The organism is Amycolatopsis sp. NPDC049253 (genome assembly GCF_040678995.1).
Lineage (GTDB): Bacteria > Actinomycetota > Actinomycetes > Mycobacteriales > Pseudonocardiaceae > Amycolatopsis.
In genome coordinates this window covers 57,213-111,799 of sequence record NZ_JBFAQX010000003.1, presented here as the reverse complement: position 1 = coordinate 111,799, position 54,587 = coordinate 57,213, and the positions used below count along the sequence as shown (strand labels likewise).

The window sequence follows — 54,587 nt, the reverse complement described above, 5'->3', positions numbered from 1 at the left end:
TCGTGGGTGATGACCGCCTACAGCCTCGTGTTCGGCGGTCTGCTGCTGCTCGGCGGACGCGCGGGCGACCTGTTCGGCCGCCGCCGGATGTTCGTGCTGGGCACGGCCGTGTTCACGCTCGCTTCGCTGGCCGGCGGGCTGAGCACGTCGGCCGGGTTCCTGATCGCCGCGCGCGTGGCGCAGGGCGTCGGCGCCGCGATGGCGGGGCCGAGCACGATCGCGCTGATCACCACCACGTTCACCGAGGCCAAGGCCCGCGTGCGCGCGCTTTCGCTGTTCTCCGCCGTCGCCAGCGGCGGGTTCGCGATCGGCCTGATCGTGGGCGGCCTGCTGACCGAGTGGATCTCGTGGCGGGCCGCGCTGTTCATCAACGTCCCGTTCGGGCTGGCCATCGCCGTGCTCGCGCCGCGGTTCGTGCCCGCGCCGCCGCGCCGGGCGGCTCACCTAGACGTGCCCGGGGCCGTGCTCGGCACGTTCGGCGTCGCGTCGCTCGTGCTGGCGTTCACCCACGCCGCGTCCGACGGCTGGGGCGCGCCGCTCACTCTCGCCGCACTGTCGGCCGGGGTGGTGCTGCTGATCGCCTTCGTGCTGCTGGAGCGGCGCGTGGCCCATCCGCTGGTGCCGCTGTGGCTGTTCGCCGAACGCAACCGCGCGGCCGCCTACGCCAGCTTCTTCCTCGGGCCGATGGCGATGATGTCGATGTTCTTCTTCCTGACGCAGTTCCTGCAGGACGTGCGCCACTTCGCCGCACTGGCCACCGGGTTCGCGTTCCTGCCGATGGCCGCGGCGATCTTCACGCTCAGCCGGCTCATGCCGCGCCTGCTCGCGCGCTTCGGGCCGAAGCCACTGGCCGTCACGGGCACGGTGCTGATGGTCTCCGGCGTCGCGTGGCTGTCGATGCTGACGCCGGACAGCGGGTACGTCGCTTCACTGCTCGGGCCGCTGCTGCTGATGGGCATCGGCGGCGGGCTGGCGTTCTCGCCGCTCAACGTGATCATCATGTCCACCGTGCCCGCCGAGGACGCGGGGGCCGCGGGTGGCGTGCTGCAGACCATGCAGCAGGTCGGCAGCACGCTCGGCCTCGGGATCCTGGTGACGGTGTTCGGCGCGGCGACGCGTTCGGCCGCGGCCTCGGGAGCCACCGGCACCCCGTTGCTGGTCGACGGGATGACGGCCGCGTTCCTGGCGGCGAGCGGGCTGGCCGCCCTCACCGTCGGGGTCGCGCTGACCTTCCGGCGAGGGAAAGCCGTGCCGGCTTAGAAGATGTCCTTGCCCGCCTGCACCCGGTGCGTCACCCGGCGTTCGACGATGAACGAGACGAACGGGACACAGCCGGCGAGCAGCACGAGGATCGTGCTCTTGATCGACCACCGGGCCTTGATCGCGAGGTCGATGCTGCAGGCCAGGTAGATCATGTAGAGGACACCGTGGATCGGCGAGTACACCGCGGCGGGCGTGGCGTTGCCGAAGCCGTACTCGACCACCATCGTCGCGCAGAGCACGAGCAGGCCGACACCGGTGATCCACGCGGTGGTGCGGAACCGCACCAGGGCCCCGTTCAGTCGCGCCGGGCGGGTCTGGGCGGCACCGTCGGTGCTCGTGGTCATGGGTTCGTCCTCACTTCCGAGGTGATGGTTCAGGCCTGTTGGTCGCGGGCGTTGAGCTCGCGCAGGTAGCGGTTGTACGCGGCGAGCTCGTCGTCCTCTTCGGCCACGGGACGGGGCGCCGGGGGACGCGCGGGCGTCGAGACTCTCGGAGCGGGCACGGTGACCGCGGCCTGCTCGGCCTGGGTCTCGGCGCTCTCGCCCTGGGCCTCTTCCCGTTCGCGCAGCTTCTTGATCCGCCAGAACATGAACGCGGGGAACAGCCCGAACAGCGGCCACTGCAGCACGTAGCCGAGGTTCTGGAACGTGCCGTTGGCGGAGGTGAACCGGTCCCACTGCCACCACGCCAGCCCGCAGCACAGCAGCAGGCTCACCGCGCACGTCGCGGCGATCAGGAGCCTGCGCCCGAGCGGGGACACGGCCGGGCCGGAGTTCACTGCCACGGCCTTGACGCTAGCACTGGGAACCGGGGCCGAAGCTGAGAGGCGGGCCCGCACGTGGTCCGCCTCTCAGCCGGTGACCTCGTGGTTCGCACGGATTTCACACCAGCGGGAATCCGGGCCGGCCCGGATTTCGGACGAACGGGCCTCAGCCGGCCCGCACGGCCTTCGCCGACTGCGCGTACCCGTCGGCGAGGCCGAAGACCTTCTGGGCGTATTCGGTGGAGTTGTTGTACGAGAGGATTCCCGACCACCAGCCCGACGGCGTGGCCATGTCGCGCCCGCCCGCGCACAGGTAACGGCCGGCGGCCAGCGCGGCGTCGTCGATCTGCTGTGGGTCGCCGAGACCGTCGCCGTTGCCGTCGGCCGCCCACTTGCGCCAGGTGCTGGGGATGAACTGCATCGGGCCGACGGCTCGGTCGGCCACGGGGTCGCCGTCGAAGCGGCCGCCGTCGGTGTCGCTGATGGCGCGCACGCCCGATGAACCGTCTAGCGGGACGCCGATGATCGGCTTGGACGGCCGGCCGTCGGCGCCGAGCACCGCGCCGCCGTACTGGCCGTGGTTCGACTCGATGCGGCCGATGCCGGCGAGCGTGGCCCACGAGATGCGGCAGCCCGGCTCGGCCGAGCGCATCGCGAGCTCCGCGTTGCCGTACGCGCGCAGCGCCCGCGCGGGCACCCCGGTGACGGCGGCGACCTTCTTGGCCCAGTCGTCGAGCGGGTCGGCGGTGGAGTGCACCGACTGCGGAGTGGTCTGCTGGTCGGCACCACCCGCGACGACGGCACTGACGGGAGCGATCGACCCCGGCCGCACGTCGGCTGCCTTCACGCTCAACGCGGGGATGTCCGTGGTGGTCGGGCTCGCGACCGGCGCCGACGCCCGGGTGACGAGCCACGTGCCGCCACCCGCCACCGCGAGGACCACCAGAACCACCGCGAGCCGAACCGCCACGGCCGCGCCCCCGCGGGCACGGCGTCGGGCGGGTGCGGCTTCGGCCTGCGTCTCGGCAGCGGTCTCGCCGTCGGCGTTTCCGGTGAGGGGCACGAACTCCGGTCCTCCAGCGTGGCGGTCGGTCGATCACACAACGAGCCCGCGCAGGTTAGCGTTACGGACGAGTTCGGATCGCTGCCGCCACGCCGGTTCACCCGGCCGTGTCGAGAGGGTGGATCAGGCGGACTTCTGCTGCCGCGCGAGACGCGCGACGCACCAGGCCGGGGCGCTGCCGCGGCGCAGGTGCTGGAGCACGGTCATCGGGCCCAGCCGGCGGCTGAGGTCCGAGGGCTGCAGGCCCGCCGCGCGGTAGTCGAGGGCCCGCTGGTCGAGCGGGCTGATGCCGGCGTCCCACCACAGCTCGGCCTCGGCGACGTCGCCGACCATCTGCCACCAGCCGGCGGCGGCCACGAGCAGCTCGTCCGGGACTTCGGGCAGCCGGACCCGCATGGCGTCGAGGTAACCGGGGTCCGCGGCGTCGACCTGCGCCCAGCGCGAGGGACCGGACCTCGCACGCTGACCGGGGATGCCGGGCGGAGCCTGAGGCGCGTCGGCCAGCCAGGCGGACGTGATGCGGTTGACCTCCTGCTCCTCGGCGGTCTGCTCGCGCTCCGCGGCCCACTGCCGGATCAACGCGTCCACTCCGGGATCTCCGGTCATCCCTGCCTCCTCATTGGTCCCCGACGGGCCGGCCCTGACGCCTGCCCCGTTGCGCGTCCACGACTTGCACCCAATGCGCGTGACCGAGCGGAAAAACCCCGCCGTGACCCGGCTCCCGGGGGACCGGAGAACCAGCTGATCACGCAATGTGAGCACCGTAGGGCCGGGCCCGCTTTCCGCGCCATACCCCGGGCCCCACAAATTCCTTGACCAGGCCCTTTTAGGGGGCAATCCACCCGGATGGTCGAGCGATCAGCCCGGATCTCGGGATCGCGTTACTCTGGGTAACTACCGGCGGGTAACGAGGCCCGCGGTGATCACGCGAACAGGGTCTGGAAGAACGTGATGATGGCTTCGGCACCGTCGCGCAGCCAGCCGAGCACCTGGTGCACGAGGTTGGCCGACTGGGTGGGCTGGGTGATCAGGAAGAACAGCACGAGGACGACCACCCCGATGACCACGATCTTCTTCACGCCGCCTGACATGGCACCATCCAATCCGCGCGCCGGCTTCAGGACCGGTCGTGCACGCTCACTCTAGTGACGACAGGCCCGTGTGGCCCGCTCGGCGATCGCTCAGCGGGACGCGTGTCACGACCGGGTGACTCCGGCCCGAACGAGTGAGCCGGCGCGCTGAAGGCGCCCGCTAGGCTGCCGCGATGGACGACGTGGTTCTCCGCCCGATGTGCGAGGCCGACCTCGACTTCCTCGAGGCGCTGATCAACGACCCAGCCACCGCGGGCGAGTTCCAGTGGTTCGGCTGGCACGACGACGGCTACCTCCGCCGCCGCTGGCGCGACAACGCCATCCTCACCACCGAGGGCGGGCTCCTCGTCCCGACGCTCGGCGGTGCCGTGCTCGGGCTCCTGTCGTGGCACCGCTCGCGGTCCGGCCCCAGCTCGTACTGCTGGAACATGGGCCTCGTGCTGCGCCCGGAAGCCCGCGGCCACGGCCACGGCACCGAGGCCCAGCGCCTCCTGGTCCGCTACCTGTTCGCGCACACGCAGTTCAACCGCGTCGAGGCCACCACCGACGTGGACAACCGCGCCGAACAGCGCTCGCTCGAAAAGGCCGGCTTCACCCGCGAAGGCATCCTGCGCGGCTACGGCTTCCGCGACGGCGCTTGGCGTGACAGCGTTGTGTACTCGGTGATCCGGTCGGATCTCGAACCCCGCTGACACCTTTCCGGGCGCGCCACGCGGCTCGCGGCCGGGCGGGCTTTCGACCCGCGCGAGGGCCGCGGCGCGATGGCCGAAGCCGCGGCACCGTGGTGCGTTCGCCCTCAACCGGGCAGCAGCCCCTCGCCGCCCGGGCGCGGGTGAAAGCCAGGCACGCCGCCCCTTTCCCGGCCCTCAGGCGACGGCGCCCGCCGTACGCAACACCGCCGCGGCGCCGGACTCGCGGCACGACCGCCTGTTCAGTCCCGTCAGGCGATGGCGCCCGCCGTGCGCAGGGCGGCGACGTCGGCGGCGGAGAGGCCCAGGTCGGCCAGCACGTCGGCCGTGTCCGTGCCCGCTGGGCGGGGCGCGTGGGGCGTCGACGGCGGGGTGCGATCGAAGCGCGGCGCCGGGGCGGGCTGGACCGTGCCGCCGATGTCGACGAAGGTGCCGCGCGCCGCGTTCTGGGGGTGGGCCGAGGCTTCCCAGGGCGAGAGCACGGGCGTCAGGCAGGCGTCGGTGCCTTCGGCGCGGGCGACAAGGTCGTCGCGCGTGTGCTTGCCGACGGCGTCGGCGATGTGCTCCCGCAGCTTCGGCCACTGGGTCTTGTCCAGGTGCGGCGGCGGGTCCTCCAGGCCGAGCACCTTCACGAGGTCACCCCAGAAGCGCATCTCGATCGCGCCGATGGCGACGTACTTGCCGTCGGCGGTCTCGTAGGTGTCGTAGAACGGGGCGCCGCCATCCAGCAGGTTGTCGCCGCGCTCGCCCGACCACGCGCCGGCCGCGCGCAGGCCGTGGAGGCTCGTGGTGAGCAGGGCCGCGCCCTCGACCATGGACGCGTCGACGACCTGGCCGCGCCCCGAGGACGTCCGCTCGTACAGCGCCGCGAGCACACCCATCGCGAGCATCAAGCCGCCACCGCCGAAGTCGCCGACGAGGTTGAGCGGCGGCACCGGGCGTTCGCCGGCGCGCCCGATCGGATCGAGCGCGCCGGCGATGCCGACGTAGTTGATGTCGTGGCCGGCCGCCTGCGCGAGCGGGCCGTCCTGGCCCCAGCCGGTCATGCGGCCGTAGACGAGCCGCGGGTTGCGCGCGTGGACCACCGAAGGTCCCAGCCCCATGCGTTCCGCGACACCGGGACGGAAACCTTCGATGAGCACGTCGGCCCGGTCGGCCAGCTTGAGCACCACCTCGACCCCCTCGGGTGTCTTGGTGTTGACGCCGATCGAGCGCCGGCCGCGCGCCAGCGGGTCGTCGGGGATGCCGAGCACGTCGGCGCCCGGCGTCGCGCGGTCCACGCGCACGACGTGGGCGCCGAGGTCGGCGAGGATCATGCAGGCGAACGGCGCGGGCGCGAGCCCGGCCAGCTCCACCACCTTCAGCCCGCCCAGGGGTCCGGCTTTCACGGCGGCAAATCCTTTCGTCGGCCGAAAACTCAGAGCGTGCGCGAGATGATCTCCTTCATGATCTCGCTGGTTCCGCCGAAGATCCGGGAAATCCGGACGTCGGCCCACGCGCGCGCGATCGGGTATTCGGTCATGTAGCCGTAGCCGCCGAACAGCTGCACGCAGTCGTCGACGACCTTGTTCACGCGCTCGGTCGTCCACAGCTTCGCCATCGCCGCGCCCTGCACGTCGAGCTCGCCGCGCAGGTGCCGTTCGATGCACTGGTCGAGGAACGCCCGCGACACCGCCGCTTCCGTCGCGGCCTCGGCGAGCTTGAACTTCGTGTTCTGGAAGTTGAAGATCGGCCGGCCGAACGCCGTGCGCTCCTTGGTGTAGCCGATCGTGAGGTTCACGGCCGCCTCGAGCCCGGCCACCGCGGTCACGGCGATGATGAGCCGTTCCTGCGGCAGCTGCAGCATCAGCTGGACGAACCCCTGGCCCTCGGCGTCGCCGAGCAGGTTCGCGGCGGGCACCCGCACGTCGTCGAAGAACAGCTCCGCGGTGTCCTGGCCCTTGAGGCCCACCTTGTCGAGCACACGGCCGCGGCGGAAGCCCGGCGTGTCCGTCTCGACCACGATCAGCGACACACCCTGCGCGCCCGCGTCCGGGTCGGTCTTGCACGCGACCACCACGAGGTCGGCGTGGAAACCGTTGGTGATGAACGTCTTCGCGCCGTTGAGCACGTAGTGGTCGCCGTCGCGCACGGCGCGGGTCTTGATGCTCTGCAGGTCGGAACCCGTGCCCGGCTCGGTCATCGCGATGGCGCCCACGAACTCGCCGCTGGCGAGCTTCGGCAGCCACTCGCGCTTGCGCTCCTCCGACGCGTACGACAGCAGGTAGTGCGCCACGATTCCGTTGTGGACGGTCACACCCCAAGCATTGTCGCCGGAACGGGCCTGCTCCTCGTACAGCACGGCCTCGTGCGCGAACGTGCCGCCGCCACCGCCGTACTCCTCGGGGATCGACAGGCACAGCAGGCCGACCTCGCCGGCCTTGGTCCAGATCTCGCGGTCGAGCTTCTTCTCCGCCGCCCACCGCTCCTGGTGCGGCACGATCTCCTTCTGCAGGAACGACCGGGAAAGTTCCCGGAGGTCCTCGAGTTCGGTGGTGCTCCACGAGCTCTTCTGGATCTGCAACGGCACGGCGACGCCTCCTGCGAAGCTGGAAAACATTACGCGTGGAAGGTAAGTTCTGTTCGGAATGTACATCCGCGCAGTCCGGTACGTAAAGCGGGAGAGGCGAATGACCGAGGCCACGGCCAAGGCGCACCGCACCCAGGCGCAGCGAAGGGAGCAGACGCGCACGGCCCTGCTCGACGCGACCGTCGACTGCCTGGTGGACATCGGGTACGCCCGCGCGTCGATGCAGGAGATCTGCGCCCGGGCGGGCGTGTCGAAAGGCGCGGTGCAGCACCACTTCGCCACGAAGGCCGAGCTGATGGCGGCCGCCGTCGAGCACCTCACCACGAAACTGCGCACCCAGCTGGCGTCGTCGCTGGAAGACCTGCCGGGTGGCGCTTCGGGCGTCGAAGCCGCGATCGACCTGCTGTGGGCGGGTTACTCGGGCACGCTCTCCACGGCCGTCACCGAGCTGTGGGTGGCCGCGCGGACCGACCCGGAGCTGCGGGCGGCGATCCGGCCCGTGGACCGGGCACTGGGCCGCGCCATGCTGGCGCACGTGAGCCACGTGGCGGGTGACCTGCCGAAGGAACGCGCGGAAACGCTGTTCTGGCTGACCGTGAACCTCACCCGCGGCCTGGCGCTCGACGCCGAGCTGGGCGGCGACCCGAACCGGCGGCGCAAGCTGCTGCAGGAGTGGAAGCGCATCGCGGTGCTGATGTACTCGCAGCCCTGAGCGATCCCGCGCCGACCGGTGACAGGATCGCGCCGCCCCTTAGCGCGACGGGGTTCTTCGTGGTGGAATCGCAGATGCCCTGAGCAGGCGAAGGAGCCCCGATGACCAGCGTGCCGCAGTACCCGCCGTCACCCGTCGCCGAGCCGGGCGCGGTCTCGCGGCTGCTCGCCGGGATCCTCGGCGTGTTTTCGGCCGCGCTCGTGGTGGCGGGCACGTTCCTGCCGATCGCGGCGACGCGGGTGACGGTGGCCGGTCAGTTGCAGAGCGCGTTCGCGGTCACCGCGTGGAACCGCCAGGTCGAAGCGGCGCCGCAAGCCGAGCGGGACCTGTTCGCCATCAGCCACGTCGCCCGCTACGGCATCCCGCTCACGGTGACGGCCGTGGCGCTGCTCGTCGGCGCACTGCTCGCGTTCACGCGCTTCCGCGGCGCCGCCCGCACGATGCTGATCGCCGGTGGAGCGGCCGTGGTCGCGGCCGTGTGGACGATGAGCATGGACGTGTCGGCCAGCCTCAGCTTCGAGCAGAATGACGCCACCATCGTCGCCCACTACACGACGGGCACCGGGTTCTGGGTGATGCTCGGCGGTGGCGTGATCGCCGTGCTGGTGCTGGCGCTCGCCGCGTTCGGCGGCGGAAGCTGGACCGCGCCCTGGGTACCGCAGCCGTACTACTACCCGCCGGCGAACGACGAGCCGGTGATCTACTCGCTCGGCGACCCGCCGCCCGCACAGTCGTGGGCCGAGCCGCCCGCGCAGGGCGTGCTTTCGCCGGAGTCCGAGCCCGCCGAGGAGCCGACCTCCCCGCCGTTCCCGCCGCAGGACGTGCAGCCCGCGCCGGGTGTCGAGCCGCCGGGCCGGCACCGCGACGACTCCGATATGTGAATCTGATTCAGATTTCCCGCTCGACCGCCGTACCGTCGGTATGCTGTACTCGTCGGTAACACCGGTCTGAACGGAGACGGCATGACCAGCACGACACCGGCGAACCTCAGCGGCGAGACGGCCCTGCCGGCGACGATCGGGGGTGTCGCGGGAGCGCCCACGGCGGCGCGCGCGGCCCGGCTCGTCGCCCGCGTGACCGGCGGTGCGGACTCCGCGCCGATCCGCATGACGGCGCCGTTCACCGGGCTGCCGATCACGACGATCCCCCAGGCCACCGACGCCGATGTGCGGGCGGCGTTCGCGACCGCGCGCCAGGCCCAGCACGAGTGGGCGGCCCGGCCGGTCGCGCAGCGCCAGCGGTTCCTCGGGCGCCTGCACGACCTCATCCTCGCCCACCAGGCCGAAGCGCTCGACCTCGTGCAGGTGGAGGCAGGCAAGGCGCGGCTCGACGCGTTCGACGAGGTGAGCGCGGCAGCGCTGGTGGCGGCCTACTACGGCAAGCACAGCGCGAAGATCCTGGCGCCGAAGCGCGCGGCCGGGGTGATCCCCGCGCTGACGAAGGCGGGCGAGCTGCGCCACGCCAAGGGTGTCGTCGGCGTCATCTCGCCCTGGAACTACCCGGTGGCGCTCACCGCGATGGACGTGTTCCCGGCACTCGCGGCGGGCAACGCCGTGGTGCAGAAGCCGGACAACCAGACGGCGCTCTCCGCGTTGTGGCTGCAGGAGCTCGCGGCCGAGGCGGGCCTGCCGGACGGGCTGTGGCAGGTGGTGCTCGGCCGCGGCTCGCAGGTCGGCCCGGCGCTGCTCGAAGAGTGCGACTACCTGTGTTTCACCGGCTCCACGCCGACCGGCAAGGACCTGGCGACGCAGATCGCGGCCCGGCTCACCAGCTACTCGCTCGAGCTCGGCGGCAAGAACCCGATGATCGTGCTGCCGGACGCCGACGTCGCCAAGGCCGCGACGGGCGCGGTCACCGCGTGCTTCTCCTCCGCCGGGCAGCTGTGCGTCTCGGTGGAGCGGATCTACGTGCACGAAAGCGTCCGGGACGAGTTCACCCGCGCCTTCGTGGCGCGCACGGCCGCGCTGAAGCTGGGCGGTGAGCTGGGCTTCGGCCCGCAGATGGGTTCGCTGACGTCGCCGAGCCAGCTCGAGACCGTGTCGGCGCACGTCGAGGACGCGCGGGCCAAGGGCGCCCGCGTGCTCACCGGCGGGCGCGCGCGGCCGGACCTCGGCCCACTGTTCTACGAGCCGACCGTGCTCACCGACGTCACGCCGGACATGGTGCCGTTCGCCGAGGAGACGTTCGGGCCCGTGGTGTCGATCTACGGCTACACCGACGTCACCGACGCCATCGAGCGCGCCAACGACACCGCCTTCGGTCTCAACGCCAGCGTCTGGTCGCGCAACGGCCGTGCCGGCTGGGAGGTCGCGGCGCGGCTGAAGGCGGGGACGGTGAACGTGAACGAGGGCTACGCGGCGACGTTCGGCAGCGTCGGCGTGCCGATGGGCGGGATGAAGGACTCCGGCGTCGGCCGCCGCAACGGTGCCGAAGGACTGCTGAAGTACACGGAGGCGCAGTCGATCGCCGTCCAGCGCGGACTGGCGCTGCGGCCGCCGCGCCGGGTGCCGGGCGGGGTGTGGGCGCGGGTGATGACGTCGAGCATGAAGCTGCTGCGGCACCTGCCCTGGCGATGATCAGCCGAGGCCGAGCAGTTCCACGGCCGTGCGGTCGAGGATCGCGGCGATGTCCGCCGCGGGCAGGCCGGAGCGTTCGACGTAGGTCACTGCTTCGGTGAACCCGTCGCCCTTCTGGTACGGGTAGTCGGTGCCGAGCACCAGGCGGTCGGCGCCGAGCGTTTCGGCCGCGACGCGCAGCGCGGGCACGTGGTTGTGCCCGACGGTGTCGTAGAAGATCCGGCGCGCGGCGAGGCTCGGCTTCTCCGGGGTTTCCGGTGCCTCCCAAGGGTTCTGGCGGTCGATGCGGGGCAGCAGCATCGGCAGCGCGCCACCGAGGTGGGGCAGGATGATCTTCATGCGCGGGAACCGGCTCGGGATCCCGGCGACGATCAGGTGCAGCACGGCGACCGTGTCCTCGATCGGCGCGCCGATCTGCCACGTGAGGTTCGGCCCGATCAGCGGCGACTCGGCGCCGACGCCGGCCGGGTGCACGAACAGGACGCTGCCGCGGCGGTCGAGCTCTTCGTAGACGGGCAGGAACGCCGGGTCGCCGAGCGTGCGGCCCAGCACCGACGTGGTCACGGCGGCGCCCAGAAAACCCAGCTCGTCGAGCGCGCGCGTGAGCTCGGCCAGCGCCGCGCCGGTGTGCGGAAGCGGCAGGGACGCGAACGCTTTGAACCGATCGGGGTGCCGCCGGACGAGCTCCGCGTAGTCGTCGTTGACGAACCGCGCGGCCTCCACCGCGGCCCGCTCATCCTCGAAATGCGGCGGCGCCGGCGTGGTCGACAGCACCTGCAGGTCGACGCCCGCCGTCGCCATCTGCTCGAACCGCGAATCCAGCTCCGCCGCGGTCGCCCCCGCACCGAGCCGTCCCTGCGCGGCCGCCTTCTCGTTGCCCGCACGGGACAACAGCTCCAGGTACGCCTCACTCCACAGGTGAGCGTGCACGTCGACGCGCATCCCCTGGCTCCTCCCGACGGGGTTGGCCTGCTATTTGATCACCAGTCAACCACCGCCCGGCGAGTTCGGCACGCGGCGGGCGCAGGGCGCGGAGTCGGTGTCGGACAACGACATCGCAATCCGGCGAAATCGTCCCGAACACAGCCGGCGACCGCCCTTCACTCCCGAACCGGCAACTGCCAGGAGCCGCGGTACGGCGGTTCGCCACGCGAGGGCAACAACCCACCCCTGCTCCCCGCCGCGCGAAGCAGGCAACCGCCAACCACACCGCAAACCGGCACAAGCTGCGGCCCAGCCCTTGACCGCAACAGCCAGCCGTGGCGGCCACGACAACTCGAGCCGGCGGCGCGGCGCACAAACGACACAGTCGACCCGCGCTCCCCCTCCGCAGGGAGCCGCCAAGCACACCGCAAACCGGCACCACCGTCCGGGTACTGCGGTTCAGCCCTCAGCCGCAGGAGCCGACAGCGGCCCAGCAGCCGCGGCGCGGTGGGTCGGCGAGCAGATCGACACAGTCGACCCGCGCTTCTTTCCGCAGGGAGCCACAAGACCGGCACAGCCGTCCGGGCGCCGAGGGCAAGCCCTTCGCCGCGGGAGTCGTTAGCCGCGACAGCGCCGTCGGGGCCGGATCGGCGCGCGAAGGCCACAACCAGCCCCCACCCCTCCGCGCGGAACCGGCGGAACCGCCCCAGGCGGGGCGCGGGTCAGTCCTTCGCGGCGGGAGTCGTCAGGAGGCCGCGGTCGTAGGCGATGGCGACGGCTTCGGCGCGGCGGCTGGCGCCCAGCTTGGCCATGACGCGGGAGAGGTGGACGGAGACCGTCTTCTCGCTGATGTAGAGCTCCTCCCCCACCTGGCGGTTGGTGCGGCCGAGGGCGACGCGCTCGAGGACGTCGCGTTCGCGGTCGGTGAGGGGGTTGGGGGCGGTGGGTGCGGCGGCGGCCGGGGTGACGCCGGGGAGGTCGGTGCGGGCGCGGTGGGCCAGGTCGCGCACGGCGTCGCGCAGGGGCAGGGCGCCGAGGGCGGACGCGACGGTGTGGGCGGCCGTCAGGGCCTTCTCGGCGGGCAGGCCGCGGGCGAGCAGGGCCTGGGCTTCGAAGTACCGGCACATGGCCTGCTCGTAGACCGCGCCGTAGTCGAAGGCCGTGGCGGCGGCGGACCACAGCGTCGGGTCGGCGGGGCCTTCGAGGCCGGAGGCGGCGGCTTCCAGGCGGGCGAGCCAGGCGTGGCCTTCCGGACCGAGAGTGCCGGAGCGCGGGCTGCCCTCGACGGCGGTGCGGCGGCCGTGCTCCAGCAGGCGGCGGCCGACGGACGCGAAATCATCGGCGGCGCGCTGGTCGCCGCGCAGGCGGGCGTCGGCGGCGAGGGCGGCGACCGACGTCATGCCCAGCGCGACGATCCGGATGCCGCCCAGCAGCCAGGGCTCGATCTTCTCCAGCCACGCCACCAGTTCCTCGGTGACGCGCACGGCTTCGGCGTGCTCGCCGCGCCAGGTCGCGAGCTCGATGGCCGCGTCGCCGGCCGAGAGGGCGATCTGGATGTCGGCCGACCACTGCTGCCGCAGCCCGGGCAGGAGCCGCGCGGCGTCGTCGAACCGGCCGCGCGCCACGAGGAACAGCACCCAGTTCGCGAGGATCCGCGCGGCCACCGCGCTCGACACCCCACGCGCCGCGCGCCCGGCCGCGTCCTCCGCGGGCCAATCGCCACTGAGGTAACGCAGGTAGAGCTGCCGCGCGCGCAGCTCGAGGCCGAACGAGCTCCACGTGAGCCCCGATTCCTCCGCGCGCGCCACCCCGTTGGCCACGTGGGTGAGGGCTTCGGCCATCTCGGCCTGGTCGTCGTAGCTCAGGGCGAGAAAGTACAGGCCGCGCAGCTCGACGTTGAGCGCCTCGGCGTCGCGCGCCTTGCGGATGGCCTGGCGCAGGCGTTCGCGCGCCAGCGCGGAGTCGCCCGCGGAATCGGCGAGCGTGCCCAGCGTGATCAGCGCCGACGCCTCGGCCCCGACCGCGCCGACGGCCCGCGCGTCGGACACCGACGTGAGCGCGTTGTCCAGCGCCTCGCCCGGCTGGTCGAGCAGCCGCAGGAACCCCGCGCGCGTGGCGAGCACCCACGCCCGCGTGGCGCTCGGTTCGCTGTCCTTCACCAGCTCCCACGCCCGGTCGACGGCCAGCGTCGCCTCGTCGAGCGTGCCTTCCAGCGCCAGCAGCGCTTCGGCCAGCCGCCGCCACACCTTGGCGGACCGCAGCGTCGGGGAGTCGGGCCCCAGCAGCTCCGTGGCCGAACGCGCGTACGCCGCCGCCCGCTCCGGCTCCCCCGACGTGCCCGCGAAGTACGAAGCCTCGTGCAGCAGCTTCAGCTCGTCGACGCCCTCGGGCCGGTCCGCGACGGGCACCGCGTCCCAGATGGACAGTGCCTGTTCGGCGTGGCGCAGGGCCGCCCCCGGCGCGCCCAGCTTCTCCGCCTCCGCCATCGCGCTGAGCAGCGCGGGCAGCGCCGTGACGAAGTCGCGGCTTTCGAGACTGTGGAACGCCAGCTTGGCGTCGTGCCCGCGCCCCTGCGGGATCGCGCGGATGCGGGCCGCGTACGCCGCGTGCGTGCGGTTGCGCTCCCCCGGCAGCAGATCCGCGTACACCGCTTCCTGCAGCAACGCGTGGCGGAACACGTATGAGCCGTCCTCGATCACGAGCACGTGGTGCTGCACGGCCTCGCGCAGCGCCTCGTCGAGCTCCAGCTCGCCGATGCCCGCGACCTCCGCGAGCGCGGCGTGCGACACCGGTTCGTTGGCCACGGAGATCACCCGCAGCACGCGCCGCGTCTCCGCCGGGAACCGTTCGAGCCGCGCGAGCAGCACCTCGGCCAGTCCGGCTGGCAGGTCCCGGCAGTCGGCGTCGGTGGCCAGCAGCTCTTCCACGAAGAACGGGTTGCCCTCCGAGCGCGCGACGATGTCGGCCACCACGTCGGAAGGCAGCGGCTCGTCGGCCAGCGCCTCGACGAACGCCCGCGCGTCGGCGGGCCCGAACGGCGCCAGCGCGACCTGCTCCACCGTCGCCAGGCGCACCAGCTCCGACAGCAGTCCCCGCAGCGGGTGGCGCCGGTGCACGTCCTCCTCGCGGTAGCTGCCCACGACCAGCAGCCGCTGCGCGCGCAACCTGCTGGCCAGGAAGGACAGCAGGTTGCGCGTCGAAGAGTCGGCCCAGTGCAGGTCCTCGAGCAGGATCACCACCGGCCGCGACTCGGCGACCTCGGTCAGCACCCCCAGTACCGCGTCGAACAGCTGGAGCTGACCCAGGTCTTGTTCCGGTCGCGGCCGGCGCATGGCCTCGCGCTCGCTGGCCGACACCTGGCCGTGTTCCCCCGGTCCCATCGGCTCGGGCTCCCCGCTCTGCGGCAGCAGCCGCGCGAGCGCCGGCCGCGACCGCACCGCGGCGGCGACCACCGCGTCTCCCGAGGAGCCCAGCGGCGCCAGCGCCTCGGCGAACGGGAGATACGGCAGACCGCCGTCGCGCACGTCGATGCAGCGGCCGGTGAGCACCAGCGCGCCGTTGGCCGCGACGTGCTCACCGAGCGCGGTGAGCAGCCGGGTCTTGCCGACGCCCGCGTCGCCCGCGATCAGCACGGCGCCGGCCTCGCGCCGCTCCGCGCGAGCGAAGGCGGCGCGAAGCCGCCGCATCTCGTGAGTGCGGGCGACCAGCGGGATTCCGGAGCCTAAGCGGGGCACGAGGAGCATTCTGTCCTACCCCACCGACAGTTCCGCCATGCTTTTCGCCGAGGGCGTGACACCCTCGGCGAACCGGGCGTTCACCGCGCCAGGTGATCGGCGCGGGAGGCCACCTGCGCGGCCTCGCGGCGTTCCTGCGCCGGCACGGTCACGCTGGTCACCCGGTGGGCCCGCAGCCACCGCACGACGCGGCTCTGCTTGGTCATCCGCGCGTTGCGCCCGGCCTTCCGCAGCTGCTCCTCGCGGTAGGCCACCTCGGCGCTCATCGCGTCCAGGAGCTGGTAACTCATCGCTTCTTCCCCATCCTCTGCGAGTGCCTTCTTCCGTGACACTCACAGTCGTCCTGAGGCGGGGTCCGCGGCATCGGGCGATCACCCCGTCCTGGACGCCAAACGACCCCTTACCCGAAGCACCGACCGGCGAAGAGCAGGTCGGCGGGGTAAGGGGTCGCCGGGTGGAACGTCAGTCGCGGGCCGAGCCGCCGGCACGCACAGCCGCCAGCAGCCCCCGCCAACCCGAAGCTGAAAGGCGGAAAGCACCCCCTTCGGGGTCCTTCGAGTCGCGCACCGCGGCGTCGCCGCCGACGAACGCGATCTCGACGCAGTCGTTGCCGCCGCCGCTGTGGCTGCTCTTGCGCCAGGTGGCCCGGGAAAGATCCGCGTCCGGCATCATGTTCCCCACTTCCTCACTGTGTCCTCGGTTCCAGGTGGTGCACTGCAGCCGGCGCGGTTGACCGTTCGGCGAACCGGCCGGCCGCCTCGGTGATCAAGTCGACCGAGTCGTCCGGTTTCAGTGCGGCAGCGCGCAGGTGGTCGAACATCAGCGCGTAGCGCCGGACGTCTTCGGGTTGTTCGAGGTACAGGCCGCTGGACGTGCTGTCGTCCACGTAGACGACGTCGGGGTCGGCCTGCTCGGGGAACCCCATGATGAGGAACGGGCCTTCCATGCCGGGGTGCGCGCCGGCTCCGAAGGGGACCACCTGGATGGTCACGTTGGGCTTCTCGGCGACCGAGGCCATGCGGTAGAGCTGCTCGGCCATCACCTCGGGGCTGTCGACCACGCGGTGCAGCACGGCTTCGTCGACCACCGCCCAGTACTCCGGCGGCGGGGTGTCGCTCAGCAGTTCCTGGCGCGCCATGCGCGCGGCCACGCGACGCCGGATCTCGGCGTCCTCGGCGTCGGGCCGCAGTGCCCTGATCACGGCGTGGGCGTAGCGCTCGGTCTGCAGCAGGCCCGGTACGAGCAGCGCCTGGAACGCGCGCAGCGAGGTCGCGTCGGCCTCCAGGCCCACGAACGTGCCGGTGAACACCTCGTTGTACGCGTGCCACCAGCCGCGCTTGCGCGCCTCGCGGGCCAGCTGGACGAGCGCCTCCTGCTCGTCGCCGGTGATCCCGTAGAGCGCCAGCATGTCCCGGGCGTCGCGCGGGGTGACGCCGACGTGCCCGGTCTCGATGCGGCTCACCTTCGAGGCGGAACACTCGAGCTTCTCGCCCACCTCGTCGATCGTGAGGTCGGCGGCTTCCCGGAGCCGCCTCAGCTCGCTCGCGAGCCTCCGGCGGCGAACGGTGGGTCCCTGGCCTCTCGCCACGACAGCACCTCCGGATCGTCTTGCGCGGTGCGCGCATCGTCGGCCAACGCTGCCCGCACCGCATATCTAACCAGCCGTCCGACTAGTCAGTGGGGTATTAACACTTCGGAATTCCCGCCTTCGAGGCGGGGCTCCGCCCTGCAATTTGCAGATTGCGCTTGTACTCTGACACCCGTGCGAACCGGAACCGGTGACGCCGCGCCGAAGGGGCCGGCCGCGGTGATCGTTCCGGGTTCCTGAGCAGCGTAGACGACGACCAGCCGGAAACAGACACCGAGTGCGCGGGCGTTTCCGGCGGAAGGTGTCCGGGGCCGCCCCCCGACCGGTCCCGGGCACCTTCACCTTCGGTTGTCAGTTGTTGTCAGGCCATCGCAGGCGTACTCCGGCGATTACCCGGCTACGCATTTCGCATTTGCCGCCACTCGGAAGCGTGGTTGATTCCGCACACCTCACTCAGTGACACACTCTCAGTAGAGCCGGCAGCGACCGTCCTCACAGGACGCGCAGCAGTCCTTCCTGGACGACCGTGGCGATGTGCGTGCCGTCCTGCGCGAAGAACCGGCCCGTGGCCAGGCCGCGCGCACCCGAGGCGCTCGGCGAGGTGCTGTCGTAGAGGAACCACTCGTCGGCACGGAAGGGCCGGTGGAACCACAGCGCGTGGTCCAGGCTCGCGCCGAGGACCTTGTCGACGTCCCAGTACACGCCGTGGCGCGCGAGGATCGAGTCGAGCAGGGTCATGTCGGAGGCGTAGGTGAGCACGCAGACGTGCAGCAACTGGTCGGCGGGCAGTGTGCCGTCGGCGCGCATCCACACGCGGTTGCTCGCCGGCCGCTCGCCCGTGGCGCGGGTGATCCACGGCGGTTCGCCGACGTAGCGCACGTCGATGGGGCGTGGGCGCTCGGTGAAGCGCAGGCCGAAGCCGGCGGTGCGTTCCTGGAACGTCGGCAGCGTCTCGGGACGGGGCACGTCGGGCATCGGCTCGCCGTGGTCCAGGCCTTCCTCGTCCTTCTGGAACGAGGCGGACAGCGCGAAGATCGCCTTGCCGTGCTGGATGGCGGTGACGCGGCGGGTGGTGAACGAGCGGCCGTCGCGAATGCGGTCGACCTCGTAGAGGATCGGCACGCTCGGGTCGCCGCCGCGGATGAAGTAGGCGTGCAGCGAGTGCACTCGCCGGTCTTCGGGCACGGTGCGCCCGGCCGCCACCAGGGCCTGCCCGGCGACCTGGCCGCCGAACACGCGGACCGGGGAGTGCGCGGGCGAGACCCCGCGGTAGAAGTCCTCCTCCACCTTCTCCAGGTCGAGGAGGTCGACGAGCCGGTCGAGCACCGCCTGCCCGCCGCCGGCGGCCTCGTCGAGCCCGGCGGCGGCGGTCCTGGCGATATCGGTCATGCCCGAACCCTATTCGGTCGGCATGAACTACGTCCCTTATGCGTGGTCGTCTTCACCGAGGCGGTGCACGTGGATCAGGTTCGTGGAGCCGACGGTCCCGGGCGGGGAGCCGGCCACGATCACCACGAGGTCGCCGCGCTGGTACTTGCCCATCGCGAGCATCGCCTGGTCGACCTGGTGGATCATCTGGTCGGTGGAGTCGACCCGCGGCACGATCGTGGTCACGGTGCCCCACGTCATCGACAGCTGGTTGCGCACGCAGTCCTCCGGCGTGAACGCCATCAGCGGCAGCCGCGTGTGCAGGCGGGCCAGGCGGCGCACGGTGTCACCGGACTGGGTGAACGCGACCAGCGCCTTGGCGTTGAGCCGCTCGCCGATGTCGCGGGCGGCGTAGGAGATCACGCCGCGCTTGGTGCGCGGGACGTGCGTGAGCGGCGGCACGACCGGCGAATCGGTCTCGACCGCCTCGACGATGCGGCCCATCGTCTGCACCGTCTCGATCGGGTAGCGCCCGACGCTGGTCTCGCCCGAGAGCATCACGGCGTCGGTGCCGTCGAGCACCGCGTTGGCGACGTCGGAGGCCTCCGCTCGCGTGGGCCGGGAGTTGTTGATCATCGACTCGAGCATCTGCGTCGCGACGATGACCGGCTTCGCGTTCTCGCGGCAGATCTGGATGGCGCGCTTCTGGACCAGCGGCACCTGCTCCAGCGGCAGCTCGACGCCGAGGTCGCCGCGGGCGACCATCACCGCGTCGAAGGCGAGCACGATCGCCTCGAGGTTGTAGACGGCCTCGGGCTTCTCGATCTTCGCGACGACCGGCAGCCGGCCCTTGCCGACGCGGTCCATGACCTGGTGCACCAGGTCGATGTCGGCCGGCGAGCGCACGAAGGACAGCGCGATGAAGTCGACGCCCAGCTGCAGCGCGAACTCGAGGTCCTCGATGTCCTTGTCGCTCAGCGCCGGCACGGAGACGTCCATGCCCGGGAGCGAGACGCCCTTGTTGTTGCTGACGGGGCCGCCTTCGGTGACCTCGCACACCACGTCGGGGCCTTCGACGCCCTTGACCACGAGGCCGACCTTGCCGTCGTCCACCAGGAGGCGGTCGCCCGGCTTGGCGTCCTTCGCGAGGCCCTTGTAGGTGGTCGAGACGCGGTCGTGCGTGCCCACCACGTCCTCGACGGTGATCCGGACGACGTCGCCCGTGTGCCATTCGGCCGAGCCGCTGGCGAAGGTGCCCAGGCGGATCTTCGGGCCCTGGAGGTCGGCGAGGATGCCCACCGCCCGGCCACTCTCGGCCGCAGCGGCCCGGACCAGGTCGTAGACCTGCTTGTGGTCGCTGTGGCTTCCGTGGCTGAAGTTCATCCTCGCGACGTCCATTCCGGCGTCGACGAGTGCCCGCATCTTCTCCGGAGTGGAGGTCGCGGGACCCAGCGTACAAACGATCTTCGCGCGTCGGCTCACGTTCGTTGAGAGTAGTCGCTCATCCTCTTCACGTCTGTACCGATACCGAAAGTTCGGAGGAAGTGTTCAGAAACCATTCAGATGACTAACCTCCGTATGCATGACGGCGGTTCGGCGGCTCTCGCTCGTGATCGCGGCGTTCGCCCTGGTCGGGGCGTGTTCCCCGGCGCCGGAGCCGCCGTGGCGGCCCGTTGACCTGCCGGTTTCCGGTACGCGCGTACTGGGATTCGTCCGGACTTCATCGGGAATCGTCATGACCGGCTCGGTGCCGGGGCCCTCCGGACGGGCTCCGGCAGCCTGGTCCGGCGGCCCCGCGTGGACGCCGCTGCCGCTGCACCCGGCGACGGGCTACGGCCGGCAAGCCGAGCTGACACTGCCGGCCGCGTCGGGTTCGGAGCTGCTGGCGCTGGGCTCCGCGTACGGAGGCGCGCACGCCAACCCGCGTCCGACGATCTGGACGGGGTCGGTGGCCGGCGGGCTGACCGAGCACGAACAGCCGGTGGAGCTGCTCGGGGGCGAGCGGGCGGTGACCACGTCCGGGTCCGCGGCCGGCCCGGCGGGATACGTGCTGACCGGCCAGTGGGACCACCGGTCCGGCGGCGTCGGCGCGGCGATCTGGACCTCGGCGGACGGCGCTTCGTGGGCTTTGCGCGAGGACGCGGCGCTGCTCAGCTCCGCCGGCGAACAGACCCGCGTCCTGGCCGCGGCCTCCGGCGGCCCGGGTTACGTGGCCGTCGGCGACGCGCGGTCGGGCCTTTCCGTGCGGCCGGCGGCATGGACGTCGGCGGACGGTTCGGCGTGGACCCGGGTCTCGCCGCCGTCCCCGGCCGGCTCGGCCTCGATGTGGCGCGTGACGTGCTCGGCCACGGACTGCGCGGCCGTCGGCACGACCGCCGAACAACGCCTGGCCTGCTGGCACTCGAGTCCTTCGTGGACGGCCTCCGCCGGCGGCCCGGTGATCCCCGCGTCGCAACTGCTGGAAGTGACCGGCCTGACCCTCGACCCATCGGGCCACCTCGACGTGACGGTGAAGGTCGACGGCGCCCCGCGGCTCTGGCGCGTCGGACCGCGGTGCGAGGACTTCGCGGAACTGCCCCTGCCCGAGGCGGCCCAGTCGCTGGCGTTGATCGCGGACGGCCCGGACCTGCTCCTCGCGACGACGACGGCTGCGGGGAGCAAGGTCTGGCGGTATCCGCTGCCCCGTTGAACAGTGCGATCGCTCGCAGTCCAGCCGAGCGCACCGCGGACGGCGCCCGGAGAGACCCGGTCGCGCCCACGGTGCCTACGGCGAACCCGCGGCAAAGTCTGGCGGTATCCGCTGCCCGTTGAACCGTGTGATCGCTCGCAGTCCAGCCGAGCGCACCGCGGACGGCGCCCGGCGAGACCGGGCCGCGCTCACGGTGCCCACGGTGAGCCGAGCCACCCCTTCTCACCGAGCCGGTTTGCTGCTCCCCCGTCGATCGGCCGTGGCGACGCGGTCGGGCGCGCAGAGGCGCCGAAACCCACCAACGCCGACGATTCCGAGCAAGCAGCTCGACCCGAGATCATGCAGCCGCCCGCGGGTCGCGTGGGCGTTCGGCGCGCGGCCGCTCCGGTCCGGCAGGCCTCTGCTGACCGGCCCTAGCGGCGCGGCTGCTCGCTCGGCCCGACGTGGTCGCGCGCCCATTCGTTGAAGGCGCGCAGCTGGCGCCAGGACTTGCGGACGCGGTCGAAGGCCTCGCGTTCGTGGAGGAAGTCGGCGGGTTCCCAGGAGCGGGCGGCGTAGACGGATCGGTAGCGCAGCAGGTCGAGGCGCGGGTGGTCCTCGGCGAAGCCGCGGGGGCGGGACTTGAGGCGGTCGCCGAGGATGTCGAAACCGGCGCGCTTGAGCTTGGCCAGGATCTGTTCCAGCGCCGGGCCGTGCAGCTCGGTGTCGACGGCCGTGCGGAAGCGGGCGATCTGGTCGGACGCGAGGTGGAAGCAGCCGCCGCCCACGCGCAGGCCCGCGGGGCTCAGCTCGACGTAGTAGGCGCCGCCGCCGCGGCCCGCTTCGATGACGCCGCCGCAGTGCGTCTTGTACGGGGTCTTGTCCTTCGCGAAGCGCACGTCGCGGTAGGGCCGGAACACCTTGCCTTCGCCGAAACCCTCGCCGAACTCCGGCTCCAGCTCCTTGAGCAGGGCCTCCATCGGCTCGCGCACGTCGGACTTGTAGGTCGCGACGTGTGCGTCCCAGTAGGACTTGGAGTTGTCGGCCTCCAGCCCGTCGTAGAAATCGACGGCGTACTCACCGAATCCCGTGAACTTCACGCCCAGCACGATAATCCGCGCCACCGACAGTTTCTCCGCCGGACACAGGAGACCCCGCCGGAGCGGCTCCGGCGGGGTCGGTGCGCTGCGGGACCCGGTGCGGCCGGCGCGCCCCTGCGCCGCCGGCCGCACCGGAAGCGATCACTTCGCGACGGCCGTCATCAGCTCGCCGTTGGACGTGTCACCGGACAGCTCCCACACCATGGCGCCGCCGAGGCCCTGCTGCTTCGCGTAGCTGATCTTGCCGCCGATGGTGCTCGGGGTGTCGTAGCTCCACCAGTTCGAACCGCACTTCGCGTACGCGGTGCCGGCGATCGTGCCGGTCGACGGGCAGCTCGACTGCAGGATCTTGTAGTCCTCGATGCCCTGCTCGTACTTGCCGGGCGCCGGACCCGTGGCGGAACCGCCGGGCGCGCTCTGCGTGACGCCGGTCCAGCCGCGGCCGTAGAACCCGATGCCCAGCAACAGCTTCGACGCGGGCACGCCCTTGCTCTTCAGCTTCTGGATGGCCGCGTCGGAGTAGAAGCCGGCGGTGGGGATGCCGGCGTACGAGGTCAGCGGCGAGTGCGGAGCCGTCGGGCCCTGTGCCGCGAACGCGCCGAAGTAGTCGTAGGTCATCACGTTGTACCAGTTCACGTACTGCGCGGCGCCCGCGTAGTCGGCGGCGTCGATCTTGCCGCCGTTCGTGCCGTCGGCCGTGATCGCCGCGGTGACGAGCTTCGACGAGCCGAACTTGGCGCGCACCGCCGCCATCAGGTTCTTGAACGCCGCCGCGCCGCTGGTGTCACAGCTCAGGCCGCAGGCGTTGGGGTACTCCCAGTCGAGGTCGATGCCGTCGAACAGGCCGGCCCAGCGCGGGTCGTTCACGAGGTTGTAGCAGGAGTTCGCGAACGCCGTGGGGTTCTTCGCGGCCTGGCCGAAGCCACCCGACCAGCTCCAGCCGCCGAACGACCAGATCACCTTCAGGCCGGGGTGCTTGGCCTTCAGCTTCTTCAGCTGGTTGAAGCTGCCCGCCAGCGGCTGGTCCCACGTGTCGGCGACGCCGTCGACGCTGCCCGCCGCGTCATAGGTCTTCTGGTAGTCCGCGTAGGCGTCGCCGATGGCGCAGCCGCCGTTGGTGACGTTGCCGAACGCGTAGTTGATGTGGGTGAGCTTCGCGGCGGAGCCGGAGGTCTCGATGTTCTTCACGTGGTAGTTGCGGTCGTACACACCCCAGTCGGTGAAGTAGCCGACCACCTTGCCGACCGAAGCCTGCGGGGCGGCCGGAGCCGCGTTGGCGGCCGTGGCGGCCGTGGACACGGGCGCGGCGACGGCCGCTGCGGCGAGTGCGGCGCTGGCCAGGCTGACGAGCGCCAAGAAGCTCTTCCTGCGCGGACGGGGCATGCCGGCTCCCTTCGGGGAGTCACACCAGGTGACCGAACGGGGACAGTGGGGACTCTCACACCGTAAGTGGACTAGACCATTTGGTCAATGGTCCAGTCCAGGGAATCAACCGGACAATTCGGTCGCTTGATGTCGATCATCCGAGGGCGGAGGTCGGCCTGGTCAACGGCAGGGTGAAGCGCCGCGCCGCGATGATCGCGAGTGCCCCGCGACGCTCGGGGAGGTGGGCGCAGGCACCGCGGTATCGCCGGCCGGGACCGGCGCCGGAGCATGCCGGTCCCGAGCCGCGCTCGGTCGTGAACCCGCGAGAGCAAGCCTCGACCACTCGCAAAATTCCGGTGCCGGGCCGGCCGACACCCCCGAGCCAGGCCGACGGCACCAAGACTGCGACTCGAACGCAACCCACCGCGGGCCACCGCCACATTTCTCGATTCCGGACCGGCCGACCCCCAGGAACCGGCAGCCCGGCCGAAAGGCCCTCGAACACAACCCCCTACGAGAGGACACACGGCCACCCGCAACCCCGCTCGGTCGGCCCCACGCATCCGATCCCGAAGGCGTCAGGCAGGCGTCTCGAACGTGATCCCCGTGGCCGCCGCGCGGCGTTCGCCCCAGGTGTAGAGGGCGGTGAGGGCCGGGCCGAGGGCTTCGCCGTCCGGGGTGAGGTGGTATTCGACGCGGGGGACGCGGCCGTCGAGGGCTTCGCGGTGGACGAGGCCGTCGGTGGTGAGCTCGCGCAGCTGCTGGGTGAGCATCTTCTCGCTGATGCCCGGCATGCGGCGGCGCAGCTCGCCGTAGCGGTGCACCCCTTCCTTGAGGTGCGCGAGGATCACCGGCTTCCACCGGCCGCCGATGACGTCGACGGTGAGCTCCACCGGGCACCAGTACCGCCTGCCCGCCATCACGGCCTCCTCGCTACGCACCGGAAAGTAAGTGGTTGCCCGGCCGAGCCGGGTGCGCTCTGCTGGCCTGATGATTGTGGAATACCTGCGCTACACCATCCCGCCCGACCGCGCGGCGGCGTTCGAGGCCGCGTACGCCGAGGCGGCCGGCTCGCTCGCGAAGGCACCCGAGTGCGTCGGCTACGACCTCAGCCGCTGTGTCGAAGACCCTACGCGCTACGTGCTCGCGATCCGCTGGACCTCGGCCGAGGCGCACCTCGAAGGCTTCCGCCGCGGCCCGCACTTTCCGCCGTTCTTCGCGGCGATCCGGGACTACGTCGGCGACCTCGACGAGATGCGCCACTACGAGCCGACGGCCGTCACCGGCGAGGGCGGCGCCCGGCCGCCGACGCTGTACGAGTGGGCCGGTGGCGGGCCCGCGCTCAGGCGCCTGACCGAGATCTTCTACCGCCGCGTGCCCGAGGACCCGCTGCTGGAACCCGTGTTCCGCGGCATGGACGCCCACCACGCCGAGCACGTCGCGGTCTGGCTCGGCGAGGTGCTCGGCGGGCCGGCCGACTACACCGCCCACCACGGCGGGCACCCGCACATGATCGGCCGGCACCTCGGCCGCGGGATCACCGAGGAGCAGCGCCGCCGCTGGGTGTCGCTGCTGCTCGACGCCGCCGACGAGACCGGCCTGCCCGCCGACCCGGAGTTCCGCGCCGCGTTCGCCGGGTACCTGGAGTGGGGCAGCCGGCTGGCCGTGCTGTTCTCGGCGCCCGGAGCCGAACCGGCCACGGACGAACCGGTGCCGCACTGGGACTGGACGATGCCACCCTGGCAAGGGTCCTAGGCGCAGAGCCGCGACCAGGGCGGTGTCGCGGCCGGCGGTGAGCCCGGCGGGGGTGAAGACGGGGGTGCGGATGTCCGGCGCGATGCCGGCACCGCCGCGCGCGGGTCGAGGTTTTCCTCGTCGGCCGTCCATCCCGGCTCCGGCAAGGCGCGGTCGCTGGTGTCGGAGTAGACGCCCAGGGTGTTCTCGCCGACTGGCACCGGCCGGGGCGTTCGGTTGAGCAGGGTCTGGGTGAGGGTCTCCCCCGCCGACACGTCCAGGCTTCCCACGAGGACGGCGAGCCGCGCCCATGTCCGGTCTACCCGCGTGCACCGACGAAAACGGCAGTCGCGGCTCGACGAGGCCGAGCTGTCCACAGAGTAAGCGCGTTGTGGATAAGCCGGAGTTCGGGCAGGGATGGCAGGCGCCGAGCATCGCCCCTAGCGGCATGTCGTGCGGTCGCGGTCTCGATGAGCGAATCCAGCGGACGGCTCACGGTGGTGACGTCGTAGTCCATCAGCTGCCCGCGTGAGACGCATCCGCGGTCACTGGTTCCATCCCCAACTGTCCACAATGGAACAAATTCGGGATGAAATCCAAGCCCGCCGGCACAAATCCGCAAGACACACCGCCGCGCCGGGTGGGGCTGCCCCCACCCGGCGCGGAAGAGACTCAGCCGAAGAAGACTTCGGCCTCTTCGTAACGCTCCAGCGGCACCGTCTTCAGCTCGGCGGTCGCCTCGGACAGCTTCACGCGGACGATGTCGGTGCCCTTCAGGGCCACCATCACGCCGAAGTCGCCGTCGGCCACCGCGTCCACGGCGTGCAGGCCGAAGCGGGTGGCGAGCACGCGGTCGTAGGCGGTCGGGGTGCCGCCGCGCTGCACGTGGCCCAGCACGACCGCGCGCGACTCCTTGCCGGTGCGGTGCGCGATCTCGTCGGCCAGCCAGGTGCCGATGCCACCGAGGCGGACGTGCCCGAAGGCGTCCTTCTCGCCGGTGACCAGCTTCTCCTCGCCGCCCTCGGGCAGCGCGCCCTCGGCGACGACGATGATCGGCGCGTACTCGTTCTCGAAGCGGCGCTCGACCCACTCCACGACCTGGTCCACGGAGAAGTGGCGCTCCGGCACGAGGATCACGCTCGCGCCGCCGGCCAGGCCGGAGTGCAGGGCGATCCAGCCGGCGTGGCGGCCCATGACCTCCACGACCAGCGCGCGGTGGTGCGACTCGGCCGTGGTGTGCAGCCGGTCGATCGCCTCGGTGGCGATGGAGACGGCGGTGTCGAAGCCGAAGGTGTAGTCGGTGGCGCCCAGGTCGTTGTCGATCGTCTTGGGCACGCCGACGACGCCGATGCCGTCGTCGGTGAGGCGCTTCGCCACGCCGAGGGTGTCCTCGCCGCCGATCGCGATCAGCGCGTCGATCTCCTGCTCGGCGAGCACGGCCTTGATCTTCTCGACGCCGCCGTCGACCTTGTACGGGTTGGTCCGCGACGAGCGCAGGATCGTGCCGCCGCGCGTGAGGATGTCCTCGACGTCACGCAGGCCGAGCGGCTTGCTCTCGCCCGTGAGCGGCCCCTGCCACCCGTTGCGGAAGCCGACGAAATCCCAGCCGTGCACCTCGATGCCCTTGCGGACCACCGCGCGGATCACCGCGTTCAGGCCCGGGCAGTCACCGCCACCCGTCAGCACACCGACACGCATCTCTTGCCTCCGTCTTCGTCACGTTGGAGATCGCAGTCACATTTCGCCGCCAGAGTAGCGGCAATCGTCTGGATCGGTGCAGGGCGTACCACCTGGCGAATCGGTCCTCGCGCCCACGCGGCGGCCGCATGTGCTAGCTTGATCGGCGTGCAGCGCTATTTCTGGTTTACGAAGCCGGCCCCGGGTGGGTGCGGCCGCGTGAACCTGCGCTGACTTCCCACCCCCGAGCCGGATTCGAAACCGGCTCGGCGAATTCCCGCGGGTCGGTGTCCACCAGGAAGGAACCACCCGCCGTGACCACCCCGCAGCTGACCGCCGGGCCCGCCGACGCGAGCACCCTCGACAACCAGCGCACCACGTCGATCAGCCCGCTGATCTCCCCCGCGTTGCTCCGCGAAGACCATCCCGTGGACGCCGCCGTGGCGAAGGTCGTGCATGCCGGCCGCACCGAGACCGTCGACATCCTCGACGGCCGCGACGACCGCCTCGCCGTGGTCGTGGGCCCGTGCTCGGTCCACGACCCCGAAGCCGCGATCGAGTACGCCCACAAGCTGGCCGCCAAGGCCGAAGAGCTGCGCGGCGACCTGCACATCGTGATGCGCGTGTACTTCGAGAAGCCGCGCACCACGCTGGGCTGGAAGGGCCTGATCAACGACCCCGACCTCGACGGCACCTTCGCCGTGAACAAGGGCCTGCGCCTGGCCCGCAAGCTGCTGCTCGACGTGTCGGCGCTCGGCCTGCCGGTGGGCTGCGAGTTCCTGGACCCGATCACGCCGCAGTTCATCGCCGACATCGTCACCTGGGGCTCCATCGGCGCGCGCACGGCGGCTAGCCAGGTGCACCGCCAAATGTGCAGCGCGCTGTCGATGCCGGTGGGCATCAAGAACTCGGTGGAGGGCGACATCCAAGTGGCGGTGGACGCCACCCGCGCGGCCGCCGCGTCGCACGTGTTCCCGGGCATCAACACCGACGGACTCGCGGCGCTGCTGACCACCTCCGGCAACCCCGACTGCCACGTGATCCTGCGCGGCAGCTCGCAGGGCCCGAACTACGACGCCGCCTCGGTCACCGAGACCCTCGGCCGGCTCGCCAAGTCGGGCCTGCCGGAGCGCGTGATCATCGACGCGAGCCACGGCAACAGCAACAAGGACCACGTCCGCTCCCGCGAGGTCGTGCTGGAGCTGGCCGACCGGATCGCCGCGGGTGAACGCGGGATCGTCGGGTTGATGATGGAGAGCTTCCTGACCGGGGGCGCCCAGAAGCTCGTGCTGGGCCACGCTTCGGAACTCACGTACGGCCAGTCGATCACCGACGCCTGCCTCGACTGGGACACGACGGCGGATCTGCTGGACACGCTGGCGGGTGCGGTGCGGGCGCGGCGCTGACCCGTCCGGTCAGCGGCTACAGCCGGGTTGGGTGTGGAGCCACGCTGACGCGGCCGCGATCACCTCGTCGGTGGTCGCGGCCGCGGGCAGCGGGTGGTCGGGCTGGATCGGGGTGTTGCCGTAGACGCGGCCGGTCCGGTCCATTTCCTGCGCCGTCGTGACCACCAGTTCGGCTCCGTCGCTGAGGCGGTAGACCTCGTTACCGGTCGCGAGACCTGCGGTGGCTTGGCCGAAAACGGACGCGCGGGTGAGGCCTCGGAAGGCAATGAGTGTCGCCTCACCCGAGCTTCCGGTGCGGGCGGAGGTGAGCACGGCCACCGGTGGGCGTGGGCCGGCCAACCGCAGCGGATTCACGGGGTCGACCGCCGACCGGCCCGGGACCAGCACCCGACCCGCACGCAGGATCCAGGGGCCGGCCCCGTCGAGGCCCTTGAACGAGCCCAGGACACCCTCGTCCAGCAGCGGCGCGACGACCGTGAGCATGGGCACCATGTCGCCGCCGCCGTTGCCGCGCAGGTCGACGATCCAGCCGCACGGGTGGCTCGCGTCGGCGGAGCGGACCGCGGCCACCCCCGCGGCGACGTAGCGGCCTTCCGCGGCCGGGTTCAAGTGGAACTCGGGCACCGTCAGCACGGCCAGGTCACCGTGGGTCCGCCTGCTCGGCACCTCGATGGTCGCCGGAGGAGCAGGAACGGCCTGGGCGGGACCGGTCAGCCTGGTGTGCGGGTTGCCCAGCTGATAGATCACCGTGCGGATCGCCGAATACGTGCCCGCCGGCGCTGTCACCCCGGCTATTTCGCGCAGAGCTTCGGCTTCGGCAGTCGGCCAGTCGACGAAGTCCCGGTCGATCGAGTGAGCGCGGAGCAGGCCAAGGGCGCTGAGCAGATAATCGCGCGCCGGATCGGGCTGAGGTGCCGCCGCGGCCGTGACCATGCCGAGCACCAACACCAGCACCACGAACCCGGCAAGCACCCGGCGCATTGACGACCCCCCCAGCCGCGAAAAGCTCAGCGGCGCCGAAACGCCGGTTCGATCACTTCCCAGCGTTGCAGGTTGTGTTTCGCGTCGGCAAGCGCATCGTGCTGATCCGTGGGCGCCAACGGCAGCTTGGGTTTGCCCGCGTCTTCCCAGCGTTGGCGCAGGTCGCGCGTGAAGCGGGGCAGCTGGCGCGGCAGGGCGGGCATGGGGCCCCACAGCTGGGCGAGGGCGACGTGGTCGTAGGCGGCGAACCAGGCCCACAGCTCGATGCCGCCCGGGGGCTTGCCGAAGAACTCGAGCAGGTCGGCGCGGATCTTCTCACGGCTGCGCCACGCCTGGTCCGCGGGCGAGGGCAGCTTGGGCAGCACGTTGTCGCGCACCCACGGGCCCGCCTTGGCGGGGTCGAAGTCGGTCGACACGGCGTAGAACTCGCGGCCGCGTTCGTCAACGACACCGATCGAAACCAGGTCGATCGTCACGCCGTCCTCGATGAACTCGGTGTCGTAGAAAAAACGCACCGGTGAACCTTAGTGTGCTAGCCGGCCTTGGTCTCGGGGACCCGGTCGGCGTCACGGCTGGAGGGCTGTGCAGGCACCTTCGGTTTGGCGCCGGAAGCTTCGGCGGCGAGCAGCTCCTTGGCCTTCGCCGCGTAGATGTCCACGTACTCCTGGCCCGAGAGCTCCATCAGGGCGTACATGATCTCGTCGGTGATCGAACGCTCGATGAAGCGGTCGCCGGCCAGGCCGTCGTAGCGGGAGAAGTCGAGCGGCGCGCCGAAGCGGATCTCGAGGCGGCGCGGCCACCACATCTTGGAGCCGATCGGGTTGACCTTGTCGGTGCCGATCATGGCGACGGGCACGACCAGGCCCTTGGACTCCAGCGCGATGCGGGCGACGCCGGTCTTGCCCTTGTAGAGGCGGCCGTCGGGCGAGCGCGTGCCCTCGGGGTAGATGCCGAGCAGGTGGCCCTGCTTCACGAGCCGGATGGCGGTGTCGAGCGCGGCCTGCGCCGCGTTGCCGCTGGAGCGGTCGATGGGGAACTGGCCGACGCCGGTGAAGAACCACTTCTTGAGCAGGCCCTTGAAGCCCGGTTCGGTGAAGTACTCCGACTTCGCCGGGAACGTGACCTTGCGCTTCACGCGCAGCGGCATGAAGAACGAGTCGGCCACGGCCAGGTGGTTGCCGGCGAGGATCGCGCCGCCGTCCTCCGGGATGTTTTCGGCGCCGACGACCTTCGTCGGCCACAGCGTCTTGAGCAGTGGTCCGATGAACACGAACTTCATGAGCCAGTACAGCACCGCGCTCTAGTCCTTCCCGAGGCTCGACGTCCGAGTTCCCAGTGGTCAAGCCTACGAAACCTCCAGGTGTGCGCACAATGCGGGACGAGCCGCTACTGCGTGGCAGCGATCGATCTCACAGCGGTACCAGGCAGTTCCGGGCACCGGCCGGGGCCCCACAAGACCACTCGACCGTGAGAGCATGGAAGACCTACACCGCTTCGATCGGAAGGGCGTTCGTCATGGGCGTGCTCGCCGGCGCGGAACCGTTCGCCCACACCGGTTCCTCCGGGGCCGGGTTCCTGCTGTGCCACGGCTTCACCGGAACGCCGGCCGGGCTGCGGGCCTGGGGCGACCACCTGGCCGAGGCCGGGTTCAGCGTGCGCTGCCCGCTGCTGCCGGGACACGGCACGCGCTGGCAGGACCTGAACCGGACCACGTGGGAGGACTGGTACGGCGCCGTCCGCGAGGAGCTGCTCGCCCTGCTGGCCGAGAACGACACCGTGTTCGTCGGCGGGTTGTCGATGGGCGGCACGCTCACGCTGCGCCTCGCCGAGGAGTTCGGCGACCGGATCGCCGGGATCGTGCTGGTCAACCCGTCGGTCACGCGGCTGAGCGCCGACGCGAAGCTGCTGCCGCTGCTCGCGCGCGTGATCCCGTCGATCCCCGCGATCGCCAACGACATCGCCAAGCCCGGCGTGACGGAGCTGGCCTACCCGCGTACGCCGGTGCGCGCCGCCGCGAGCCTGGCGCGTCTGTGGAAGCTCGTGCGTGCCGACCTGGGCAAGGTCACGCAGCCGGTGCTGCTGCTGCACTCCGCCGTCGACCACGTGGTGGAGCCCGAGAACTCGCGGATCGTGCTGGCCGGTGTCGCCAGCACGGACGTGACCGAGGTGGTGCTCGAGAACAGCTTCCACGTCGCGACGCAGGACAACGACGCGGAACTGATCTTCAGCCGCAGTGTCGACTTCGCCCGGGCGCTGCGGGCGGGACAGGTGGGTGCCTGATGACCCGGGGGAAAGGCACGGACGGACCCGAGGACGTCGACGCCACGTTCGCCGAGATCGTGGCCGACCTGCGGGCCGAGGGCGTGGGTTTGTTCCTCGAAGAGGACGCGCTCGAGCTCGCCGACGACACGGCGGGCGAGCAGGGCGGCGACCCGGCCCCGCCGCCGGTCGCCAAGACCGACCCGAAGCCCGACAAGCCCGAGAAGGCCCCCGAGACCGACAACTGGCGCACCGGCGGCACCACGTGGGACGCCACGATGTTCAGCGACGACCCGGCCGAGGACGACGAGCACTTCGTGCCGCCCGAGCCGCCGCCGCTGCCGCGTCCGCGCAAGGGCGCGTTCGTGGTGCTGCTGTTCTTCGTGGTCGGGTTGCTGCTGCTGATCGTGCCGAACCTGATCGGCGTCGGGCCCGCGCTGGCGACGCCGCTGGGGATCCTCGCGCTCGCCACCGCCATCGCGCTCCTGCTGCTGCGGGTGCGCCAGGGCCCGCCGCCGGGTGCCGACCCGACCAACGGCGCGCAGGTCTGACCGGGCGGGTATGCGGATCGACTTCAGTCCTTCGCGGCGTTCGACGATCGGCGCGGAGTGGGAGCTGGCCCTGGTGGACCGGCGCAGCGGCGAGCTGGCCTCGGTCGCGGAACGGATCCTCGACGCGGTGCGCCCCGACGGCGCCGACGAGCACCCCAAGATCAAGCAGGAGCTGCTGCTCAACACCATCGAGGTGATCAGCGGCGTCTGCACCACCGTCGCCGAGGTGAAGGCCGACCTGGCCGAGTCGCTCGACGTCGTGCACAAGGTGACCGACCCGCTGGGCGTGGAGCTGTTCTCGGCGGGCACGCACCCGTTCTCCAACTGGTACCGCCAGAAGGTGACCGACAAGGCGCGCTACGCCAAGCTCATCGACCGCACCCAGTGGTGGGGCAGGCAGATGCTGATCTACGGCGTCCACGTGCACGTCGGCCTGGACCACCGCGACAAGGTGCTGCCGGTGCTCGACGCGCTGCTCAACTACGCGCCGCACCTGCAGGCGCTCTCGGCGTCCTCGCCGTACTGGGGCGCGGAGGACACCGGCTACGCGTCGAACCGCGCGCTGATGTTCCAGCAGCTGCCCACGGCCGGGCTGCCGTTCCAGTTCCGTGAGTGGACGGAGCTGGAGCACTACGTCGACGACATGTTCACCACCGGCGTGATCGACCACTTCTCCGAAATCCGCTGGGACATCCGGCCCGCACCGCACTTCGGCACGATCGAGATGCGCGTGTGCGACGGACTGCCGACGCTGGAGGAGGTCGGCGCGATCGCCGCGCTGACGCAGTGCCTCGTCGAGGACTTCAGCACGCGCCTCGACCACGGCGAGCGGCTCCCGACATTGCCGCCGTGGCACGTGCAGGAGAACAAGTGGCGCGCCGCCCGCTACGGCACGGACGCGATCATCATCCTCGACGCCGGCGGCCGCGAGCGGCTCGTCACCGACGACGTCACCAACCTGCTGGAGAAGCTCGAACCCGTCGCCCGGCGGCTCGACTGCGTGGCCGAGCTGCGCGACGTCGAGACGATCCTGAAGTACGGGCCGAGCTACCGGCGTCAGCGCGCGGTGGCGAAGCAGCACCACGGTTCCCTGAAGGCCGTCGTCGCGTCGCTGGTCGCGGAGATGCGCGACGGGATCGCCCGCTAGCTGTGCTGCTGTCGTTGGTGGTTGACAGGTTGGGCGTGGGGTTGGGTCTTCTGTAGCAGCCTCTCATACGGAGTTTGGCCGGCGAGGCCGCCGTGAGGGCGGTGGAAGTTGTAGTAGTCCTCCCATTCCTTGAGCTTCTCATTGAAGGCACCGAGATCGCCAAGGACGACGCCGTCGAGCAGGCGATAAAACTCTTCGGCGTCGATGCGGTGGGAGCGCTCGACTTTGCCGTTCAATCGGGGTGTGGCGGGGCGGATGTAGACATGCCCGATGCCTTGGTCGAGCAGGTGCCAGTGGAACGCCGACTGGAACTCGGCGCCGTTGTCGGTCTGGATCTTCTCGGCCTGGAACGGCAGCCGGGACAGCACGTAGTCCAGGAATTGGATCGCGGTCTTCTGGTCGGAGCGGGGGTAGATCTTCAGGATCCGCAGGCGGGTGCAGTCATCGATCGCGGTGTACTGGTAGAACCGTTTCTTCCGGCCGGCGTCATCGGTGATCGGCTCAACGAACTTGACGTCGATCTGCAGCTGGTGGCCGGGGCGCTGCTTCTCGTAGCGCTTCCACCGCTGGTGGTGGCGCTTGTAGCGCTGGGAGGCGGGTAGGCGGTTCATGCCCAGGCGTTTGAGGATGCGGTAGATCGTGGAGGCGCCGATCTCTTGATCGTGGTAGCCGCGCAGGTACATTTCGATCTTCAGGGGACCGAAGTGGTCATGCCGGCGCAGGTGGATGATCTTCTCGACCACCTGGGGATGGGTGATGGTCGGGCAGTGCAGCGGCGCGCTCGAGCGGTCTTTCAGACCGTCGATACCCTCGTCCTCCCAGCGGTGTTTCCACCGGTAGAACACCGTGCGGCTGATGCCGTAGTAGCGGCAGGTCGCCGCGACGTTACCGCTGACTTCCTCGGCGTGACGAAGCACGGCCAGACGCCGATTCGCGCGCCTGACCAGCTCCTTTTCACTCCACACTCGCCCAGCCATAGGCCTCCCTAGATCAGGAGCCCAAGACTGTCAACAACCTCAGTCAGTTTCAGAGCTAGCCGGCGTCCAGCTCGCGCAGCAGCGTGCCCGGGCCCATGATCGACGCGCCCAGCGCGGTGACCCGGGACCGCAGCTCGCGGTCGGCCGTGACCACCACGACGTGGTCGCCCGGCCGGGCCTGCGCGGTGACCTCGACGATGTGCGAGTCGCCGTCCGCGGGAGCCGTCGCGATCTCGACGCCGGTGACCGGATCGACCCCGCGCGCCTGGCCCTCGACGACGAGGACCACCCGCGGCCACCACTCCCACGTCGGGCCGGCGCCGATGCCTGCCACGGTGTCGGCGATCCCCCGCTCGGCCAGCTTCGCCAGCCGGTCCCGCAGGCGTTCGGCCGCGCCGCGGCGGTCGCGCCACCAGCCGTCGGGCCGGGAGCCCACCACGTTGGCGCCGTCGACGATCAGCACGAGCTCACGGCCGAGCTGTTCGCGCAGCCGCGGCCACGACTCGGCGAAGTCGCGGTGCAACGGCAGCTCGGCCACCTCGCCGGGCGCGACCCAGCGCAGCTCGGCGCTCTCCTGGTTGGCCACGCGCGCGTCGAGCGAGCTGTCGGCGACGCCGAGCACGGTGGTGTAGCGCCAGGTCCCGTGGTCGAGCACCGACGCCGACAGCGCGCGGAACGCGGTTTTCGGCACATCGGCCTCTTCCCACGCCTCGCGGGCCGCCGCCTCGCGCACGGTCTCGCCCGTCTCCAGCGCGCCACCCGGCAGGGCCCAGGTGCTGCCGTTGTGCACCCACCAGGCGCGCCGCTGCAGAAGCACCCCGCGTGCGGGATCGGACAGGAGGAGCCCGGCCGCGCCGTGCGCACCCCAGTGCAGCCGCCCGCACGAACACCGCACGAACCGGTTGGCGGTCATCGGCGTCACCCGGCCAGCCTTCCACAGGAAGGCCGCCGGACGCAGCCTCCTGGTGGACGACTGTGATCGTCAGCCGCGTTCGCCGAGCCGTTCCACGACGAACGCCGTGCAGGCGTCGAGGTTGTCCTTCAGCCGGGCCGCGCGCTTGCGGAGCACTTCCAGTTCGAGCCGGCTCGGCGGGCGGTCCTCCCTGAGCCGCCAGACGACTCCGGCGAGCCGGATCGACAGGCCGTAGGTCACGGAGTCGGCCGAGTCCAGGAGTTCCTGGAGCATCAGCCGGTCGCCGGCGGTGAGTCCCGGGGCACTTCGCCGGGGTTCACGAGTGCCCCGGGACGCGGTGGCCCTGCCGCCACCCGACGTGGCGGCAGGGGTCGAGGCGTCGCCGGCCGGGCGTGCCGGCGCGGAGGTATGCGTGGAGCCGGCAGCCGCGGCGCCGGACTCGCCCTGCGGGTCCTCGCCCGCGACGCGGAGTCGTGCGGTCATGGTCAGCCCCGCGCCTTCGACAGCGCGGCCGTGCGCGGCGCGCCGTCCGGGCGAGGGTCCGGAATCCCCAGCACGCGACGGAAAGCCGCGTCGCAGGGCGGGCAAGTCGGGTCGAGCCAGGGTTTGCCCGGACCGTGGACGTCGTCCTCCCCGACGCTCGGCTCCGAGCCGCACAAGGCCGTGAACCTCGCCCCGGCGTCGAGCGAGCCGAGGTGCACGGCCGCTCTCGCGTGACGCCGCCCTTCCGCTTGCTGCCACACGTACACGGAGCCCTCCCCGGGTGATCGACCACCAATTCTTTGCTCGCGACGATTTTCTTGTGTGCATGCACAGTTGACAACCCTCCGTGTGCATATACACCCGATCGTGGTGCACACATACTGATAAGGTTTGTGCATGCCCAGCACACGTGCGACACCCCGGCAGGTCGAACTCGGCGTACTTTTGCGCAGGATTCGCAAGCGTGCCGGTCTCACTCAGCCGCAAGTGGCCGAGTTGGTGAACCGATCGCACTCACACATCTCGCGCCGTGAGCGCGGAGAACTCGGCTTCGAGGAACAAGCCGAGCTGGAGCGAACCCTGACGGTCACCGGCGCCACGAGCGAGGAGACCAGCCAGGCGCTTCGCCTCTTCCGCGACGGAACAGACCCGAACTGGCTGATCCCCGGCATCGCCCGGGACCTCGCCGTGGTCGCCGAGTACGAATCGGTCGCGAATGACATCTTCGCCTATCAGCCCTCGTTGATCCCGGGACCATTGCAGATCCGCGACTACACCCGCGTGATGATGGTCGACGGCGACATGCCGGAAACCGAGCTCGACAGCAAGCTCGAACTTCGGATGGCCCGGCGGAAGAGGTACCTCGACGGCAGCACCCGGTTCGAAACAGTCATCGGCGAGCAGGCGATCCGGTACCCGGCGTGTCCGCCCGATGTGGCGGTGAGGCAGCTGCGGGATCTCTGCGAGGTGGCCGAGTTGCCCCACATCTCGATCCAGCTGCTTCCCTTCCGGCTGGGGTATCACCCGGCGCGAGAGGGCGGATTCGTCGTCATCCGCTCGGACTCGGCGACGGTGGTCCACGTCGAGCAGTACCGCTCGTCGACGACCCTGACCAACAACCGCGACGTGAAAGACTACGTGGAAGCGGCGGAGCGAATCCGCCGTGACGCGATGGGCGCTGTGGCTTCGGTGCGCGCCATCGCGAAAATCGCGGATGAGTTGGAGCGAACGGGATGAACGAAGGTGTCTGGCGGACGTCGTCGTACAGCGGCCAACAGGGCGAGTGTGTCGAAGTGCGCACGCTTTCCGAAGAGGCCGGTGTGCGCGACTCCAAGGACCGCGAGGGCGGCTCCCTGCTGATCGCCGGGGAGGCGTGGCGGGCGTTCCTGGAACGCCTCTGACCGTTGCGGTGGAAGTGCCCCAGCATCCCGACGGTGCTGGGGCACTTCCGCGTCCGGGGAGCGTCAGCCGGCGACAGCGTCAGCCGGCGACCTCGGCGACCGGGGCCTTGGCCGCGTCGAGAGCGAGGGCCGCGGCGCCGACGATGGCCGTGTCGTCGCCGAGGTGGGCCGTGCGGATGCGGGCCAGCGGGCGGTAGCGCGCGCCGGTGATGGCGCCCGCGTAGTGCTCGCGGGCCTCGTCGAGGAACAGCGGGGCCGACTCGGACACGCCGCCGCCGATCACGATGATCTCGGGGTCGAACACGTCCGCGACCAGCGCGAGGCCCTCGCCCAGCCACTTGGCCAGCTCGGCCATCGCGCGCAACGCGATCGGGTCGCCGTCGCGCGCGGCGCCGGCGACGCGGCGGCCCGTGACCGAACCCGGGTCGCCCGCGACCTCGCGCGACAGGACCGTGGAGCGGCCCGGGTAGCGCGCGAGCAATTCCACGGCGGTCGCGGCCAGCGCCGTGCCGCTGCAGTAGCGCTCCCAGCAGCCGTACTTGCCGCACGGGCACGCGCGCCCGCCCGGCACCACGGTCAGGTGGCCCAGCTCGGGAGCGACGCCGTAGGCGCCGCGGTAGATCTCGCCGTCGAGCAGCAGCCCGGCGCCGATGCCGGTGCCGAGCGCGACCAGCGCCGCCACCTGCGCGCCGCGGGCCGCGCCGAAGCGGTGCTCGCCGACCACGGCCGAGTTCACGTCGTGCTCCAGCGTCACCGGCAGGCCCACGCGCTTCTCGATGCGGTCGGCCACGGGCGCGTCGCGCCACGCGAGGTGCGGCGCGAACATCACCGACCGGCGGTCGCGCGCCACGAACCCGGCCACGGCCAGGCCCACGGCGGCGACGTCGTGGCGGTTGCGCAGGTCCTCGACAACGCCGGCGATGGCGTCCTCGAGGGCGTTCTCCTCACTCGGTGTCCCGACGCGTGCGGTGTCCAGGAGCGATCCCCGCTCGTCCACCACACCGGCGCGCACACTCGTGCCGCCGACGTCCACCCCTATCGTCAGCACTCAGTTCTCCCGCTCCGGCCGCCAGTCTTCCCGCTTGCGGACGGCGACGTGCTGCACCCGGGCGGCGGCTCCCGGGTCGTCCGCGGGCACGGTGGCGTCCCGGGGGCCGGGCGCGGGCCTGGGCGCGGGCCGGAAGCCCGGCATGTGCACACCCTCGTCGGGCTCCCAGCGGTCCGCGAGCACCGCCCGCAGCAACGCCACCAGCTGCGCCGCCTGCTCAAGCAGCCGGGCGGCGAACTCCGGCCGTTCACCTCGCACGACGGCGACGATCGCACACAACGGGCACCAGCCGCACCCCGAAGTCCCCGGAGCGCCCGAGGCCCCGGGCTCGGTGTCGTGGGACGGCTCGTGGACCTCGTCGCGGCCGTGCCCGGCGGCCATCAGGCCTTCCAGCCACGGCGCGGCGCGCTCCACCACCAGCTCCACCAGCAGGCGGATCTCCTCCGCCAGCCGCAGGCCTTCGGCGGCGTACCCGGGCTCGTCCTGCTCGCTCACGCGCGACCCCGGTTCCCGGCCAGGCTGATGACCAGACCATTCGCATCGGACTCCGCGCCGGTGATCCGGCACGGCCGCAGCGTCTCCGGCAGGGCGATCAGCCGGCGGAAGCCGTCCACGGTGATCGCCAGGTCGTCGTCGACGCGGGCGAGGTCCACGTCGGACTCCCGCTGCAACGGCATCGCGACACGCAGCCGGAAGCCTTCGGCCTCCGGCGTCACCTGCAGCAGTGGCGTCACGGGCTTTCCGGTGCCGGACAAGGGATCCCGCGTGCCGTAGAGCTCACGGGCCAGCTCGGCGAGCGCCTCGGCGCCCACCGGCTCACTCGCCCGGTGCTCGACGCGCGCGAGGTCGGCCGGCCCGAACCCGGCGGCCGCGAGCTCGGCCAGCACGGCGTCCTGCTGGGCGCGCCGCGTGCGCAGCCAGCCGGCCGCGGAACCCCGCCAGAACCCGGGCGCGGGCATCAGGCGGTTGGCGATCAGGCCGTCGACGGCGATGCCGCGCAGCGCCAGCGACGTGAGCGTGCGGCGGGCCTCGGCGACCACGACGCGCTCCGGCGTGAGCACCAGCCGCACGGTGGTCACGGACGGGTCGGTGAGCAGCTCGCGCAGCGAGTCCAGGTGCGCGCCCAGGCGCCGCACGGACCCGGTGACCCGGCCGCGGCGGCCGTAGGCCTTGTTCAGGTACCCCGCGACGGCCTCGGGCAACGCGAGCAGGCGCAGCGTCTCGGCGGTCGGACCGCAGTCGACCACCACGGTGTCCCACGGCCCGTGCCCGGCCAGCCGCTGCACCTCGCCGAGGGCGAGCAGCTCGTCGACACCCGGGAGCACGGTCAGCTCCTCGGCGTCGAGCGTGTCGAGACCGGCGCCGGCCAGCAGGGTGCGCAGCTGGCCACGCAGCTCGTGCCAGGTCCGGTCGGCCAGCTCGCGGGAGTCGACCTGAGCCGCCCACAGGCCCGCCGGCGTGCCTGCGGAAAGCGGCGCGCGGACGTCTACTTCGGACGGTTCCGGGCCCAGCGCCGCCCCGAACGCGTCACCGAGCGAGTGGGCCGGGTCGGTGGAGACCACGAGGGTCTTCCTGCCGCGCCCGGCGAGCGCGGTGGCGGTGGCCGCGGCGAGCGTGGTCTTCCCGACACCCCCCTTGCCGGTGAACAGCAGGATCCGCATGTCGCCTAGCCTTCGGCCCGTCGCTTCAGCTCCTTGAGCGCCGTGTCCATCACCATCTTCTCGGCCTTGCGCCGGAGCAGGCCGATCATCGGCAGCGCCAGCTCCACCGAGAGCGTGTAGGTGACCTTCGTGCGCCCGTCACGCAGCGCTTCGAGCGCGTAGCGGCCGTTCTGCGCCTTCTGCATCTGGCCCTTGACCAGGTGCCAGCTCACACCGAGCCCGGTCGCGTCCCAGTCGTACTCGAGCGTGTAGACGTCCTTGATCGGCCCGGCGTCCAGGGTCAGCTTCACCTGCTTGGCCCGCCCGGCGTCGTCGGTGCCCAGCACCTCGACCTCCTGGACGGCCTTCGCCCACTCCGGATACGCGCGGAAGTCGGCGATCACCGTCATCACCCGTTGGGGCTCGGCGTCGACCTCGATGGACTGCGTGGACTGCTCGGCCATGAGACGAAGCGTAGCCGGAGAGCCACGTCACCAGCGCAGCACGTAGGGCTGCCCGGTCTCCTTGAAGTGACCCACGTTACGGCACTCGGTGTGACCGAGCCGCCGCCGCGAGGCCAGCGGCTGGTGCACGTGGCCGAACACCGACCAGCGCGGCTGCTGCTCGCGGATGAGCTCCAGCAGCGCCCGCGAGCCCAGCTCGGCGCGTCGCGCGACCACGTCGTAGGTCAGCTCGGCGACGGCCGGCGGGATGTGCGTGCAGAGCACGTCGACGTCCGACAGCTTGGCCACGCCCTCGTCGAACTCCTCGCGGGCCCGCAGGTAGGGCCGCCACGCGGCGCCCTTGCGCGGCCGCGGCACCACGCCCTCGGGCAGCACCGCTCCCCCGACGAACCCGAACCGCAGGCCGCCGATGGTGGTGACCTCGCCGTCGAGCACCTGCACGCCGTCGCCGACGAACTCCGGCCACAGCGCGGGCGAGTCGACGTTGCCGGGCGTGGCGTAGGTCGGCGCGGTCATCGAGGCGAAGAGCGTGGCGTACTGCTCGCGCACGGCCTCGTCCACGGCCGAGGCCGGGTCGTCGAGCGTGGCCCACAGCGTGCGCGAGTAGGCCACCGTCTCGTCGCGGGTGCCCTCGCGGCGCAGGCGCGCGAACTGCGCCACCTTCTCCGCGCCGAACAGGGCGCCCATGATGCCCTTCTCGTGCTCGCGGTAGTCGACGAAGTCCAGCAGGTCGCCGAGCACGACCAGCGCGTCGGCTCCCTCACCCGCCCGCTTCAGCGCGTCGGCGTTGCCGTGCACGTCCGAAACGACGTGAACCCGCACAAGACCCTCCTAGTCAGTGGTCTCGAGGTCTCCGGCCCGCGGCGGGACCCCGGGCTCGCGCCCGTCCTCGAGGACGTGCTTCAGCTCCAGTGCGAGGTGCTTCGCCGCACGGGCCCGCCGGTCGAACTCCCGGCGCAGCTCACGCGGAGTCAGGGTCCGCGGCGCACCGCCGGGGCCGGCGGGCGTCGCGCGCAGGAAGTAGTGCAGCACGGTGCCGTCGAGCACGGGTTCCAGCCAGACCTCCATCGTACCGACGAGCGCGCCCGTCACGGTCCAGCGCAAACCCTTCTCGCCACGGTCGGTGTACACCTGAAGGGACAGGTCGGGCCAGTACCGCCGCCAGGCGCCCGGGTCCGCGAAAGCCGCGGCGATCGTGCTCGGCGGCACCACGATGAAGGTCTCGTCCACGAGATCGAGAGCGGGTGGTCCGGGGTTCACAGGCGCAGAATGTCACGACCTCGTCCGGCGGGTCGGCGCGGCGTGGTCTTAAGGTCTACGGCAAGCTAAGTTGACCGGCGGGTAACCCCGCACGCGTCGAACACGGAGGTCCACGTGCGCGAATACAGCGCCCCCGCCGGGAAGCCGGTGACCGACGACGAGAACCTGGCCGACGTCGTCTGGGCGAACGCCGAGCGGTTCTCCGACGTCGTGAGCTTCCGCCGGCAGGTCGAGGGCACCTGGCTGGACGTGACGGCCAAGGACTTCGCCGACCAGGTCGCGGCCGTCGCGAAGGGCCTGATCGCCGCCGGCGTCGGCCACGGCGACCGCGTCGCGCTGATGTCGAAGACCCGCTACGAGTGGACGCTGATCGACTTCGCGATCTGGGCCGCGGGCGCCGTCACCGTGCCGATCTACGAGACGTCCTCACCCGAGCAGGTGCATTGGATCCTGTCCGACTCGGCCGCCAAGGCCGTGCTGGTCGAGACCGGCACGCACCGCGAGGCCGTGGACGCGATCCGCGACCGGCTCACCACGCTGCAGCACACCTGGCAGATCGAAGGCGCCTCCCCCGCGGTCGACGAGCTGACCGCGCTCGGCGCCGAAGTCGCCGACGACGACCTGCACGCGCGCCGCCGCGAGGTCGGCGCGGGCGAGCTGGCCACGATCGTCTACACCTCGGGCACCACCGGCCGGCCCAAGGGCGTCGAGCTGACGCACCGCAACCTGCTGGCCGAGATCCGCGCCGACATCGAGGCGTTCCCCGAGCTCATGGAGCAGGGCAACTCGCTGCTGTGCTTCCTGCCGCTGGCCCACATCCTGGCCCGCGCGATCGCCGTGACCGCGCTGTCGGCCCGCGTGACGCTGGGCCACACGCCGGACGTGAAGAACCTCGTCGCCGACCTCGGCACGTTCCGGCCGACGTTCGTGGTCGCCGTCCCCCGCGTGTTCGAGAAGGTCTACAACTCGGCCAAGCAGAAGGCCCACAGCGAGGGCAAGGGCAAGATCTTCGACGCGGCCGAGGCCACCGCGGTCGACTACAGCCACGCCGTGGACAAGGGCAGCGTCGCGTTCGGCCTGCGCGCCAAGCACCTGGTGTTCGACAAGCTCGTGTACAGCAAGCTGCGCGCGGCGCTGGGCGGCCGCTGCGTCGCCGCGGTCTCGGGCGGCGCCCCGCTCGGCGAGCGGCTGGCCCACTTCTTCCGCGGCATCGGCGTGCCGGTGTTCGAGGGTTACGGCCTCACCGAGACCTCGGCCGCGGCGGCCGTGAGCACCAAGACGGCGTTCCGCGTCGGCACGGTCGGCAAGCCCGTGGCGGGCACCTCGGTGCGCATCGCCGAGGACGGCGAGATCCTGCTCAAGGGCAACGTCGTGTTCGGCGCGTACTACAACAACGCCGCCGCCACCGCCGAGTCGCTCACCGACGGCTGGTTCCACACCGGCGACCTGGGCGAGCTGGACGGCGAAGGCTTCCTCAAGATCACCGGCCGCAAGAAGGAGATCATCGTGACGGCCGGCGGCAAGAACGTCGCGCCGTCGGGGCTCGAGGACACGATGAAGGCCTCGCCGCTGATCAGCCAGGCCATGGTGGTCGGCGACCAGCGCCCGTTCATCGCCGCGCTGGTCACCATCGACGAGGAGTTCTTCCCCTCCTGGAAGACCCAGCACGGCAAGCCCGCGCAGGCCACGGTCTCCGACCTGGCGGCCGACGCCGACCTGCTCAAGGAGATCCAGAGCGCGGTCGACGAGGCCAACAAGCAGGTCTCCCACGCCGAGGCGATCAAGAAGTTCACCGTGCTGGCCAAAGACTTCACCGAGGCGAGCGGCGAGATCACGCCCTCGCTGAAGCTCAAGCGCAACGTGGTGAACAAGAACTACGCGTCCGACATCGAGGCGCTCTACAAGCGGTGACATGCCCCCGGCTCCGCCGGGGCGTGCGAGATCGCCTTTGAGCCGGCTTCCGGATTGTGCGGTCGGATCGGCCGGGGGCCGATCGCACCGCACAATCCGGAAGCCGGCGCGATCTCGCTCTGTGGCTTGGTCAGTTCTGGGGGAAACCCTGCTGCTGCTGTTGCTGCTGGTACTGGGGCTGACCCTGCGGCTGCTGGTGCTGGACCTGCTGGCCCTGCTGCTGGCCGGGCTGCTGCGGCGCGCCTTCGGGGACCACGTACACGGCCGTGCCGTACGCGGCGATCTCGCTGGCCGTCTGGGCGATCTCGTTGCAGTCGAAGCGCAGCGCGAGCACGGCGTTGGCCCCGTGCGCCATGGCTTCCTGCGAAAGACGGCCCAGCGCCTCGTAGCGCGAGTCGGACAGCAGCTTCGACAGGCCCTTGAGCTCACCGCCCGCCATGGCCTTGAAGCCGGCACCGAGGTTGGAGAACATGTTGCGGCTGCGGACGGTGAGGCCGAAAACCTCGCCGAACACGCGAACCACGCGGTAACCGGGCAGATCGTTCATCGTGGACAGCATGATCGGGAACTGCATGGGGGGTGCGGGTTGGGTCATGCGCCGGATCGTAGCCACCGGCGGCGCCGCGCAAGCGCGAATCAGCCTGTGATTCGCCCGTTCCAGTCGATGTGGTGGTGGTACAGCCAGCCGCGCTCCTCGCCGACGTCCTGGCCCGCGCTGGCCGCCACCAGCTTTTCCACCCGGGTGCGCCGCAGCCTCTCGTAGGCAGCGAACGCGGCAGGCGCGTCCGGCAGGTCGCGCAGGCACAGGGCGAGCACCACGCTGTCCTCCAGCGCCATCGACGCACCCTGCCCGGCGGCCGGCGACGCCGCGTGGGCCGCGTCGCCGACGAGGACCATGGTGCCGGTGGACCAGACCCGGGTGGTGGGCACGTCGTAGGAGTGGCCGCCGAAGACGTCGTCGCCCGTCGCGGCCACGATGTCCGCGCACGGCAGCGGGTCGCCGTCGAAGGCCGCGTGGGCGAACTCGCGCCAGCCGGCCGGCGTGACGGCGGCGATCTCGTCGCGCGGACGCTCGGTGTCGGGGATGCGGGCGAACCAGAAGGTCGCGCCGTCGGGCGCGGTGGTGAACCCGAAGGCGGCGCGAGTGCCGCGGATCATGCGGTAGATGCCGGGCGCGGCCGGCAGGCCCCCGGCGCGCGTGTAGCCGTAGACCACGGTGAGGCCGGTGAAACGCGGGCGGTCGGCGGCCGGGTCGATGAGGGTGCGGACCTCGGAGCGCACGCCGTCGGCGCCCACGAGCACGTCGCCGGTCGCGGTGGACCCGTCGGCGAACGTGGCGACGACGCCGGAGGCGCCGGTTTCGGCGGAGACCGGTTCGGCGGAGACGAGGCGGCGGCCGTGCTCGACGGTGATCCCGCGGCGGCCGGCTTCCTCCTGCAGGGCACGGTAGAACGCGGCGCGGGTGAGCGTGCGCGGCCCGGCGAGCGCACCGGTGTCGAACTCGCGGGCGCCCCTCGTCGTGCCGTCCGGCCCGACCAGCTCGACGCCGAGGGCGGCGAAGGACACGTCGTTCACGGGGCCGTCGGCGCCGATCGCCTTCAGCGCGTCCATGCCGTTGTGCATCACGGTGAGGAACGCACCGGCGTCGGCCCCTCCGGAGGGATGGGCCTCGAAGACCACGGGCTCGTGGCCGGCGCGCTGCAGCGCCATCGCCGTGACCGTGCCCGCGACGCCACCGCCGGCGATGAGAACGCGCATCGAAATCCCCCCAGTGCCCGAGTCCGTGCCACCGCCGACCGTACCGGCCGGCGGTGGCACGGGCGGCTCAGGCGGTCTGGGCTACGGCGAGGCGCAGGCAGACGACGAGCGCGCGCACGGCTTCCTCGACCTCTTCGAGCACGGGGAAGGTCGGCGCGATGCGGATGGTCGCGTCCTTCGGGTCGTGGCCGTAGGGGTGTGTGGCCCCGGCGGGCGTCAGCGCGACGCCGGCCTCCTTGGCCAGGCGCACGATCTCCTTGGCAGTGCCCTCGGGCACGGTCAGCGAGATGAAGTACCCGCCGGTCGGCTTGGTCCAGGTGGCCAGGCCCGAGCCGCCCAGCTCCTCGGTGAGGATGCGGTCGACGGCCGCGAACTTCGGCGCGATGATCTCCGCGTGCTTGCGCATGTGGGCACGCACGCCGTCGGCGTCCTTGAGGAACATCGCGTGGCGCAGCTGGTTGACCTTGTCCGGGCCGATCGTGCGCTTGGCGAGCACACCCGACCACCACGCGATGTTGGCCGCCGAAGAGCCGAAGAACCCGACGCCGGCACCGGCGAGCGTGATCTTCGAGGTGGAGCCGAACACGAACGCGCGGTCGGCGTTGCCGGCCTCGGCGCACAGCGCCAGGATGTCGGCGACCTCGACCTCGGTGTCCGTGAGGTGGTGCACGGCGTAGGCGTTGTCCCAGAAGACGCGGAAGTCCGGCGCGGCCGTGGGCATCGCGGCCAGGCGGCGGGCGACCTCGTCGGAGAAGGTGACGCCGGTCGGGTTCGAGTACTTGGGCACGCACCAGATGCCCTTGATGCCGGCGTCCTCGGCCACGAGGCGCTCGACCACGTCCATGTCCGGGCCCTCGTCGGTCATCGGGACCTGGATCAGCTCGATGCCGAAGCGCTCGGCGAGCGCGAAGTGGCGGTCGTAGCCCGGCACCGGGCACAGCATCGCGATGCGCGGCTCGTCGGCCCAGCGGCGCTCGCCGCCCGGCAGGGTGCTCAGCAGCGCCTGCACCACGGTGTCGTGCATGAGCTCGAGGCTCGAGTTGCCGGCCGCGAGCAGCTGGTCGACGGGGACCTGCAGCGCACCGGCGAAGATCCGGCGCAGCTCGGTCAGGCCCTTGAGGCCGCCGTAGTTGCGCGTGTCGGTGCCGTCTTCGGCCTTGTACTCGCCGTTGGGCAGCGTGAGCAGGTCCGCGGAGAGGTCGAGCTGCCGGGGGGACGGCTTGCCGCGGGTGATGTCCAGGGAGAGGCCGCGCTCGACGAGCGCCGCGTAGTCGCGACGGGCGGTGTCGACGTCGACGGGAGCAGTGGTCATGGGCTCAACGCTAAACCGCGCGTCGATACCATTTCGGGTGACCCCCTGTCCAGGGTCTACCGTGGGGTCTCGTGCGTCTCGTGGTCCATGCCGATCAGCGTCAGTTCTCGTTGCGGGACAACACCGCCTGGGTCCCCGGCGACGGCGGGTGGTCCGACGAGGCGGTGACCTCGCACCGGATCGCGGTGGAGCCGTCGTCGCTCGCGGTCGCCACCGCGCGCTCCGACCTGGTCGAGGTGGACGTCGCCGTGCACCCCGCCGCACCGGCCGTCCTGGCCGATGCCGAGCACGTGGTGGAAGCCGACCTCGCCGTGCCGGGCGGGAACGTGACGCTCGCGGGTCCGGCCGACTACCCGGGCCAGGAGCACGTGCTGGAGCTCACGCCCGGCCGCTACCGCGTGCGCGTGTCCTATGTGGAGAGTGGGCCGCCCGCCGTGACGTGGAACGAGCACGAGTACGGCGAGCACTACCGCTACGTCGTGGACCTGTGGCCGGCTGCCGGGCCGGCGCCCGTCACCGTGGTGCGCGGGGGCGCCGCGGTCTGGGACGGCTGAACGGCCGGAAGCGGCCACCCGGGACCCCTCCCGCTCCTGCGCTCTTACCGTCTCCGCAGAGCGACGCGGAAAGCGGGGAGAGGCAGTGCGGGACAGCCAGAGAGCCGAGATCGTCCAGATCTCCGAGGCGGTGGCGCGGTCGATGTTCAGCCAGGCCGCGATGTACTGGGGCATCGACCGCGAGGTGCACGCGCGCCTGCCCGACACGATCCGCCGCCACGCCGAGGGCCTGCTGCCCTCGCTCGCGCAGGCCGCGGTCGCCGACGCGACGCCGGACCTGGCCGAGGCCCAGACGTCGGTGGAGCTCGCGCTGCGGGACACGCTGCGCGCGTCGGCGGCCGAAGCCGTGGAGACCACGTCGGCGCGGCTGCTGCCGGAGCTGGCCTAACGCGCGGTGCGGGCGGCGACGCCCGACGTCGAGTCCCTGCGCGCGAAGCTGGTGTCGACGGCCACGCCGGAGGTGGCCGAAGCCCTGCGCGAGCACACCGCCAAGACCGTGGCCGGGGCCGTGGCACAGGCCACCGCCGAGGTGCGGTCCACGCTCGCCGGGCAGCTCGAGCGCACGGTGCTGCCGGACCTCGCCCGCGAGGCCATCGCGAAGGCGGCGCCCGATCGCGAAGAGCTGCGCGAGCACCTGCTGCACGAAGCGACGGCCGCGCTGTCCGGCAAGATCGAGAAGGCCGTGGCGGAGGTGGCGCGGCAGGCCAGACCCGACCTCGTCGAGCGCGTGTGGGCCGTGGCGCTGGCGCGCGTCCGCTCGGCCGTGCAGGCGGCGGCCGAGAAGGAGCTCGCCCGCTACTCGCCGACCGTGGTGTCGGTGGTGCTGCCGCAGGACAAGCCGATCGAGCTGGCCGAGGACACCCACTCCGTGCTGCCGGAGGTGCTGGTCGCGCTGCACGCGCGCTGCCACGTGCTGCTCGTCGGTCCGGCCGGCACGGGCAAGTCGATGCCGGCCAAGCACGCGGCGCAGGCGCTGGGGCTGCAGTTCCAGGCGCTGTCGCTCGGCCCGACCACGCCGATGAGCAAGGTGTTCGGCTACTACGACGCCAACGGCCAGTACCACGACACGCCGTTCCGGCGCGCCTTCGAGCACGGCGGGGTGATGCTGCTCGACGAGCTCGACAACGGCCACCCCGGCCTGCTGGCCGAGCTCAACCAGGCGCTCGCGCTGGGCGTGTGCGCCTTCGCCGACCGCATGGTCACCGCGCACGCCGACTTCCGGCTCGTGGCCACCGGCAACACCTACGGCACCGGCGGCGACCGCCAGTACGTCGGCCGCCAGACGCTCGACTCGGCCACGCTGGACCGGTTCGTGGTCCTCGACGTGCCCATCGACGAGGGGCTGGAGGAAGGCGTCGCGCTGCGGCACGCGCCTTCGCACCCGGAGGCGGTGGAGGAGCTGGTGGCGTCGATCCGCGAGCTGCGCGCGACGGCGCTGGCCAAGACGCTCCCGGTGATCCTCTCGCCGCGCGCCGGCATCGACGGCGCGAAGCTGCTGGAAGCCGGCGCGACCGTGGAGCAGGTCAGGCAGTGGCGCGTGATCCGCGGGCTGTCCGACGCCCACCGCGCGGCACTCGGGCTGGGCTGATGCTGCCCGTTTCGCTGCCCCCGACGCTGTCGTGGCACGAGTTCGTCGAGAGCGCGACCGCGCACCCCACGATCGGCGCGCCGGGCAGCCGGGAGACCGGCACCGACTGGCCGGGCGCGACGTGGGAGGAGGCGCTGCGGCTGGCCGTCGACGGCTGGCCGGTCGCCCTGGAGGATGCCGGCATCACCGTCGACGAGCTGCGCGCCGGCGCGGGCCTCGGCCACCGGGTGACCGAGCTGGAACCGTCGTGGGACGTCACCGGCAGCGAGGTCGACATCGGCGCCGACCTGTCCGGGGTGCCCGAGTGCATGGTCGACGCCCTGCCCCGCCAGGTCTCCCGCCGCGGCAAGGTCGTCACCTTCCTCATCCCGGCCGCCTACTCCCACCGCATCGCCCACCAGGTGATCATCAACCGCGGCCAGGCGCTGGTGACCCTGTGCGCGGCGATCATCGACGCGGGCCACAGCGTCGAGATCTGGTCCGGCTTCACCGGGACGTTCACCTTTGCCCGCAAGAAGCGGCGCACGCACGCGGTCGCCCGCGTGATCTCGGCCGGAGAGCCGCTCGACATCGGCCGCCTGATCTTCGGCGTCGCCCACCCGGCGATGCTGCGCCGCCTCTGGTTCGGCGTCTGGGACGCGCAACCGGCGTCGGTCGCGCAGACCATCAACGACCACAACTTCGGCATCGCCTGCGACTGCCGGCCCGACGACCTGCCGGCCGAGGTGACGGATCCGTATGTGTTCCCCTACCTCACCGAGCAGGACCGCCAGTGGGACGACCTGCCGGCGGCGCTGGACTGGGCGAAGGGGCTGTTCGGGGAGCCGGGGTTGATCCAGCGCTGAAAACACCGTGCGCGGCTCGGCGCCGGCGGCCAGACTGGGGCGCGTGCACATGATCGACTTGCCCGATACGGTCCGCGGCGCCCTGGAGCTCGAGCACACCGAGCGTGGCCTGGTGCCGCACCGGTTGCCCGTGTGGGCTCGCGCGCGAGGGGACGCGCAGCTGGCCATGGTGGAGGCGCAGCCCTCCGGGGTGCGCCTGGTGTTCCGGACCGCCGCGACCGTGGTGGAGCTGGACGCGCTGCGCACCAAGGTGTCCTACGTCGCCGCGGCGCCGCGGCCCGACGGGGTGTACGAGCTGTTCGTGGACGGCGCTCCCGTCGGCGCGGGAACCGTGGGCGGCGGGGACGAGCTCCTCGTCGACATGACGACCGGCGGCACCGAGGTGCGGCGCGGCGAGCCGGGCACGGTCCGGTTCGCCGGCCTGCCCGCGCGGACCAAGGACGTCGAGATCTGGTTGCCGCACAACGAACTCACCACGCTCGTCGCGCTCCGGGCCGACGCGCCGGCCGGCGCGCCGAGCCCGGACGGCCGCCGGCGGTGGCTGCACCACGGCAGCTCCATCAGCCAGGGCTCGGGCGCGGACGGCCCCACCACGACGTGGCCGGCGGTGGCCGCGAGGCACGCGGGCGTGGAGCTGACCAACCTGGGCTTCGGCGGCAGTGCGCTGCTGGACCCGTTCATCGCGCAGGTCATGCGCGACACCCCGGCCGACGTCATCAGCGTGAAGCTCGGCATCAACCTCGTCAACGCCGACCTCATGCGGCTGCGCGCGTTCGGCCCCGCCGTGCACGGGTTCCTGGACACGATCCGCGCCGGCCACCCCGCCACGCCCTTGCTGGTCGTGTCGCCGCTCCTGTGCCCGATCCACGAGGACACCCCCGGCCCCGGCGCCCCCGTCTTCGAAGCCGACGGCGTCGTCCGCTTCCGCGCGACCGGCGAACCGGGCCCCGGCAAGCTCACGCTGAAGGTCATCCGGGACGAACTCACGCGGATCGTCGCGCAGCGCGGCGACGACCCGAACCTGCACCTCCTCGACGGCCTGACCCTCTACGGCGAGGAGGACTTCGCGGAGCTGCCCCTGCCCGACGCTTTGCACCCGGGCGCCGAGACCCACCTGCGGGTCGGTGAACGCTTCGCGCGGCTGGTGTTCGGTGCGGGTGGTGCGTTCGGTTAGAGCGGGTCGAGGCCCGTGATCTTCCACGACCCGTCCACGCGGTGGGCGGTCACGGCCAGCTGGCCGACCGAGGACTGCGGTGCTCCCCCGCCGGGCAGGATCGTTTGCTGGTCCAGGAAAAGCAGCAGGGTCGCGTCGTCGCCCTGGAGGGTGCGGACGCCGGCCGAGCGGACGGTGGTCGTGCGGATGAGCTTGCCGTCGGTCGCGTGCTTGCTCGCGGTGGCGAACTGGGCGTGGTACTGGCCGACGGCGGGGCCGCTGAGCACGGAGGCGGCGGCGCGTGTGGTGCGGTCGAGGTCGGCGTAGTCGTAGGAGAACAGCGCCTTCACGGCCGCGCTCACCTGGTCGCGCACCTGGGTGGTGGTGGCCTGGTCGACCAACGTGTCGTCGTCACGGGGGTGCAGCGCCGAAGCCTGCACGGCGAACCAGACCGCGCACGCGAGCGCCACCACGGTCACGGCGATCGACCAGCGTTTCACGAGCCCACCGCCTGGACGCCGCCGACCTTCCACGTGTCGCCGTCCCGCGCGAAGTCCACGGTCAGCCGCGCCTGTTTCGGCACCGGTGCGCCGCCGCCCGTGCTCACGCGCACGTCGAGCACGGCGATGACGCGGGCCGTGCCCGCGGCCGGGTCGAGGTCGGTCACGGCCGCCTGCCGGAGCGAGGCCGTCGACACCGTCTTGGTGCTCGTCGCGCGGTCGAGCTGCAGCTGCCGGTCACCGGCGAGGGTCGCGCCGTACTGGCCGGTGGTGGCGCCGATCCAGCGGTCCACGTCGGCGCCGCCGGCGTGGTAGTCGATCGTGTTGAGCGCCACCAGTTCCGTGCTGGCCGCGGCCAGTACGGCGTCACGGTCGCGGCCGCGCGCCAATGCGTCGTCGTGGGCCGCGTGCCACCACGACCAACCGAACCAGGCGGCCGCGAGGACGGCGAGCGCCGGCACGAGCAGAAGCGCCTTCATCACGAGCCGCCCAGCAGCGCCCCGAGGCCGCCGGCCGGCGGCGTGAGCAGACCGAGCAGGCCGGGCAGCTGATTCGCGTCCGGAGTGGTGGACGGCACCGATTCCTTCGGTGCGGCCGGGATCGCGGGCGGCTTCCCCGCGTACGGCGCGTTCTGCGCACCACGGACCTCGACGGGGCTGCCCGGCGGCTCGGCGCAGTAGGCGTTCACGTTCACCGGCGCTTCGGTGGTGTCACTGGCCGGACGCTGTTTCGTGCCCTCGTAGCCCTTCGTGCACGACGCCGGGTCGAAGAAGTTGAACACCACACCGAGGTGCCCGGTGCCGTCCGGCGACGTCGAGGGCGAGAACGCCGAGATCACCGGGTAGGCGACCAGCAGCTCCTCGATCGCGTCGGTGCGCGCGGAGGTGATCTGGGCGGTGGTCAGCGAGTTCGCGAAGATCACGCCGAGATCGGTGCCCGAGGTGGCGAGCACGTCGCTGATCTGGCGGCTCAGCTGGGGCGCCTGGTCGATCACCGTGCGCAGGTCGGGATCCGACGACTTGAGCTGCGCCGCGATCGTCTTCAGCCCGCCGGCGAAGTCGGTGATGTTCTGCGCCTGGCGCTCCTGCGTGGCGAACACCGTGCGCGAGTTGGCCAGCAGCCCGCGCGTCTGCGGGATGTACTGCGCGGCCTTCGCGGTGAGCGAACCCGTGCTGTCCAACAGCTTCTGCAGCTGCGGACCCGTGCCGGCGAACGCGTCGTAGGTCTCGTCGACCACGGTCTTGAGCGAGTCCGGGTGCACGCTCGCCACGAGATCGTCCAGGTGCGACAGCACGGAGTCCGGCGACGCGGGCAGCGACGTCCGGTCCTGCGTGATCACGGAGCCGTCGTGCAGGTACGGGCCCGTCTCGCGGTCGGGCAGCAGGTCCACGAACTGCTCCCCCACCGCCGAGCGGTTGGCCACCTGGGCGTGGAGGTCGTCGGGGATGTCCGGGCCGCCGGAGTCGAGGTCGAGGTGCACGTCGAGGCCGTGGCCGGTGAGCGTCATCGCCGAAACACGCCCGACGGTCACCCCGCGGTAGGCGACCTCGGAGTTGACGAAGATGCCGCCGGAATCGGCCAGCTGCAAGGTCACCTGGTAGCCGCGGGAGCCGAACAGCCGGTCGAGGCCCGCGTACTTGCCGCCCGCGTACGCCACCGACACCACGGCGATCACCACGAACGCGATGAGCTGGATCCGCGTCTTGCGCGAGGTCATCCCGCACCTCCCCCGAGCAAGCCACCCAGGAGACCGCCGAGCAGCCCGCCGGGCCCGGCCTGGTTCTTCGCCGGCGGCGCGGTGGTCGGCAACGGAAGGGGCAGCGCCGGAGTGGCCGCACCCGCGCCCGGCTGCGAAGTGAGCCCGGAGATCTGGATCGGCGGCTGCGAGGAGTTCGTGAAGTTCTGCAGCAGCTTGTCGAGATCGAGGTTCACGGTCGCGTCGACGTTGGCGTAGTCGCCCTTGATCGTGTTGCCGGCGTAGTCCGGGAACGGGTAGGTGAGCAGGATCTGCAGTGCGTTCGGCAGGTCCTGGCCCGCCTCGCCGAGCTTCTCCAACGTCGGCTGCAGCGCCTTGAGGTTCGCCACGAGCTGGTCACGGCTGCGGTTCACCGTGTCCACCGCGACGCCCGAAAGCTTGTTGAGCGCGTTCAGCATCCCCACGAGCTGGTCGCGCTGATCGGCCACGACCTTCAGGCCGGGCGCCAGGTTGTCCAGCGCGGTCTTGATGTTCTGCTGCTGCCCGGCGAGGGTGTGCGACAGCTTGTCCAGCCCGTCGATCGCGCGCAGGATCTCGCCCTTGTGCGAGTCGAGCTGCGTCGCGAGATCGTCCACTCGCGACAGCAGCGCGCGCATCTCGGGTTCGTTGCCGGACAACGCGTCGTTCAGCTCGTGGCTGATGTCCTGGAGCTGGCCGAGACCACCGCCGTTGAGCAGCAGGGAGAGCGCGCCGAGCACTTCCTCGACCTCGGGGTTGCGGTTGGTGCGCCCGAGCGGGATCTGCGCGCCGTCGGCGAGGTGACCGACGGGCTTTTCGGCGGTCGGCCGGCCCAGCTCCACGAACTTCTCCCCCAGCAGACTCGACTGCCGCAGCTCGGCTCGCGCGTTGGCGGGCAGCTGCACGTCGCCGTTGACCGTCATGGCGACGAGGGCCGAGCGGGTGTCGGGCGTGAGGGTGATCTTGTCGACCCGGCCCACGGCCACGTCGTCGACCTTCACGCTCGCCTGCGGCACGAGGTCGAGCACGTCGGTGAACAGCGCCGTCACGTGGTACGGGTGGTCGCCCAGGTCCGGCCCGCCCGGCAGCGGCGTGGAGTACAGGCCGTTGAACCCGCCGTCGCTGCACCCGGCGAGCACGAGCACGCCGGCGAGCACCCCGGCCAGGCGCCGCCGCTTCACTTGCCACCGCCGGAAAGCTGCGTCATCACGTCCACGAGCGGAAGCGGCAACGGGGGCAGCTGGCCGTTCTGCAGCGAGTTGAGCACCTGCGGCACGGTCGGCAGCTGGAGCGCGCCGTCGAGGACCGGCGCGAGCTGCTTGCAGATGTCGGTCAACGTGGTGGGCACGCCCTTCGGGGTCCCCGCGGCGAGGATCCGGCAGACGGTGAGGATGGGCGGGTTGGTGATCTCATTGAGGTTGTCGCGCACGGCGATGGTGCCCGACGCGGCGTCGTAGGAGTTGATGAAGTTCGTGGCGCCGGTGGGCGCGATGTCGAGCACCTCGGCGAGCGCCGCGCGCTGGTCCACGAGCACACCGGTGAGGGACGCCAGTTTATCCACATTGGACTCCAGCCCGGCCTTGTTGTCGGCCACGAACTGTTTCACGTCACCGAGCGAGGAGGCCAGGGAGTTGAGCGCGGCTCCGACGTCGGCCGAGTCGTCGGCGAGGAACCCGCTGACGTCGGCCACGCGTTGGTAGAACTCGTTGAGCTGGCTGTCACTCCGGGCGAGGGCATCGGTGAACGAGTCGAGGTTCTGGACGGTGGCGAACAGGTCGTCCTTGGAGTCGTCGAGCGTGCCCGCGAGGTCGGCGAGGCGGCCGACGGTGGAGTTGAGGT

58 protein-coding genes (2 of these 58 cut by a window edge) are annotated in these 54,587 nt (G+C 71.6%); 19 read left to right on the top strand and 39 right to left on the bottom strand.

The features are described 5' to 3' along the window. Positions 1 to 1,260, top strand: the 3' portion of a protein-coding gene (locus AB0K15_RS08065; RefSeq protein ID WP_364047000.1) for an MFS transporter. It extends 183 nt beyond the left edge of the window; the window shows 1,260 of its 1,443 coding nt (coding positions 184–1,443); its start codon lies off the left edge, out of view; it ends in the stop codon at positions 1,258 to 1,260. On the opposite strand, the gene AB0K15_RS08060 is transcribed toward AB0K15_RS08065, so the two are convergent. From AB0K15_RS08060 to AB0K15_RS08040, 5 genes are all read right to left on the bottom strand, one after another. Next, on the bottom strand, positions 1,257 to 1,607 hold the full coding sequence (locus tag AB0K15_RS08060) for a DUF3817 domain-containing protein (protein WP_364046997.1): 351 nt from the start codon (positions 1,605 to 1,607) through the stop codon (positions 1,257 to 1,259). The two genes, AB0K15_RS08065 and AB0K15_RS08060, sit on opposite strands and share 4 nt — an antisense overlap. Before the next feature lie 29 nt (positions 1,608 to 1,636). Beyond that, the gene (locus AB0K15_RS08055) at positions 1,637 to 2,047 is read right to left on the bottom strand and encodes a hypothetical protein (RefSeq protein WP_364046994.1); all 411 of its coding nucleotides are present in this window, start codon (positions 2,045 to 2,047) and stop codon (positions 1,637 to 1,639) included. Between the two features lie 145 nt (positions 2,048 to 2,192). Further along, the gene (locus AB0K15_RS08050; RefSeq protein ID WP_364047955.1) at positions 2,193 to 2,996 is read right to left on the bottom strand and encodes a lytic murein transglycosylase; all 804 of its coding nucleotides are present in this window, start codon (positions 2,994 to 2,996) and stop codon (positions 2,193 to 2,195) included. A gap of 216 nt (positions 2,997 to 3,212) precedes the next feature. Beyond that, entirely contained in the window at positions 3,213 to 3,695 is a 483-nt protein-coding gene (locus tag AB0K15_RS08045) for a helix-turn-helix transcriptional regulator (protein ID WP_326569764.1), read from the bottom strand. Between the two features lie 317 nt (positions 3,696 to 4,012). Continuing rightward, positions 4,013 to 4,180 (bottom strand): hypothetical protein, encoded by a 168-nt coding sequence (locus AB0K15_RS08040; RefSeq protein WP_220238194.1) that lies wholly within the window; start codon positions 4,178 to 4,180, stop codon positions 4,013 to 4,015. A gap of 173 nt (positions 4,181 to 4,353) precedes the next feature. On the opposite strand from AB0K15_RS08040, the gene AB0K15_RS08035 reads away from it, so the two are divergent. After that, on the top strand, positions 4,354 to 4,872 hold the full coding sequence (locus AB0K15_RS08035) for a GNAT family protein (RefSeq protein ID WP_364046989.1): 519 nt from the start codon (positions 4,354 to 4,356) through the stop codon (positions 4,870 to 4,872). A 248-nt stretch (positions 4,873 to 5,120) separates the two neighbouring features. Here the strand turns inward: AB0K15_RS08035 and AB0K15_RS08030 are convergent, their stop codons facing one another. Continuing rightward, entirely contained in the window at positions 5,121 to 6,257 is a 1,137-nt protein-coding gene (locus tag AB0K15_RS08030) for a CaiB/BaiF CoA-transferase family protein (RefSeq protein ID WP_364046986.1), read from the bottom strand. A gap of 29 nt (positions 6,258 to 6,286) precedes the next feature. After that, the gene (locus tag AB0K15_RS08025) at positions 6,287 to 7,438 is read right to left on the bottom strand and encodes an acyl-CoA dehydrogenase family protein (RefSeq protein ID WP_364046983.1); all 1,152 of its coding nucleotides are present in this window, start codon (positions 7,436 to 7,438) and stop codon (positions 6,287 to 6,289) included. A gap of 100 nt (positions 7,439 to 7,538) precedes the next feature. Between AB0K15_RS08025 and AB0K15_RS08020 the strand changes: the two genes are divergently transcribed. From AB0K15_RS08020 to AB0K15_RS08010, 3 genes are all read left to right on the top strand, one after another. Further along, positions 7,539 to 8,150: a TetR/AcrR family transcriptional regulator gene (locus AB0K15_RS08020; protein ID WP_364046980.1), complete on the top strand. Its 612-nt coding sequence runs from the start codon at positions 7,539 to 7,541 to the stop codon at positions 8,148 to 8,150. 101 nt (positions 8,151 to 8,251) lie between these two features. Next, positions 8,252 to 9,031, top strand: coding sequence for a hypothetical protein (locus AB0K15_RS08015; protein ID WP_364046977.1), 780 nt, complete (start codon positions 8,252 to 8,254; stop codon positions 9,029 to 9,031). An 81-nt stretch (positions 9,032 to 9,112) separates the two neighbouring features. After that, on the top strand, positions 9,113 to 10,726 hold the full coding sequence (locus AB0K15_RS08010) for a succinic semialdehyde dehydrogenase (RefSeq protein WP_364046974.1): 1,614 nt from the start codon (positions 9,113 to 9,115) through the stop codon (positions 10,724 to 10,726). Here AB0K15_RS08010 and AB0K15_RS08005 read toward each other — a convergent pair whose 3' ends face one another. The 7 genes from AB0K15_RS08005 to pyk form a co-directional block, all read right to left on the bottom strand. After that, a complete protein-coding gene (locus AB0K15_RS08005; protein ID WP_364046971.1) occupies positions 10,727 to 11,668 on the bottom strand; it encodes an amidohydrolase family protein in 942 nt (313 codons plus the stop codon). Between the two features lie 704 nt (positions 11,669 to 12,372). Next, positions 12,373 to 15,393: an AAA family ATPase gene (locus tag AB0K15_RS08000; RefSeq protein WP_364046967.1), complete on the bottom strand. Its 3,021-nt coding sequence runs from the start codon at positions 15,391 to 15,393 to the stop codon at positions 12,373 to 12,375. Positions 15,394 to 15,464: 71 nt separating this feature from the next. Further along, positions 15,465 to 15,674 (bottom strand): hypothetical protein, encoded by a 210-nt coding sequence (locus AB0K15_RS07995; protein ID WP_364046965.1) that lies wholly within the window; start codon positions 15,672 to 15,674, stop codon positions 15,465 to 15,467. A gap of 172 nt (positions 15,675 to 15,846) precedes the next feature. Next, on the bottom strand, positions 15,847 to 16,056 hold the full coding sequence (locus tag AB0K15_RS07990) for a DUF397 domain-containing protein (protein WP_364047953.1): 210 nt from the start codon (positions 16,054 to 16,056) through the stop codon (positions 15,847 to 15,849). Between the two features lie 13 nt (positions 16,057 to 16,069). Then, positions 16,070 to 16,972 carry a helix-turn-helix transcriptional regulator gene (locus AB0K15_RS07985; RefSeq protein ID WP_285969107.1) on the bottom strand — a complete coding sequence of 301 codons (903 nt, stop codon included), beginning with the start codon at positions 16,970 to 16,972 and terminating at the stop codon, positions 16,070 to 16,072. 492 nt (positions 16,973 to 17,464) lie between these two features. After that, positions 17,465 to 18,361 (bottom strand): acyl-CoA thioesterase II, encoded by an 897-nt coding sequence (locus AB0K15_RS07980; RefSeq protein WP_364046960.1) that lies wholly within the window; start codon positions 18,359 to 18,361, stop codon positions 17,465 to 17,467. A gap of 36 nt (positions 18,362 to 18,397) precedes the next feature. Then, positions 18,398 to 19,822, bottom strand: a complete 1,425-nt coding sequence (gene pyk / locus AB0K15_RS07975; RefSeq protein WP_364046957.1) for a pyruvate kinase — start codon at positions 19,820 to 19,822, stop codon at positions 18,398 to 18,400. Between the two features lie 100 nt (positions 19,823 to 19,922). Here pyk and AB0K15_RS07970 point away from each other — a divergent pair, with 100 nt between their 5' ends. Next, entirely contained in the window at positions 19,923 to 21,029 is a 1,107-nt protein-coding gene (locus tag AB0K15_RS07970; RefSeq protein ID WP_364046954.1) for a hypothetical protein, read from the top strand. Between the two features lie 413 nt (positions 21,030 to 21,442). Here the strand turns inward: AB0K15_RS07970 and AB0K15_RS07965 are convergent, their stop codons facing one another. The 3 genes from AB0K15_RS07965 to AB0K15_RS07955 form a co-directional block, all read right to left on the bottom strand. Continuing rightward, positions 21,443 to 22,108: a DUF2461 domain-containing protein gene (locus tag AB0K15_RS07965; protein ID WP_364046951.1), complete on the bottom strand. Its 666-nt coding sequence runs from the start codon at positions 22,106 to 22,108 to the stop codon at positions 21,443 to 21,445. A 141-nt stretch (positions 22,109 to 22,249) separates the two neighbouring features. Next, a complete protein-coding gene (locus AB0K15_RS07960) occupies positions 22,250 to 23,491 on the bottom strand; it encodes a glycoside hydrolase family 18 protein (RefSeq protein ID WP_364046948.1) in 1,242 nt (413 codons plus the stop codon). 560 nt (positions 23,492 to 24,051) lie between these two features. After that, positions 24,052 to 24,393, bottom strand: coding sequence for a helix-turn-helix domain-containing protein (locus AB0K15_RS07955; RefSeq protein ID WP_364046945.1), 342 nt, complete (start codon positions 24,391 to 24,393; stop codon positions 24,052 to 24,054). A 70-nt stretch (positions 24,394 to 24,463) separates the two neighbouring features. Here AB0K15_RS07955 and AB0K15_RS07950 point away from each other — a divergent pair, with 70 nt between their 5' ends. Next, positions 24,464 to 25,228, top strand: a complete 765-nt coding sequence (locus AB0K15_RS07950) for an antibiotic biosynthesis monooxygenase (protein ID WP_364046942.1) — start codon at positions 24,464 to 24,466, stop codon at positions 25,226 to 25,228. 651 nt (positions 25,229 to 25,879) lie between these two features. Here AB0K15_RS07950 and AB0K15_RS07945 read toward each other — a convergent pair. Continuing rightward, positions 25,880 to 26,905 carry a 6-phosphofructokinase gene (locus tag AB0K15_RS07945; RefSeq protein WP_364046939.1) on the bottom strand — a complete coding sequence of 342 codons (1,026 nt, stop codon included), beginning with the start codon at positions 26,903 to 26,905 and terminating at the stop codon, positions 25,880 to 25,882. 293 nt (positions 26,906 to 27,198) lie between these two features. Here AB0K15_RS07945 and AB0K15_RS07940 point away from each other — a divergent pair, with 293 nt between their 5' ends. Next, positions 27,199 to 28,290 carry a 3-deoxy-7-phosphoheptulonate synthase gene (locus tag AB0K15_RS07940; protein ID WP_364046936.1) on the top strand — a complete coding sequence of 364 codons (1,092 nt, stop codon included), beginning with the start codon at positions 27,199 to 27,201 and terminating at the stop codon, positions 28,288 to 28,290. A 9-nt stretch (positions 28,291 to 28,299) separates the two neighbouring features. On the opposite strand, the gene AB0K15_RS07935 is transcribed toward AB0K15_RS07940, so the two are convergent. Genes AB0K15_RS07935 through AB0K15_RS07925 form a run of 3 tightly spaced genes read right to left on the bottom strand, consistent with a single transcriptional unit; the run spans position 28,300 to position 30,565 of the window. Then, complete coding sequence (locus AB0K15_RS07935; protein ID WP_364046933.1) at positions 28,300 to 29,271, bottom strand: S41 family peptidase; 972 nt, start codon at positions 29,269 to 29,271, stop codon at positions 28,300 to 28,302. Positions 29,272 to 29,297: 26 nt separating this feature from the next. Next, on the bottom strand, positions 29,298 to 29,786 hold the full coding sequence (locus AB0K15_RS07930; protein WP_364046930.1) for a polyadenylate-specific 3'-exoribonuclease AS: 489 nt from the start codon (positions 29,784 to 29,786) through the stop codon (positions 29,298 to 29,300). Between the two features lie 17 nt (positions 29,787 to 29,803). Next, positions 29,804 to 30,565, bottom strand: coding sequence for a lysophospholipid acyltransferase family protein (locus AB0K15_RS07925; RefSeq protein WP_364046927.1), 762 nt, complete (start codon positions 30,563 to 30,565; stop codon positions 29,804 to 29,806). A gap of 221 nt (positions 30,566 to 30,786) precedes the next feature. Between AB0K15_RS07925 and AB0K15_RS07920 the strand changes: the two genes are divergently transcribed. The 3 genes from AB0K15_RS07920 to AB0K15_RS07910 are packed head-to-tail and all read left to right on the top strand — an operon-like array spanning position 30,787 to position 33,228. After that, complete coding sequence (locus AB0K15_RS07920; RefSeq protein WP_364047951.1) at positions 30,787 to 31,551, top strand: alpha/beta fold hydrolase; 765 nt, start codon at positions 30,787 to 30,789, stop codon at positions 31,549 to 31,551. After that, complete coding sequence (locus tag AB0K15_RS07915; protein WP_364046925.1) at positions 31,551 to 32,081, top strand: hypothetical protein; 531 nt, start codon at positions 31,551 to 31,553, stop codon at positions 32,079 to 32,081. The genes AB0K15_RS07920 and AB0K15_RS07915 overlap by 1 nt, the downstream gene beginning before the upstream one ends. Positions 32,082 to 32,091: 10 nt before the next feature. Next, entirely contained in the window at positions 32,092 to 33,228 is a 1,137-nt protein-coding gene (locus tag AB0K15_RS07910) for a glutamate--cysteine ligase (protein ID WP_364046922.1), read from the top strand. On the opposite strand, the gene AB0K15_RS07905 is transcribed toward AB0K15_RS07910, so the two are convergent. The 4 genes from AB0K15_RS07905 to AB0K15_RS07890 form a co-directional block, all read right to left on the bottom strand. Then, positions 33,225 to 34,175 carry an IS481 family transposase gene (locus AB0K15_RS07905; protein ID WP_364047949.1) on the bottom strand — a complete coding sequence of 317 codons (951 nt, stop codon included), beginning with the start codon at positions 34,173 to 34,175 and terminating at the stop codon, positions 33,225 to 33,227. The two genes, AB0K15_RS07910 and AB0K15_RS07905, sit on opposite strands and share 4 nt — an antisense overlap. Before the next feature lie 85 nt (positions 34,176 to 34,260). Beyond that, entirely contained in the window at positions 34,261 to 35,118 is an 858-nt protein-coding gene (locus AB0K15_RS07900) for an NUDIX domain-containing protein (RefSeq protein ID WP_364046919.1), read from the bottom strand. Between the two features lie 69 nt (positions 35,119 to 35,187). Further along, positions 35,188 to 35,601: a hypothetical protein gene (locus AB0K15_RS07895; RefSeq protein WP_364046916.1), complete on the bottom strand. Its 414-nt coding sequence runs from the start codon at positions 35,599 to 35,601 to the stop codon at positions 35,188 to 35,190. A gap of 2 nt (positions 35,602 to 35,603) precedes the next feature. Further along, the gene (locus tag AB0K15_RS07890) at positions 35,604 to 35,867 is read right to left on the bottom strand and encodes a zinc finger protein (RefSeq protein ID WP_364046913.1); all 264 of its coding nucleotides are present in this window, start codon (positions 35,865 to 35,867) and stop codon (positions 35,604 to 35,606) included. A 130-nt stretch (positions 35,868 to 35,997) separates the two neighbouring features. Here AB0K15_RS07890 and AB0K15_RS07885 point away from each other — a divergent pair, with 130 nt between their 5' ends. Together AB0K15_RS07885 and AB0K15_RS07880 are read left to right on the top strand one after the other, a co-directional pair. Then, positions 35,998 to 36,837 carry a helix-turn-helix transcriptional regulator gene (locus AB0K15_RS07885; protein ID WP_364046910.1) on the top strand — a complete coding sequence of 280 codons (840 nt, stop codon included), beginning with the start codon at positions 35,998 to 36,000 and terminating at the stop codon, positions 36,835 to 36,837. Further along, on the top strand, positions 36,834 to 37,001 hold the full coding sequence (locus AB0K15_RS07880) for a DUF397 domain-containing protein (RefSeq protein ID WP_364046907.1): 168 nt from the start codon (positions 36,834 to 36,836) through the stop codon (positions 36,999 to 37,001). The genes AB0K15_RS07885 and AB0K15_RS07880 overlap by 4 nt, the downstream gene beginning before the upstream one ends. A gap of 79 nt (positions 37,002 to 37,080) precedes the next feature. Here AB0K15_RS07880 and AB0K15_RS07875 read toward each other — a convergent pair whose 3' ends face one another. Genes AB0K15_RS07875 through AB0K15_RS07850 form a run of 6 tightly spaced genes read right to left on the bottom strand, consistent with a single transcriptional unit; the run spans position 37,081 to position 41,413 of the window. After that, entirely contained in the window at positions 37,081 to 38,034 is a 954-nt protein-coding gene (locus AB0K15_RS07875) for an ROK family protein (RefSeq protein WP_285974727.1), read from the bottom strand. 15 nt (positions 38,035 to 38,049) lie between these two features. Further along, positions 38,050 to 38,544 carry a hypothetical protein gene (locus tag AB0K15_RS07870; protein ID WP_364046904.1) on the bottom strand — a complete coding sequence of 165 codons (495 nt, stop codon included), beginning with the start codon at positions 38,542 to 38,544 and terminating at the stop codon, positions 38,050 to 38,052. Further along, entirely contained in the window at positions 38,541 to 39,710 is a 1,170-nt protein-coding gene (locus tag AB0K15_RS07865) for an ArsA family ATPase (RefSeq protein WP_364046901.1), read from the bottom strand. Before AB0K15_RS07865 ends, AB0K15_RS07870 begins: the two co-directional genes overlap by 4 nt. A 5-nt stretch (positions 39,711 to 39,715) precedes the next feature. Then, a complete protein-coding gene (locus AB0K15_RS07860; RefSeq protein ID WP_364046898.1) occupies positions 39,716 to 40,153 on the bottom strand; it encodes an SRPBCC family protein in 438 nt (145 codons plus the stop codon). A gap of 27 nt (positions 40,154 to 40,180) precedes the next feature. After that, the gene (locus tag AB0K15_RS07855; protein WP_364046895.1) at positions 40,181 to 40,975 is read right to left on the bottom strand and encodes a metallophosphoesterase; all 795 of its coding nucleotides are present in this window, start codon (positions 40,973 to 40,975) and stop codon (positions 40,181 to 40,183) included. A 9-nt stretch (positions 40,976 to 40,984) separates the two neighbouring features. Then, positions 40,985 to 41,413: a polyketide cyclase / dehydrase and lipid transport gene (locus AB0K15_RS07850; protein WP_364046892.1), complete on the bottom strand. Its 429-nt coding sequence runs from the start codon at positions 41,411 to 41,413 to the stop codon at positions 40,985 to 40,987. A 114-nt stretch (positions 41,414 to 41,527) separates the two neighbouring features. On the opposite strand from AB0K15_RS07850, the gene AB0K15_RS07845 reads away from it, so the two are divergent. Beyond that, a complete protein-coding gene (locus AB0K15_RS07845) occupies positions 41,528 to 43,324 on the top strand; it encodes a long-chain fatty acid--CoA ligase (protein ID WP_364046889.1) in 1,797 nt (598 codons plus the stop codon). 130 nt (positions 43,325 to 43,454) lie between these two features. Here the strand turns inward: AB0K15_RS07845 and AB0K15_RS07840 are convergent, their stop codons facing one another. The 3 genes from AB0K15_RS07840 to AB0K15_RS07830 form a co-directional block, all read right to left on the bottom strand. Continuing rightward, positions 43,455 to 43,919: a YbjQ family protein gene (locus tag AB0K15_RS07840; RefSeq protein WP_364046886.1), complete on the bottom strand. Its 465-nt coding sequence runs from the start codon at positions 43,917 to 43,919 to the stop codon at positions 43,455 to 43,457. A gap of 41 nt (positions 43,920 to 43,960) precedes the next feature. Then, complete coding sequence (locus AB0K15_RS07835; protein ID WP_364046883.1) at positions 43,961 to 45,082, bottom strand: FAD-dependent monooxygenase; 1,122 nt, start codon at positions 45,080 to 45,082, stop codon at positions 43,961 to 43,963. A gap of 67 nt (positions 45,083 to 45,149) precedes the next feature. Further along, positions 45,150 to 46,394, bottom strand: coding sequence for an aminotransferase class I/II-fold pyridoxal phosphate-dependent enzyme (locus AB0K15_RS07830; protein WP_364046880.1), 1,245 nt, complete (start codon positions 46,392 to 46,394; stop codon positions 45,150 to 45,152). A 71-nt stretch (positions 46,395 to 46,465) separates the two neighbouring features. On the opposite strand from AB0K15_RS07830, the gene AB0K15_RS07825 reads away from it, so the two are divergent. From AB0K15_RS07825 to AB0K15_RS07805, 5 genes are all read left to right on the top strand, one after another. Then, positions 46,466 to 46,948, top strand: a complete 483-nt coding sequence (locus tag AB0K15_RS07825) for a hypothetical protein (protein ID WP_364046877.1) — start codon at positions 46,466 to 46,468, stop codon at positions 46,946 to 46,948. A gap of 85 nt (positions 46,949 to 47,033) precedes the next feature. Continuing rightward, entirely contained in the window at positions 47,034 to 47,336 is a 303-nt protein-coding gene (locus tag AB0K15_RS07820) for a hypothetical protein (protein WP_364046874.1), read from the top strand. A gap of 6 nt (positions 47,337 to 47,342) precedes the next feature. Next, positions 47,343 to 48,536, top strand: coding sequence for an AAA family ATPase (locus AB0K15_RS07815; protein ID WP_364046871.1), 1,194 nt, complete (start codon positions 47,343 to 47,345; stop codon positions 48,534 to 48,536). Beyond that, entirely contained in the window at positions 48,536 to 49,381 is an 846-nt protein-coding gene (locus tag AB0K15_RS07810) for a hypothetical protein (protein WP_364046868.1), read from the top strand. The genes AB0K15_RS07815 and AB0K15_RS07810 overlap by 1 nt, the downstream gene beginning before the upstream one ends. 49 nt (positions 49,382 to 49,430) lie before the next feature. After that, entirely contained in the window at positions 49,431 to 50,555 is a 1,125-nt protein-coding gene (locus AB0K15_RS07805) for an SGNH/GDSL hydrolase family protein (protein WP_364047947.1), read from the top strand. Here AB0K15_RS07805 and AB0K15_RS07800 read toward each other — a convergent pair. The 5 genes in view from AB0K15_RS07800 to AB0K15_RS07780 are tightly spaced (each overlapping or abutting the next) and all read right to left on the bottom strand, a layout consistent with a single transcriptional unit that may run on beyond the window. After that, a complete protein-coding gene (locus AB0K15_RS07800; RefSeq protein ID WP_364046865.1) occupies positions 50,552 to 51,034 on the bottom strand; it encodes a hypothetical protein in 483 nt (160 codons plus the stop codon). The genes AB0K15_RS07805 and AB0K15_RS07800 overlap by 4 nt on opposite strands. Then, positions 51,031 to 51,513: a hypothetical protein gene (locus AB0K15_RS07795; RefSeq protein ID WP_364046862.1), complete on the bottom strand. Its 483-nt coding sequence runs from the start codon at positions 51,511 to 51,513 to the stop codon at positions 51,031 to 51,033. The genes AB0K15_RS07800 and AB0K15_RS07795 overlap by 4 nt, the downstream gene beginning before the upstream one ends. Beyond that, on the bottom strand, positions 51,513 to 52,751 hold the full coding sequence (locus AB0K15_RS07790; protein WP_364046859.1) for an MCE family protein: 1,239 nt from the start codon (positions 52,749 to 52,751) through the stop codon (positions 51,513 to 51,515). Before AB0K15_RS07790 ends, AB0K15_RS07795 begins: the two co-directional genes overlap by 1 nt. Next, entirely contained in the window at positions 52,748 to 53,929 is a 1,182-nt protein-coding gene (locus AB0K15_RS07785; RefSeq protein ID WP_364046856.1) for an MCE family protein, read from the bottom strand. Before AB0K15_RS07785 ends, AB0K15_RS07790 begins: the two co-directional genes overlap by 4 nt. Further along, positions 53,926 to 54,587, bottom strand: partial view of an MCE family protein gene (locus tag AB0K15_RS07780; RefSeq protein WP_364046853.1) — the 3' portion only. The gene runs 535 nt beyond the window's last position; only the last 662 of its 1,197 coding nucleotides appear in the window; its start codon lies off the right edge, out of view; the stop codon is at positions 53,926 to 53,928. The genes AB0K15_RS07785 and AB0K15_RS07780 overlap by 4 nt, the downstream gene beginning before the upstream one ends.

What these genes read in the sequence shown, in the direction of transcription:
- AB0K15_RS07915 (WP_364046925.1), top strand. Translation starts at nt 31,551, where the DNA reads ATGACCCGGGGGAAAGGCACGGACGGACCCGAGGACGTCGACGCCACG.
- AB0K15_RS07900 (WP_364046919.1), bottom strand. Translation starts at nt 35,118, where the DNA reads ATGACCGCCAACCGGTTCGTGCGGTGTTCGTGCGGGCGGCTGCACTGG.
- AB0K15_RS08040 (WP_220238194.1), bottom strand. Translation starts at nt 4,180, where the DNA reads ATGTCAGGCGGCGTGAAGAAGATCGTGGTCATCGGGGTGGTCGTCCTC.
- AB0K15_RS08045 (WP_326569764.1), bottom strand. Translation starts at nt 3,695, where the DNA reads ATGACCGGAGATCCCGGAGTGGACGCGTTGATCCGGCAGTGGGCCGCG.
- AB0K15_RS07955 (WP_364046945.1), bottom strand. Translation starts at nt 24,393, where the DNA reads ATGGCGGGCAGGCGGTACTGGTGCCCGGTGGAGCTCACCGTCGACGTC.
- AB0K15_RS07945 (WP_364046939.1), bottom strand. Translation starts at nt 26,905, where the DNA reads ATGCGTGTCGGTGTGCTGACGGGTGGCGGTGACTGCCCGGGCCTGAAC.
- AB0K15_RS07935 (WP_364046933.1), bottom strand. Translation starts at nt 29,271, where the DNA reads ATGCGCCGGGTGCTTGCCGGGTTCGTGGTGCTGGTGTTGGTGCTCGGC.
- AB0K15_RS08005 (WP_364046971.1), bottom strand. Translation starts at nt 11,668, where the DNA reads ATGCGCGTCGACGTGCACGCTCACCTGTGGAGTGAGGCGTACCTGGAG.
- AB0K15_RS07920 (WP_364047951.1), top strand. Translation starts at nt 30,787, where the DNA reads ATGGGCGTGCTCGCCGGCGCGGAACCGTTCGCCCACACCGGTTCCTCC.
- AB0K15_RS07835 (WP_364046883.1), bottom strand. Translation starts at nt 45,082, where the DNA reads ATGCGCGTTCTCATCGCCGGCGGTGGCGTCGCGGGCACGGTCACGGCG.
- AB0K15_RS07810 (WP_364046868.1), top strand. Translation starts at nt 48,536, where the DNA reads ATGCTGCCCGTTTCGCTGCCCCCGACGCTGTCGTGGCACGAGTTCGTC.
- AB0K15_RS07865 (WP_364046901.1), bottom strand. Translation starts at nt 39,710, where the DNA reads ATGCGGATCCTGCTGTTCACCGGCAAGGGGGGTGTCGGGAAGACCACG.
- AB0K15_RS08010 (WP_364046974.1), top strand. Translation starts at nt 9,113, where the DNA reads ATGACCAGCACGACACCGGCGAACCTCAGCGGCGAGACGGCCCTGCCG.
- AB0K15_RS07970 (WP_364046954.1), top strand. Translation starts at nt 19,923, where the DNA reads ATGACGGCGGTTCGGCGGCTCTCGCTCGTGATCGCGGCGTTCGCCCTG.
- AB0K15_RS08015 (WP_364046977.1), top strand. Translation starts at nt 8,252, where the DNA reads ATGACCAGCGTGCCGCAGTACCCGCCGTCACCCGTCGCCGAGCCGGGC.
- AB0K15_RS07840 (WP_364046886.1), bottom strand. Translation starts at nt 43,919, where the DNA reads ATGACCCAACCCGCACCCCCCATGCAGTTCCCGATCATGCTGTCCACG.
- AB0K15_RS07880 (WP_364046907.1), top strand. Translation starts at nt 36,834, where the DNA reads ATGAACGAAGGTGTCTGGCGGACGTCGTCGTACAGCGGCCAACAGGGC.
- AB0K15_RS07790 (WP_364046859.1), bottom strand. Translation starts at nt 52,751, where the DNA reads ATGACCTCGCGCAAGACGCGGATCCAGCTCATCGCGTTCGTGGTGATC.
- AB0K15_RS07860 (WP_364046898.1), bottom strand. Translation starts at nt 40,153, where the DNA reads ATGGCCGAGCAGTCCACGCAGTCCATCGAGGTCGACGCCGAGCCCCAA.
- AB0K15_RS07830 (WP_364046880.1), bottom strand. Translation starts at nt 46,394, where the DNA reads ATGACCACTGCTCCCGTCGACGTCGACACCGCCCGTCGCGACTACGCG.
- AB0K15_RS07805 (WP_364047947.1), top strand. Translation starts at nt 49,431, where the DNA reads ATGATCGACTTGCCCGATACGGTCCGCGGCGCCCTGGAGCTCGAGCAC.
- AB0K15_RS08000 (WP_364046967.1), bottom strand. Translation starts at nt 15,393, where the DNA reads ATGCTCCTCGTGCCCCGCTTAGGCTCCGGAATCCCGCTGGTCGCCCGC.
- AB0K15_RS08035 (WP_364046989.1), top strand. Translation starts at nt 4,354, where the DNA reads ATGGACGACGTGGTTCTCCGCCCGATGTGCGAGGCCGACCTCGACTTC.
- AB0K15_RS08020 (WP_364046980.1), top strand. Translation starts at nt 7,539, where the DNA reads ATGACCGAGGCCACGGCCAAGGCGCACCGCACCCAGGCGCAGCGAAGG.
- AB0K15_RS07980 (WP_364046960.1), bottom strand. Translation starts at nt 18,361, where the DNA reads ATGACCGATATCGCCAGGACCGCCGCCGCCGGGCTCGACGAGGCCGCC.
- AB0K15_RS07995 (WP_364046965.1), bottom strand. Translation starts at nt 15,674, where the DNA reads ATGAGTTACCAGCTCCTGGACGCGATGAGCGCCGAGGTGGCCTACCGC.
- AB0K15_RS07885 (WP_364046910.1), top strand. Translation starts at nt 35,998, where the DNA reads ATGCCCAGCACACGTGCGACACCCCGGCAGGTCGAACTCGGCGTACTT.
- AB0K15_RS07950 (WP_364046942.1), top strand. Translation starts at nt 24,464, where the DNA reads ATGATTGTGGAATACCTGCGCTACACCATCCCGCCCGACCGCGCGGCG.
- AB0K15_RS07895 (WP_364046916.1), bottom strand. Translation starts at nt 35,601, where the DNA reads ATGACCGCACGACTCCGCGTCGCGGGCGAGGACCCGCAGGGCGAGTCC.
- AB0K15_RS07990 (WP_364047953.1), bottom strand. Translation starts at nt 16,056, where the DNA reads ATGATGCCGGACGCGGATCTTTCCCGGGCCACCTGGCGCAAGAGCAGC.
- AB0K15_RS07795 (WP_364046862.1), bottom strand. Translation starts at nt 51,513, where the DNA reads ATGAAGGCGCTTCTGCTCGTGCCGGCGCTCGCCGTCCTCGCGGCCGCC.
- AB0K15_RS08060 (WP_364046997.1), bottom strand. Translation starts at nt 1,607, where the DNA reads ATGACCACGAGCACCGACGGTGCCGCCCAGACCCGCCCGGCGCGACTG.
- AB0K15_RS07910 (WP_364046922.1), top strand. Translation starts at nt 32,092, where the DNA reads ATGCGGATCGACTTCAGTCCTTCGCGGCGTTCGACGATCGGCGCGGAG.
- AB0K15_RS07960 (WP_364046948.1), bottom strand. Translation starts at nt 23,491, where the DNA reads ATGCCCCGTCCGCGCAGGAAGAGCTTCTTGGCGCTCGTCAGCCTGGCC.